At 68.8% G+C, this 40,937-nt stretch carries 42 protein-coding genes (1 of these 42 running past the window's edge); 17 read left to right on the plus strand and 25 right to left on the minus strand.

Annotation, left to right across the window (positions count from 1 at the left end):
• From LWW89_RS12060 to LWW89_RS12070, 3 genes are all read right to left on the minus strand, one after another.
• On the minus strand, positions 1-227 hold the 5' portion of the coding sequence (locus LWW89_RS12060; RefSeq protein ID WP_293264464.1) for a GreA/GreB family elongation factor. The gene continues 193 nt to the left of window position 1, outside the view; the window shows 227 of its 420 coding nt (coding positions 1-227); it begins with the start codon at positions 225-227; its stop codon lies beyond the left edge, outside the window.
• A gap of 193 nt (positions 228-420) precedes the next feature.
• The gene (locus LWW89_RS12065) at positions 421-585 is read right to left on the minus strand and encodes a hypothetical protein (RefSeq protein ID WP_293264466.1); all 165 of its coding nucleotides are present in this window, start codon (positions 583-585) and stop codon (positions 421-423) included.
• 184 nt (positions 586-769) lie between these two features.
• Complete coding sequence (locus LWW89_RS12070) at positions 770-1,948, minus strand: CaiB/BaiF CoA-transferase family protein (RefSeq protein WP_365781654.1); 1,179 nt, start codon at positions 1,946-1,948, stop codon at positions 770-772.
• A gap of 237 nt (positions 1,949-2,185) precedes the next feature.
• On the opposite strand from LWW89_RS12070, the gene LWW89_RS12075 reads away from it, so the two are divergent.
• Entirely contained in the window at positions 2,186-4,375 is a 2,190-nt protein-coding gene (locus LWW89_RS12075) for a sensor histidine kinase (RefSeq protein WP_293264468.1), read from the plus strand.
• Between the two features lie 58 nt (positions 4,376-4,433).
• Here the strand turns inward: LWW89_RS12075 and LWW89_RS12080 are convergent, their stop codons facing one another.
• Positions 4,434-5,873: an aldehyde dehydrogenase family protein gene (locus LWW89_RS12080; protein ID WP_293264470.1), complete on the minus strand. Its 1,440-nt coding sequence runs from the start codon at positions 5,871-5,873 to the stop codon at positions 4,434-4,436.
• Between the two features lie 290 nt (positions 5,874-6,163).
• On the opposite strand from LWW89_RS12080, the gene LWW89_RS12085 reads away from it, so the two are divergent.
• Together LWW89_RS12085 and LWW89_RS12090 are read left to right on the plus strand one after the other, a co-directional pair.
• A complete protein-coding gene (locus LWW89_RS12085) occupies positions 6,164-9,220 on the plus strand; it encodes a diguanylate cyclase (protein WP_293264472.1) in 3,057 nt (1,018 codons plus the stop codon).
• Positions 9,221-9,363: 143 nt separating this feature from the next.
• Entirely contained in the window at positions 9,364-9,807 is a 444-nt protein-coding gene (locus LWW89_RS12090) for a hypothetical protein (RefSeq protein WP_293264474.1), read from the plus strand.
• Between the two features lie 401 nt (positions 9,808-10,208).
• On the opposite strand, the gene LWW89_RS12095 is transcribed toward LWW89_RS12090, so the two are convergent.
• Complete coding sequence (locus LWW89_RS12095) at positions 10,209-11,129, minus strand: LysR family transcriptional regulator (protein ID WP_293264476.1); 921 nt, start codon at positions 11,127-11,129, stop codon at positions 10,209-10,211.
• Positions 11,130-11,254: 125 nt separating this feature from the next.
• Between LWW89_RS12095 and LWW89_RS12100 the strand changes: the two genes are divergently transcribed.
• A complete protein-coding gene (locus LWW89_RS12100; protein WP_293264478.1) occupies positions 11,255-12,436 on the plus strand; it encodes a YeiH family putative sulfate export transporter in 1,182 nt (393 codons plus the stop codon).
• Positions 12,437-12,532: 96 nt separating this feature from the next.
• Here LWW89_RS12100 and uraH read toward each other — a convergent pair whose 3' ends face one another.
• Entirely contained in the window at positions 12,533-12,946 is a 414-nt protein-coding gene (gene uraH, locus LWW89_RS12105; RefSeq protein WP_293264480.1) for a hydroxyisourate hydrolase, read from the minus strand.
• Positions 12,947-12,973: 27 nt separating this feature from the next.
• Positions 12,974-13,459: a heme-binding protein gene (locus LWW89_RS12110; RefSeq protein ID WP_293264482.1), complete on the minus strand. Its 486-nt coding sequence runs from the start codon at positions 13,457-13,459 to the stop codon at positions 12,974-12,976.
• Between the two features lie 138 nt (positions 13,460-13,597).
• Here LWW89_RS12110 and LWW89_RS12115 point away from each other — a divergent pair, with 138 nt between their 5' ends.
• Entirely contained in the window at positions 13,598-14,269 is a 672-nt protein-coding gene (locus LWW89_RS12115) for a heavy metal response regulator transcription factor (RefSeq protein ID WP_293264484.1), read from the plus strand.
• Positions 14,266-15,678: a heavy metal sensor histidine kinase gene (locus tag LWW89_RS12120; RefSeq protein ID WP_293264486.1), complete on the plus strand. Its 1,413-nt coding sequence runs from the start codon at positions 14,266-14,268 to the stop codon at positions 15,676-15,678. Before LWW89_RS12115 ends, LWW89_RS12120 begins: the two co-directional genes overlap by 4 nt.
• 122 nt (positions 15,679-15,800) lie before the next feature.
• Here LWW89_RS12120 and LWW89_RS12125 read toward each other — a convergent pair whose 3' ends face one another.
• Positions 15,801-16,676, minus strand: a complete 876-nt coding sequence (locus tag LWW89_RS12125; RefSeq protein WP_293264488.1) for a LysR family transcriptional regulator — start codon at positions 16,674-16,676, stop codon at positions 15,801-15,803.
• A 244-nt stretch (positions 16,677-16,920) separates the two neighbouring features.
• Here LWW89_RS12125 and LWW89_RS12130 point away from each other — a divergent pair, with 244 nt between their 5' ends.
• Positions 16,921-17,637, plus strand: coding sequence for a DUF554 domain-containing protein (locus LWW89_RS12130; RefSeq protein ID WP_293264490.1), 717 nt, complete (start codon positions 16,921-16,923; stop codon positions 17,635-17,637).
• A gap of 213 nt (positions 17,638-17,850) precedes the next feature.
• On the opposite strand, the gene LWW89_RS12135 is transcribed toward LWW89_RS12130, so the two are convergent.
• From LWW89_RS12135 to LWW89_RS12175, 9 genes are all read right to left on the minus strand, one after another.
• A complete protein-coding gene (locus LWW89_RS12135; RefSeq protein ID WP_293264492.1) occupies positions 17,851-18,237 on the minus strand; it encodes a hypothetical protein in 387 nt (128 codons plus the stop codon).
• A gap of 251 nt (positions 18,238-18,488) precedes the next feature.
• Positions 18,489-20,216, minus strand: a complete 1,728-nt coding sequence (soxB, locus tag LWW89_RS12140) for a thiosulfohydrolase SoxB (RefSeq protein ID WP_293264494.1) — start codon at positions 20,214-20,216, stop codon at positions 18,489-18,491.
• 82 nt (positions 20,217-20,298) lie between these two features.
• Entirely contained in the window at positions 20,299-20,985 is a 687-nt protein-coding gene (gene soxX, locus LWW89_RS12145) for a sulfur oxidation c-type cytochrome SoxX (RefSeq protein ID WP_293264496.1), read from the minus strand.
• A gap of 10 nt (positions 20,986-20,995) precedes the next feature.
• On the minus strand, positions 20,996-21,844 hold the full coding sequence (gene soxA, locus LWW89_RS12150; protein WP_293264498.1) for a sulfur oxidation c-type cytochrome SoxA: 849 nt from the start codon (positions 21,842-21,844) through the stop codon (positions 20,996-20,998).
• A gap of 122 nt (positions 21,845-21,966) precedes the next feature.
• Positions 21,967-22,278, minus strand: coding sequence for a thiosulfate oxidation carrier complex protein SoxZ (gene soxZ, locus LWW89_RS12155; protein ID WP_293264500.1), 312 nt, complete (start codon positions 22,276-22,278; stop codon positions 21,967-21,969).
• A gap of 60 nt (positions 22,279-22,338) precedes the next feature.
• Entirely contained in the window at positions 22,339-22,821 is a 483-nt protein-coding gene (soxY, locus tag LWW89_RS12160) for a thiosulfate oxidation carrier protein SoxY (protein ID WP_365781636.1), read from the minus strand.
• A gap of 57 nt (positions 22,822-22,878) precedes the next feature.
• Positions 22,879-23,961, minus strand: coding sequence for a c-type cytochrome (locus LWW89_RS12165; protein ID WP_293264502.1), 1,083 nt, complete (start codon positions 23,959-23,961; stop codon positions 22,879-22,881).
• On the minus strand, positions 23,945-25,330 hold the full coding sequence (gene soxC, locus LWW89_RS12170; protein WP_293264504.1) for a sulfite dehydrogenase: 1,386 nt from the start codon (positions 25,328-25,330) through the stop codon (positions 23,945-23,947). The genes LWW89_RS12165 and soxC overlap by 17 nt, the downstream gene beginning before the upstream one ends.
• 103 nt (positions 25,331-25,433) lie before the next feature.
• Positions 25,434-25,775 carry a metalloregulator ArsR/SmtB family transcription factor gene (locus LWW89_RS12175; protein ID WP_054621613.1) on the minus strand — a complete coding sequence of 114 codons (342 nt, stop codon included), beginning with the start codon at positions 25,773-25,775 and terminating at the stop codon, positions 25,434-25,436.
• Between the two features lie 270 nt (positions 25,776-26,045).
• Between LWW89_RS12175 and LWW89_RS12180 the strand changes: the two genes are divergently transcribed.
• Both LWW89_RS12180 and LWW89_RS12185 read left to right on the plus strand, forming a co-directional pair.
• Positions 26,046-26,369 carry a c-type cytochrome gene (locus LWW89_RS12180; protein ID WP_293264507.1) on the plus strand — a complete coding sequence of 108 codons (324 nt, stop codon included), beginning with the start codon at positions 26,046-26,048 and terminating at the stop codon, positions 26,367-26,369.
• 12 nt (positions 26,370-26,381) lie between these two features.
• A complete protein-coding gene (locus LWW89_RS12185; RefSeq protein ID WP_293264509.1) occupies positions 26,382-27,680 on the plus strand; it encodes an NAD(P)/FAD-dependent oxidoreductase in 1,299 nt (432 codons plus the stop codon).
• Positions 27,681-27,861: 181 nt separating this feature from the next.
• Here the strand turns inward: LWW89_RS12185 and LWW89_RS12190 are convergent, their stop codons facing one another.
• The 3 genes from LWW89_RS12190 to coaBC form a co-directional block, all read right to left on the minus strand.
• Positions 27,862-28,494, minus strand: coding sequence for a c-type cytochrome (locus LWW89_RS12190; RefSeq protein WP_293264511.1), 633 nt, complete (start codon positions 28,492-28,494; stop codon positions 27,862-27,864).
• A 135-nt stretch (positions 28,495-28,629) separates the two neighbouring features.
• The gene (gene dut, locus LWW89_RS12195) at positions 28,630-29,079 is read right to left on the minus strand and encodes a dUTP diphosphatase (RefSeq protein WP_293264549.1); all 450 of its coding nucleotides are present in this window, start codon (positions 29,077-29,079) and stop codon (positions 28,630-28,632) included.
• A 30-nt stretch (positions 29,080-29,109) separates the two neighbouring features.
• Positions 29,110-30,378 (minus strand): bifunctional phosphopantothenoylcysteine decarboxylase/phosphopantothenate--cysteine ligase CoaBC, encoded by a 1,269-nt coding sequence (gene coaBC, locus LWW89_RS12200; protein WP_293264513.1) that lies wholly within the window; start codon positions 30,376-30,378, stop codon positions 29,110-29,112.
• 158 nt (positions 30,379-30,536) lie between these two features.
• On the opposite strand from coaBC, the gene radC reads away from it, so the two are divergent.
• The 4 genes from radC to rpmG all read left to right on the plus strand — a co-directional run bounded on the left by radC (position 30,537) and on the right by rpmG (position 32,187).
• Positions 30,537-31,214, plus strand: a complete 678-nt coding sequence (gene radC, locus LWW89_RS12205; protein ID WP_293264515.1) for a DNA repair protein RadC — start codon at positions 30,537-30,539, stop codon at positions 31,212-31,214.
• Between the two features lie 113 nt (positions 31,215-31,327).
• Entirely contained in the window at positions 31,328-31,675 is a 348-nt protein-coding gene (locus tag LWW89_RS12210; protein ID WP_293264551.1) for a PilZ domain-containing protein, read from the plus strand.
• Between the two features lie 106 nt (positions 31,676-31,781).
• A complete protein-coding gene (gene rpmB, locus LWW89_RS12215) occupies positions 31,782-32,015 on the plus strand; it encodes a 50S ribosomal protein L28 (RefSeq protein WP_054621621.1) in 234 nt (77 codons plus the stop codon).
• A gap of 16 nt (positions 32,016-32,031) precedes the next feature.
• Complete coding sequence (gene rpmG / locus LWW89_RS12220) at positions 32,032-32,187, plus strand: 50S ribosomal protein L33 (RefSeq protein WP_293264516.1); 156 nt, start codon at positions 32,032-32,034, stop codon at positions 32,185-32,187.
• A gap of 149 nt (positions 32,188-32,336) precedes the next feature.
• Here rpmG and LWW89_RS12225 read toward each other — a convergent pair whose 3' ends face one another.
• Positions 32,337-33,635, minus strand: a complete 1,299-nt coding sequence (locus tag LWW89_RS12225) for a Y-family DNA polymerase (protein WP_293264518.1) — start codon at positions 33,633-33,635, stop codon at positions 32,337-32,339.
• Between the two features lie 9 nt (positions 33,636-33,644).
• Positions 33,645-34,298 carry a translesion error-prone DNA polymerase V autoproteolytic subunit gene (gene umuD, locus LWW89_RS12230; protein ID WP_293264520.1) on the minus strand — a complete coding sequence of 218 codons (654 nt, stop codon included), beginning with the start codon at positions 34,296-34,298 and terminating at the stop codon, positions 33,645-33,647.
• A gap of 193 nt (positions 34,299-34,491) precedes the next feature.
• Here umuD and LWW89_RS12235 point away from each other — a divergent pair, with 193 nt between their 5' ends.
• Positions 34,492-34,872 carry an oxidoreductase gene (locus LWW89_RS12235; RefSeq protein ID WP_293264522.1) on the plus strand — a complete coding sequence of 127 codons (381 nt, stop codon included), beginning with the start codon at positions 34,492-34,494 and terminating at the stop codon, positions 34,870-34,872.
• Positions 34,873-34,948: 76 nt separating this feature from the next.
• The gene (locus LWW89_RS12240; RefSeq protein WP_293264524.1) at positions 34,949-35,530 is read left to right on the plus strand and encodes a DNA-3-methyladenine glycosylase I; all 582 of its coding nucleotides are present in this window, start codon (positions 34,949-34,951) and stop codon (positions 35,528-35,530) included.
• Here the strand turns inward: LWW89_RS12240 and LWW89_RS12245 are convergent.
• A complete protein-coding gene (locus LWW89_RS12245; protein WP_293264527.1) occupies positions 35,527-35,754 on the minus strand; it encodes a hypothetical protein in 228 nt (75 codons plus the stop codon). The genes LWW89_RS12240 and LWW89_RS12245 overlap by 4 nt on opposite strands.
• Before the next feature lie 98 nt (positions 35,755-35,852).
• A complete protein-coding gene (locus LWW89_RS12250; RefSeq protein ID WP_293264529.1) occupies positions 35,853-36,344 on the minus strand; it encodes an META domain-containing protein in 492 nt (163 codons plus the stop codon).
• 91 nt (positions 36,345-36,435) lie between these two features.
• On the opposite strand from LWW89_RS12250, the gene LWW89_RS12255 reads away from it, so the two are divergent.
• Both LWW89_RS12255 and LWW89_RS12260 read left to right on the plus strand, forming a co-directional pair.
• Positions 36,436-37,368 (plus strand): 1,4-dihydroxy-2-naphthoate polyprenyltransferase, encoded by a 933-nt coding sequence (locus LWW89_RS12255; protein ID WP_293264531.1) that lies wholly within the window; start codon positions 36,436-36,438, stop codon positions 37,366-37,368.
• Between the two features lie 234 nt (positions 37,369-37,602).
• Positions 37,603-39,327: a nitrite reductase gene (locus tag LWW89_RS12260; RefSeq protein ID WP_293264533.1), complete on the plus strand. Its 1,725-nt coding sequence runs from the start codon at positions 37,603-37,605 to the stop codon at positions 39,325-39,327.
• 114 nt (positions 39,328-39,441) lie between these two features.
• Here LWW89_RS12260 and LWW89_RS12265 read toward each other — a convergent pair.
• Positions 39,442-40,937 (minus strand): pseudouridine synthase (locus LWW89_RS12265; protein ID WP_293264535.1); only part of this gene is annotated, 1,496 nt, incomplete at its 5' end.

A 40,937-nucleotide genomic window follows, 5' to 3' on the forward strand; every position in this document is an offset into this window, starting at 1 on the left:
AGTTCCCGCTTGGTGCCGTCGGCGGCTTCCAGCACCACGGTGGAGTTCATGGTCACCTGGTCCGGGGGGATGCCGTCCGGCGGCACCACCTTGGCCGAGCGCAGCCGCGCCAGCACCCGGGAAGCGGCGTCGGACACGCCCTGGCCGCGCTGGAAGCGGGTCTCGATCAGCACCACCAGACGGGATTGGTCGACGGCGGAAATACAGGGTTGCGAAGCTTGGGTCATGGCTGGACTCCTGGCCCGCGGGGCCGGACGGCATCTGGCCGGGCGCGGGCGACGAACGAAAAACGGCGAAGGATGAAAGGGCTGGGGCGGTGGCGGATGCCCGGCAGGGGAAGGGCGGCGGCGACGAACCTCGGTCGGGGCCGCGCCGGGACCCGGGGTGGCGCCGGGGAGGCGCCGCAGCGTTGCCGGAAGATCAGGCGGAAACGCTGGCCCGCGGGTCGGGCCGCTGCCGGGCGGGGGAGAGGCAGGCGGCCAGTCGGTGGCGACTCATGCCGGCGCGGCCGCTCCCCCGGGCGACCCGGTCCCCGGTCTGGGGGCGCGGCAGGTCGCAGGCGAAGATGGAGGCGGATACGGGCATGGTTGGCGCGGGAAGGACTCGGAATGCACCACAACGGTGCAGATGGCCCATTCTACCCCGCCCCACCGTTCCCCCCAAGCCCCGGGCGCCGGGGCCGCTTGCCACCACCGCCAGGCGCCGCCCAGTGCCTCCTTGTGGCGAACAGCGACGGAGCCCCCGGCAAGCCCCGCCAAGCCGTTTCCGTTTAAATCGCCCCCGCCGCCCGCAATCGGGCGATGTCGGCCGGAGTGAAGCCGAGGCGGCCGAGCACCGCATCGGTGTGCTCCCCCAGGGTCGGGCCGAGCCAGTCGGTGCGCCCCGGGGTGGCGGTGAGGGTGGGCACCACGCCGGGGATGGTGAACGGCTTGCCGTCCGGCAACGTGGCGGCCTGGAGCATGCCCCGGGCGAGGAACTGGGGGTCGGCGAACATGTCGGCCACCGAATAGACGCGGGAAGCCGGCACCTCCGCCGCCTCCAGGGTGGCCAGCACGGCGTCGTGGTCGTGGGCGGCGGCCCAGGCGTCGATCACCGCGTACAGCTCGTCGCGGCGGGCGTCGCGTCCGGCGTTGTCGGCCAGGGCCGGGTCGTCCGCCAGGTCGGGGCGGCCGATGGCCCGCATCAGGCGGCGGAAGATGGCGTCGCCGTTGGCGCCGATGGCAATGTGCCGCCCGTCCCGGGTGGTGTGGGTGTTGGACGGGGTGATGCCCTTCATGATGTTGCCGCTGCGCTCGCGCACGAAGCCGAACACGTCGAACTCTGGCACCAGGGATTCCATCATGGCGAATACCGCCTCGTAGAGGGCCACGTCCACCACCTGGCCGGTGCCGCCGCCCACCTCCTTGTGGCGCAGGGCCATCAGGGCGCCGATGGCGCCCCATAGCGAGGCCAGGGCGTCGCCGATGGATATGCCGGTGCGCACCGGCGGCCGATCCTCGAAGCCGGTGACGTAGCGCAGCCCGCCCATGCTCTCGCCGATGGCGCCAAAGCCTGGCTGGTCCCGGTAGGGCCCGGTCTGGCCGAAACCGGAGAGGCGCACCATGACCAGCCCCGGGTTTGCGGCGCGCAGGGTCTCCCAGCCCAGGCCGAGCTTTTCCAGCACGCCGGGGCGGAAGTTCTCGATCACGACGTCCGCCTCTTGCGCCAGCCGGCGCACGATGGCGGCCCCTTCCGGGTGCTTGAGATTCACCGTCACCGACTGCTTGTTGCGCGACTGCACGTACCACCACAACGAGGTGCCCTGGTACAGCTGGCGCCAGCGGCGCAGGGGGTCGCCGCCGTCCGGCGACTCGACCTTGACCACCTCGGCGCCGAAGTCGGCCAGGATGCGGGAGCAGAACGGCCCGGCGATCAGGGTGCCCAGTTCGAGCACCTTGACCCCGTCCAGGGGGCGGGGCGCGGCAGCAGCGGCAGTGGGGGTCTGGGAGGAATCGGGGGCAGGGGCCGGAGGAATGGACACGGGGCAGGCTCCAGGTAAGGCGCGGTGGCACGGGTGGCAAGAGCGATTGCCGCCATGCTACCGGCTTTGCTCCGGAGCGACCCGCGGTACCGGCCATCGCTTCGCTGCGACCAGCGCCAACTTTGCCAAGGTCATGGCAACGGCCTTCATGCCACAATCCGGACAATGCCTCCGTCCTCATCCGATGCCCACCCGGCGTCCTGCCCCCCTCCCCCGGCGCCGCCCTGGCACTGGCTACTGCCGCTCCTCCTGGCGGCGCTGGCCGTCCTGGCGTTCTGCGGGCCGCTCCCGGCGCGGGCCGAGGAGGCCCAGGAATGCCCGACAGAGGCCGCCCTCGGACCGGCCCACAACGTCCAGGGCCAAGCTCTGCTGCGAGATCCGTCCCGCCGGCTGACCCTGGGGGACGTGACCTCGGCGGCCCGGGCCGCCGAATTCGAGGCCCTGCCCGGCCAACTGTCCGGCGGCTACACCCGGGACATTCTGTGGCTGCGCTTCTGCCTGCCCCCCGGCAGCGACACACTGCCCCGCTGGCTGCGCATCTCCCCCGCCATGCTCGACGACCTGGCCCTGTACCTGCCCCAGGCCGGCGGCGGCTACGAGCTGCGCCGCGCCGGTGACCGCTACCCCTTCACCGCCCGGGAATGGCAATACCGCCTGTTCGCCATCGCCATCCCGCCGGGCACCGACGTGCGCCGCCCCTTCTACCTGCGCCTCGATACCACCAGCGCCCTCAACATGCGCCTCGACCTGTGGCACGGGGCCGAATTCCAGGACCTGGTGGTACGCGACACCATGTTCTACGGGCTGCTCGGCGGCACTATCCTGCTGCTCATCGTCTTCAGCCTGATTTCCTGGCGCTGGCTGAAGGACCGGCTCTACCTGTTCTACGCCGGCAACGTGCTGGCGGGAGGCGTCTTCCTGCTGATGAACGCCGGCTTCGGCAGCCAGTTCGCCTACCCCGGGCTGGGGGGGGCAAACGATCTGGCCATCGCCTGGCTCACCGGGCCGATCTTGACGATACACGTCCTGTTCTTCACCTACCTGTTCGCGGTGCGCCAGCACCTGCCCCGCCTCTACCCGCTGATGCTGGCCCTGGCCGGCACCTACGCAGTCCTGGCGCCCCTCAGCCTGTTCACCGACTGGCGCACCATCGGCCTGATCCTGCAATTGCTGGCCTTCCCGGTGACCCTGCTGTGGATGGTGCTGATCGTCACCCTGGGCTTCAAGGACCCCAAGCGGCGCATCTACATCGTCGCCTTCCTGCCCTGGCTGATGGGCCTGTTCGGCAACGCCATCTTCCGCATGGGCGGCATTTCCGACAATTTCTGGATCAGCTACAGCGGCGAAATCACCGCTCTGATCCATCTCATCATCCTGCCCATCCTGATCATCCACCGGGCCCGCCAGGCCGAACAGGAAAAGGACCAGGCCCTGGCCCGGGAACTGGCCGAGGCCCACCGGGCGGAGCAAGAACTGGAAGCCCGGGTGCGCGAGCGCACCGGCGAGCTGCGTCAGGAGATCGAGACCCGGAGCCGCATCCAGGCCCGGCTCCAGGACGCCCTGACCACCGAGCAGGCCACTCTGGCCAATCAGCGCGAACTGGTGGCCATGCTCTCCCACGAATTCCGCACGCCCCTGACCCTGATCGACACAGTGGCCCAGCGCCTGGACATGATGCTGGAGCGCATCCATCCGGAACTGGTGCCGCGCATCCTGAAGATTCGCAGCGCCGTCACCCGGCTGCTGGGGCTGCTGGAGAACTGCCTGGCCAACGAACGCCTCAACGGCACCGGCACCGAGCTGCACCTGGAAACGGTGGACGTATGCGCCCACCTGACCCAGGCCTACCGGGGCGGGACGGCTCCCGCCGAGGCCCGGCGCATCCGCCTCGACTTGCCCGAGGCGGCGGTGCGGGTGCGCTGCGACCGGCACCTGTTCGACGTGGCCCTCTCCAACCTGGTCGGCAACGCCCTCAAGTACTCCCCTCCGGACAGCCCGGTGACCCTGCGGGTGCGGCGCGAGCCCGCCGGGCAGGTAGCCATCGCGGTGCAGGACCGGGGCCAGGGGGTGCGCCCAGCAGACCGGGAACGCATCTTCGAACGCTTTTTCCGCAGCGACGGCCTGCGCCCCCAGGGGTCCGGCCTGGGCCTGCACCTGGCCCGCTCCCTGGCCCGCCGCCACGGCGGCGACGTGATCCTGGAAGCGGGGGCGGAAGCGATGGGTGCCGAGGAGGCGGAGGAAACGTCCGCCGGAGCCGGCGCCACCTTCATCCTCACCCTGCCGGAAGACGGCCCGCCGGTCGCAACGGACGTCGCCGTCAACCAGGAGCCGGCTGCCGAGACGACGGCCTCCTAGAGCGGCAGCGGGCACGCCGCATTCGCCTGGAGCAGCCCGATTCAACCCCGTTCAGCGCTCATCCCTTGAGCTGCACCGACTGGGGTTCCAGGAACTCCATCACCCCGTGGCGGCCCAGCTCGCGGCCGTAGCCGGACTGCTTGAACCCGCCGAAGGGCGCCTGGAAGTTGAAGAAGGCGCCGTTGATGTCCACCTGGCCGGTGCGCATCTGCCGGGCGAAGGCCAGGGCCTTGTCCCCGTCCGGGCACCACACCGCGCCGCCCAGGCCGTAGGCGGTATCGTTGGCCAGTTGCAGGGCCTCCGCTTCGTCCCGGTAGGGCATGATGGCCAGCACCGGGCCGAAGATCTCTTCCCGGGCGATGGTCATGGTGGGGCGCACGTCGCCGAACACGGTGGGGCGCACGTACCAGCCGCTTTCCAAGCCTTCCGGCGCCTCGGGGCCGCCGGTGAGCAACGTCGCCCCTTCGGCCACGCCCTGGCGGATGAAGTCCCGCACCCGCTCGCGCTGGGCCCGGGTGACCAGGGGGCCGAGGCGGGTGGCCTCGGCGAAGGGGTCCCCCGGCGCGTAGGCCTGGGCCGCCGCCACCGCCAGTTCGGCCGCCTCGTCATGCCGGGCCGCCGGCACCAGCAATCGGGTCAGGGCCGAGCAGGTCTGGCCAGAATTGAGCAGGCAGGCCCCTACCGAGCCCTTCACCGCCTGGGCGAGCAGGGCTTCGTCGGCGGCTGCCTCGGGCAGGATCACCGAGGCCGACTTGCCCCCGAGCTCCAGGGAGACGCGCTTGACCGTCTCGGCGGCCAGGGCCGCCACCCGCTTGCCGGCCCGGGTCGAGCCGGTGAACGACACCGCGTCCACCGCCGGGTGGGCGGCCAGGGCCTCGCCCACCACCGGTCCCAGGCCGGTGACCAGGTTGAACACGCCCGGAGGCACGCCGGCCTCGTCCATCACCTCGGCCAGGACGAAGGCGTTGAGGGGCGCCACTTCCGAGGGCTTGAGCACCACGGTGCAGCCCGCCGCCAGGGCGGCGGCCACCTTGGCGGCGATCTGGTGCAGGGGGTAGTTCCACGGGGTGATGGCGGCCACCACTCCCACCGGCAGGTAGGCGACCCGGGAATGGCCGATAACCTCGTCGGCGAAGCCCTCGGCGGCGATGGCGGCGCAGGCCTCGAAGGAGGCGATCGGGTTGCCGGCCTGGATGCGCACCGCCAGCTTGAGGGGCATGCCCACTTCCCGGGCGATCAGTTCGCCGATTTCCTGCTGGCGGGCCTTCAGCCCGGCGGCCACCTTGGCCAGCAGGGCGCCCCGCTCGGCCGGGGCGGTGCGGCTCCAGGCCAGGAAGGCGGCCCGGGCGGCGCGCACCGCCGCGTCGGCATCGGCGGCATCGCCCAGGGGCACCCGGCCCAGGGACTGCTCGGTGGCCGGATTGACCACCTCCTGGGTGCCGGTCCCGGACGGGGGCACCCAGCGGCCGTCGATGTAGAAGGCGTCGCGCACGATCATGGCAGGCTCCGGAAAATCGATGAGGGAAACGAAGGAGCATCTTAACCTCGGACACGTCGCCCCACGCATAGCCCCGAGCCGGTCCCACCATGCCATTGCCTTGATTCATGGCAAAATTCGGACTCGCTAATAAAAAACGATAAGTTATTGATAACGCAAATCAATAAGCCACATCAGATGCCGGGACGACCCGCACGATATTTGTGGAATAACGCATACCGCCCCACATATTACAAAAGTAATAATTCATGCACCCGGCCTAGCTTGCCCGGATGCCAAGCTTCTCCTTCATGCCCAACATTGACGCCCCCCAGGCACTCCGCATCGATCCGGAAGAGCGCTCCGACCTCGTCGTAACCGCCATCGCCGTATTGGTCGCCATGCTGGCCTGCGCGGTGTACTGGGCCGTGCTGGTCAGCTCCCATAACGAACAACTGCGCGGCGCCGAGCAGCAGAGCCAATTACGCGCCCAGCAGATTTCCAAGGCGCTGCTGTCCCAGGTGGAAACCCTCGTGGGCGGGCTGGACTTCGCCACGCGCAGCCTGGCCGAGGAGTTGAGCCACAAAAGCCCCGAGGGCTTCAACGCCACGGTGCGGACCGTGGTGCAGTCCTATCCCCAGGGTTCGATCTTGCAGATCGCCATCGCCGACCGGAGCGGCAAGGTCATCTATGCCAATCCGGCCCCCGATCCCTGGTCCCCGCTCCCCGCCAACGTCGGCGACCGGGAGCACTTCCGCGTGCATCAGGACAACAGCCGGACCGGCGCCGCGGACCGCTTGTTCATCAGCGCGCCGGTACTGGGCCGGGTGTCGGGCCAGTGGTCGATCCAACTGTCCCGGGCGCTGCGCCGCAACGGCGAATTCGACGGCATCCTGGTCATTTCCCTGTCGCCTCACTACATCTCGGATTTCTTCCAGAGCATCTTCGACAGCGAGCGGGACGTGGTGATGCTGCTGCGCCAGGACGGCCGCTACCTGGCCCGCTCCCAGGGCGAACAGGCGGTACTCGGCAAGGCGGTGCCCGACAGCCGCGAGTACCTGCGCAACAACCACCTGATGCACGGCACCTACGAGGCCGTGGCCCGAGTGGACGGCATTGCCCGCTATTACGCCTGGAGCCGCGCCCAGGCCTATCCATTGGTGATCAACGTCGGCCTGGACAAGGACGCCGCCCTGGCCGGCGTCCAGCAGGCCATCCAGGCCAGCCGGCAGCGCAACCTGCTGGGCATCGCCATCGTCCTCGGCGGCGTCCTGGTCATCTCCTGGCTGCGCCTGCAACGCAGCCGGGCCAAGGCATTGCTGCGGGCCAAGGACGAGCGCCTGGCCAAGCTGGTGACCCAGGTGCCCGGCGCCATCTACCAATACAAACTGGCCACCGACGGGACGTCCAGCTTCCCTTACGCCAGCCCAGGCATCGCCGACATTTACGGATTCACGCCGGATGAACTGGCCACCAACGCCGCGAAGGTGTTCAACCTCATTCATCCGGACGACCTGGAATCGGTCAAGGCAACCATCATGGCATCGGCCCACGACCTCACGCCCTGGGAATGCAAATACCGGGTGGGGACGAGCACCGGGGGCTGCCGCTGGCTGCACGGCTACGCCCGGCCGGAGCGACTGCCGGACAGCAGCATCCTGTGGCACGGCTACCTGCACGACATCACGACGGAGCAGGCCATCCAGCAGGCCCTGCACGAAAGCGAGGAACGGCTGCGCCTGACCCTGGACGCGGTGCGGGACGGCCTGTGGGAATGGGACACCGAGCGGGGCACCCTGCACTGGGACGCCCGTTGCTACGAATTGCTGGGTTACCCGGACCGGGGCTTCCCCATGGGGCTGGGCGCATTCCTCGACCTCGTGCACCCGCTGGATGTCGACCGCTGCCGCATCGACCAGGCCCAGCACCTGGAATCGAACCGGATCTACCGCACCGAATTTCGCCTGCGCCGCGCCAGCGGCGAATGGCTGTGGGTCGAATCCCGGGGCCAGCTGCTGCCGGCCACCGAGCACCGCCCGGCCCGCATGATGGGCACCCTGTCGGACATCGGCGAGCGGGTCACCCAGGCCCAGGTGCGCCGCGCCCTGCTCGACCAGAGCGCCGCCGCCATCTTCCTGGCCACGCCGGACCGGCGCATCTCCCACGCCAATGCCCGGGCCATCGAACTGTTCGCCCCCAATGGCCATGCCCTGATCGGCAAGGACTTTCGCATCATCCACACCGACGAGGCCTCTTTCGCCGCCTTCGGCGAGCATTACCAAGCCCTGCGCCAGGCCGGATCGGTCCGGCTGGAATGGCGCCTGCGCGACAACCGGGGCCGGGTGCGCTGGTTCAATGCCCACGGTTCCCTGCTGGGCGAGGACGACCCCAACGGCAGCGTCATCTGGACCATGCTCGACACCGACGCCCAGCACCGGGCCATGGACGCCCAGGAACTGGCCCAGCAGCGCCTGACGGCAATCATCGAGCAGTTCCCCGGCGGCGTGCTGGTGGAAGACCAGGCCGAGCAGCGCATCGTCGTCGCCAACCAGGCCCTCTGCCAGCTCGGCGGCACCGGCTGGAGTCCCCGCGACCTGGTCGGACGCACCCATGCCGAACTGGCCGCGCGGCTGCCCGCCGACCTGCTGGTCCCGCCCCCCGGCGAGGACGCCGCCCCCGACGCTTGGGAATGCCACCTCGACGACGGCCGCGACGTGGCCGTCGAACGCATCCCCCTGCACAGTGCCGGCACGCCCGTCGGCCTGTTCTGGTTCATCCGCGACATCACCGAACGCAAGCGGCGCGAAACCGCCCTGGCCGCCCTGGCCGCCACCGACCCCCTCACCGGCCTGGCCAACCGCCGCACCTTCATGGCGCGCATGAACGACGAGCTGCACGAGCAGCGCCGCGGCCGGCACGGCCCCAGCGTGCTGGTGATGCTCGACCTGGACCACTTCAAGCGGGTCAACGACACCTACGGCCATGCCGCCGGCGACCGGGTGCTCCAGCACCTGGCCGGGCTGATGCAGGCCGCCCTGCGCCGCGACGACCTGGCCGGCCGCCTGGGCGGCGAGGAATTCGCCGTGCTGCTGTCCGACACCGACCTGGACGGTGGCGGCGCCATGGCCGAGCGCCTGCGCATCGCCCTGGAAACAACCCCGGCGCGCACCGACACCGGCGAACTGTTCGTCACCGCCAGCCTGGGGGTCACCCTGTTCCGGCCGCCCTTCGACAGTCCGGAAGACTGCCTGGCCCGGGCCGATGCGGCCCTCTACGAAGCCAAGCACCGCGGCCGCAACCGGGTCATGGTCAGGGACGAGGACCGGGGCTTTCCCATCACCCACGCCGCCCCGGTGCGGGACGCCTGATTCCGCAAAGCGGATCGGACCGGGCGCCAGCCCCTGCGCTCCTTTCCCCCTCGCCGCCGCCCGCCCCGATCCCCCTTAATCCGCGACAATGGCGGCCTTGCCAGGCCCGCTTCGGGCCAAGCCTTCCTCCCGGAATCCGCCCGATGACCTCCCGCCCCCTTGCCCTCTCCCTCGCCTTGGCCGCCCTGGCGACCCTCGGCGCCACCGCCCAGGCCGCCCAGCCCCCCTTCTCCGGTCCCGACTACAGCGGCCGCTACGCCTGCACCGGCGACGACGCCAAGGAAGGCGCCTACAGCGCCACGGTGACCCTGGAACTGGTGCCCGAGCACAGCAGCGGCAAGTACGGCGCCTACGCCTTCACCCTGGAGGTGCCGGGCTTCGGCACCTATCCCGGCCACGCCGTGGCCAAGGGGGCGGCCATGGCCATCCACTTCGCCCATACCGACCCAGCCACCCGGGACTTCGGCACCGGCCTTGCCACCTTCGCCCCTGGCCGCAGCGGCCGCTGGACCTTCACCAAGTTCTACTACGAGCCCGAATTCAAGGGTGGCAACCACGGCAGCGAGCGCTGCGAGCAGCAGCCCTAGCCCTGGCACCTAAGGCGGCGCGTCCCGCCGAATCGCCGGCCCAACCGGCTGGCGCAGCGCTTTCGACACCGGGGGCGCTGCGCCAAGGCGGCCGCAGAAGACGGCGAACGCCAGGGCGATACTTGAATTTTTTTCATGTATTTTTGCAGGCACAACGGCAAGGTCGAGAACTGGCGCGGACCTTTGCTTTTCGACCAGATCGAAACATTAATTTTTTTAATGAATTGATCGATTGCAGGCCGCCCGGCGGCCAGGCGAATCCCGGCGCAGGCCAGCTCTTTCGCGCATCCACGCATCCACACAGTCCAGTCCCCGTGCTCCGTGCCAGCGGCATCCAAAGCAGCCCAGGCATTCCCGGGCCGGAGCTGAAACCCGCCCCAGCGGCTGCTCTCCTCTGCCCCCTACCCCGCCAGGGACGCAGCGAGGAAGCGGGCCAGGCCGCCTTGCAGGGGCTTTTGCCGGTGGCGGATGAAGTACAGGGGCCGGGCCAGGTCCGCCAATCCGACCAGATCCGGAGGCAGGCCCGCCGCCCCTTGCCGCGCCCCCAGGTCCACCACGCCGCCCCGCTCCAGCAGGTCCGCCACCACGTGGCGCGACAGGCACGACACCCCCAGGCCAGCGGCCACGGTCCGCTTGACCGCCTCGGAATTGCCCAGGGCCAGGGTCACCTTGAGGTGACCGAGCAGGGGCACCAGCAGTTGCTCCAGCACCTCCCGGGTGCCGGAGCCGGTTTCGCGCAGCACCCAGTCGGCCCCGGCCAGGGCCTCCCGGGTCAGGGCGCCTGCCGCCGCCGCATGGACCAGGGGATGGTCCCGGCCGGCGAAGACCACCAGCTCGTCCCGCTGCCAAGGCGTCACCACCAGGTCCGGGTGGCGACACACCCCTTCGATGAAGCCGCCGTCCACGGTGAATTCGGCCACGGCGGCAACAATATCGGCGGTGTTGGCCACGTCCAGACGCAGCCGGGCCTGGGGGTTGTCGCGGCGGAAGGCGGCGATCAGGGGCGGCAGCAGGTAGTTGCCCACGGTGGTGCTGGCCCCCAGGCGCAGGGAGGCGGCCTCGCCGGCGAACAGCCGGCCGATGTCGGCGGCCTGTTCGAGCAGGGCGGTGGCCCGGGGCAGCAGCAGGCGGCCCGATTCGTTGAGGCGCAGCTGGCGGCCGATGCGGTCGAACAGGGGGGTGCCCAACTGACGCTCCAGCTCGGCCAAGGCGGCGGAGGCGGCGGACTGGGACAGGGCGGTGGCCTCCGCCCCCCGGCCGGTGGTGCCGTGGCGGGCGATGGCGACGAAGACTTCGAGCTGGCGCAGGGTGAGGTGGAGCACGACCTATTACCTTTAAAACCGGTTATTTCAACGTTTTTTATTCGTTTTTCAGGTTGATGGCAAGCCGGTAAGGTGGCGTCCATGGCGGGTCCGTCGATCCGCCCGGACAACCCACGAGGCTCCCCATGTCCTCCCCTGCCAATGCATCCGCGGCCCTGGCCGCCCCGCCCCTGTCGTTCGCGCAACGCATTTTCCAAGGCTTTCGGGCCGCCGCCCCCGGCCTCATCCTCACCCTGGCCCTGGGCCTGGGCGCCCTGCTGCTCGCCCGCCAGCCGGCGGTGCAGGGCTGGGGATTGTCGGCCCTGACCCTGGCCATCGTCGCCGGCATCTTCATCGGCAACACCGTGTTCGCCCCGGTGGAACGGCTCGCCGCCCCCGGCGTAGGGGTGGCCAAGCAGACCCTGCTGCGCGCCGGCATCGTGCTCTACGGTCTGCGCCTGACCTTTCAGGACATCGCCGCGGTGGGCACCGCCGGGCTGGTGGTCGACGCCCTGGTGGTGGCGATCACCTTCGTCCTGGCCCTGCAACTGGGCACCCGCTGGCTCGGCCTGAGCCGCCGCCAGGCGGCCCTGATCGGCGCCGGCAGCGCCATCTGCGGCGCGGCGGCGGTGCTGGCCACGGCGCCGGTGGTGGCGTCCGCCCACGCGGCCCGGGATGAGGGCCACCATGAAAGCCCCCTGGCCGACCAGGTGGCGGTGGCGGTGGCCACGGTGGTGGTGTTCGGCACTCTGGCCATGTTCACCTACCCGGCCCTCTACGCCGCCCTGGCCCACTGGGGCTGGGCCGTCTCGCCGGAAGCCTTCGGCCTGTACACCGGCGCCACGGTGCACGAGGTGGCCCAGGTGGTGGCCGCCGGCCGCGCCATCAGCCCGGACGCGGCAGCCACGGCGGTGATCGCCAAGATGCTGCGGGTGATGATGCTGGCGCCCTTTCTGGTGATTCTGGCCGGGCTGTTTGCCAGCGGCGGCGCCGGCAACGGTGGTAATGGTGCTAATGGCGGCAATGTCGCCGGCCGGGGCGCGGCGGTGCTGCGCGCCTTCCCCTGGTTCGCCCTGGGCTTCGTCGCCCTGGCCGGGTTCAATTCCCTGGACCTGCTGCCCCAGGCAGTGAAGGGCGGCCTGATCGTCGCCGACGACCTGCTGCTGGCCACCGCCATGGGCGCCCTGGGCCTGACCACCCGCTTTTCCGCCATCCGCCGCGCCGGCCCCCGGCCCCTGCTGCTGGCCGGCCTGCTGGCCCTGTGGCTGGTGGCGGGCGGCGGAGCCCTGACCGCCCTGACCGCCCTGGCCCTGCACCTGGCGGGCTGACCGTCCCCCAGCTCCCCGGCCCGGGGCAACGCCCCCTGGCCCAACAAAAAACCTCGCCGGGCATATGCCGGGCGGGGTTTTTTGCCAGTGCGGGGCTTAATTGCCCCGGTAGGTGGAGTAGCCGTAGGGACTGAGCAGCAGGGGGATGTGGTAGTGCTGCGTCGCATCCTCGACGGTGAAGGGCACCGGGATCTCGGGGAAGAAGGTCGGCTGCTTGATCTTGGCGAAGTGCTCGCCGGTATGGAACACCACCCGGTACTCACCGGCGGCGAAACGCTCCTTGGCCGGGAACATCTCACGGATGCGGCCCTGGGCGTCGGTCACGGCCGAGCCGAGGGGGCGCCAGCCGGCGGCGGTCTTTTGCTCGAGATCGACGGTCACGCCCGGGGTCGGCTGGCCGCTTTGCAGGTCCAGGATGTGGACGCTCAACGGGTTGCCGGCGGCGAGGGCGGCGTGGCTGGCGAGGCAAAGCAGGCCGGCCAGGGCCAGGGTGCGGATCGGTTGCAGCATGGAACTATCCTCCTTGAAAAAAGGGATTCAACGGGTTTGCAGGTCGGGGCGACCGGCCAGGGCGGCCCGGGCGCAGGTGTCGTCGCCCTCGGGGCCGCCGCCCCCCGCCACGCCGATGGCCCCCACCAGGGCATCGCCCTGCCACAGCGGCACGCCGCCGCCGAGCAGCAGCAGTTCGGGCAGGTGGGCGAGGTTGGCCGTGTCGGGGTTGGCCCGGGCGGCCCGCCCCAAGTGCAGGGTGGCGGTCTTGGTCGACAGGGCGCTGTAGGCCTTGCGGCGCGCCGCCTCGGTGTTGTGGGGGCCAACGCCGTCGCCCCGGCCCAGCAGCACGGTCTGACCGCCGGCATCGAGCACGGCGATGGTGACCGCCTTGCCCCGGGCCGCGCAGGCCTCCCGGGCCGAGGCCGCCAGCTGTTCCGCAGCCGACAAGGTCAGTTGCGGTGCGACGGGCAGGGGCGCGGCCTGGACAGCGGTGGCGGCGAACACCAGGGGAAAGAGGAATTTACCGGTCATCGGATGGTCTCCGTCACAGTGATGCCGGCCACGATAGCGGGCGGGGGCTGGCGGAACGGTGGCGGCCCGATGACAAAATTGTCATCCACCGCCGCGCCCGCCCTGGCTACCATCCGGGCTCGATGAGGAGGCGCAAGCGTGCGGATACTGGTGGTGGAAGACGAGCCGAAGACCGGCGACTACTTGAAGAAGGGGCTGACCGAATCGGGCTTTGTCGTCGACCTGGCCCGGGACGGCCGGGAGGGGCTGCACCTTGCCGAGGAAGGAGGGCACGACCTGATCGTGCTCGACGTGATGCTGCCCGGGCTGGACGGCTGGCAGGTGCTGCGCCGGCTGCGCGAGGGCCGGGGGACGCCGGTGATCTTCCTGACCGCCCGGGACGGCCTGGACGACCGGATCAAGGGGCTGGAACTGGGGGCCGACGACTACCTGGTCAAGCCCTTCGCCTTCGCCGAACTGGTGGCGCGCATCCGCACCCTGCTGCGGCGCGGCCCCCTGCGCGAGGCGGACCAGCTGGCCATCGACGATCTGTGCATGGACGTGCCGGCGCGCCGCGTCACTCGGGGCGGCGAGCGCATCCACCTGACGCCGCGGGAATTCGCCCTGCTGCACCTGCTGCTGCGCCGCCAGGGCGAGGTGCTCTCCCGCAGCCAGATCGCCTCCCAGGTGTGGGACATGAACTTCGACAGCGACACCAACGTGGTGGACGTGGCGATCCGGCGCCTGCGGCAAAAGATCGGCGACCCGGTGCCGGGGCGGCTGATCCACGCGGTGCGCGGCATGGGCTACGTGTGCGAATGGCGCCCGTGACGCCCCGCCTGTCCCTGGGCGCCCGGCTGGCGGTCTTGTTCGCCGCAGTGGTCGCCGTCGCCAGCAGCGCCTTGGGCTTTTACCTCTACCACTCCTTCGCCGGCCAGCTCGAATGGCGCGACGACGTGCAACTGCTCGGCAAGCTCCGGCAGTTGCGCCAGCAGCTCGCCGACGCGGCCACCCCCGAACTGCTGCTGACGCGCCCCCAGTACCTGCGCGACACGATGAGCGGCGAGAGCAACGCCCTGATCGAGGTGCGCGACACCACCGGCCGCGCCCTGCTGACGATCAACCCGCGCCGCGAGGCCCTGCCCGCCCCCGCCCCCCTGGCCGAAAACGAGGAGCCGACTCCAACGGCGCTGGTGCGCTGGCGCACCCGGGACGGCAGCCCCGCCGCCGCGGTGGCCGGCGTGGCCCGGCTGGGGCAGCCCGACGGGCGCCCCGTCATCATCACCGTCGCCCGCGCCTATCCGGACCGGGAGGCGCTGCTGGCCGCCTATCGCTGGCGCATCGGCCTGGCCGCCACCGCCGCCGCGCTGCTGGCCGCGCTCCTGTCCACCTGGGTGGTGTGGCGCGCCCTGGCACCGCTGCGCCGCTTGAGCCGCGAAGCCGGCGACATCACCGTCAATCGGCTGTCGACCCGGCTCGTGGATCGCGATGCGCCGCCCGAGATCGCGCGCTTGATCGCGGCGCTCAACACCATGCTCGCCCGCCTCGAAGACGGCTTCGCCCGGCTATCCCAGTTCGCCGCCGACCTGGCCCACGAATTCCGCACCCCGGTGGGCAACCTGCTCGGCCAGAGCCAGGTGATGCTCGCGCGCCCGCGCCCGGAGGCCGAATACCAGGCGCTGCTCGAATCGAACATCGAAGAGCTGGAACGGCTGGCGCGCATGATCGACAACATGCTGTTTCTCGCCCGGGCCGATCACGCCGGGCAGGCCCTCGACAGGCAGCCCCTGTCGATCGCCGCCGAGCTGACCCGGCAGGCCGAGTACTTCGAGGGCGTAGCCGAAGAACGGGGACTGACGCTCCTGGCCCAAGGGGACGGCACCCTGTGGGCCGACCCGGCCTTGCTGCGCCGCGCCCTGGGCAACCTGGTGGCCAATGCGGTGCGGCACGCCACACCCGGCAGCACGATCCGGCTGGCGGCGGCCCACGACGGGAACGCCTGGAACCTAATGGTGGAAAACGACGGCGCGCCCCTGCCCGAAGACGTGCTCGCCCGCCTGTTCGACCGCTTTTATCGCGCCGACACGGCCCGCGCCGATTCGGCCCGCTCCAATGGCCTGGGCCTGGCGATCGTGCGCTCGATCATGGCCCTGCACGGCGGGCAGGCCCAGGTGGCGCAAGCCGGGTCGCGGCTGCGCTTCACCCTGACGTTTCCCGACGCCCCGGGCCCGGCAGCGTAAGACGTCGCGGCGTGGCGTGGCGCGGCGGGCGATCCCGGCGCTCCGGGCCGGACACGTCCAGACACGCTCAGGCGCTCTTCGGGCGCCCTCGCCCCTTGCGCTGGCGCTTCGGTCCGGTCGGGTCAATCGGCCCAGAAGGTCAGCAGACGTTCCACCAGGGCCGCATCCTGCTCGCCGCTGCGGCACACCAGGGACAGGTGGTAGCCCGGCAGGTCCGCCTCCAGGGGGCGGATCCAGTAGTCCTCGCCCATGCCCCCCGTCTCGGACTCGGGCACCACGGCGATGCCGGCAAAGCCCCGGCGCATCAGCTCCAGCAGCAGGGACACGTCGGAGCTGTAAAGGGCCACGTTGGGAGTCAGCCCCAGTTCGTGGAAGCTGCGCAGCAGGCGCTCGTAGGTGCTCACGCCGAAGGAGCGGCGCAGCAGCAGCAGGGGATGGGGCGCCAGGTCGGCCAGGGTGAGGCGCTGCGGCACCGTGCCGTGCAGGCGGCGCGGCAACACCGCCACCGGCGGGCTGCTGGCCAGGCGCTGAATGCGGAAGTTTTCCGGGTGCAGGGGCGGCTGCATGAAGGCGGCGTCGATCTGGCCGGTTTCGAGCAGGTGCTCCAGGTAGCTCGAATCCCCCACCACCAGGCCGATCTGCCGGTCCTGAAAGAGCGCCCGCAAGTTCTCGAAGCGAGACAGCCACAGGGCCCGGGAGGTGGGGGTGAGGCCGATGCGCAGGGTCGGCCCGGCCTGGGTGGCGGCACGGATCACCTCTTCCTTGGTGGCATCCACGCTGCGCAGGATGTCCCGGGCACGGCGGTAGAGCAGCCGGCCGGCGTCGGTGAGTTGCAGCTGGCGGCCCTGACGCAGGAAGAGGGGCGTGCCCAGTTCCTCTTCCAGTTCGCGCAGGCGCTGGCTCAGGGGCGGCTGGGCCATGTGCAGCACCCGGGCCGCCCGGCTGATCTGGCCCTGGTCGGCAATGGTGCAGAAGTAGTGCAGGCGCTTCAGGTCCATGGCGTCACCCCGCGGCTTTTCATATCGTTTCGATATTGATGCAAATTCAAACGATATTATCCACGCGGACCTTCGCTCAATACACTTTCGTCTTCATATCGTAAAAGTTGCCTTGCTGGACCACGTTGCCACAGAGCCACGCTACCCGGCCGGCCGCGGACCGGGGGGCCCCGATCCTCCGGCCCCCGCCCCGGCGCTGCCGTGCCGAGGCGGGCAAGGCGACGCGGAAGAAAGCGAGCGTGCAATGCTGGGTCCCCTGGTCAATAGCGCCGTCCTGATCGTGGGCGGCATTTCCGGCGCAATCCTGGGCCGGCGCATCCCGGTGCGGGTCAGCCAGGCCCTGCCGCTGACCTGCGGCATCCTCGCCGCCGGCATCGGCACCACCCTGATGGCCAAGGTCCATGCCATTCCGCCCCTGGCCCTGGCGCTGCTGGGCGGGGCGCTGATCGGCGAGCTGCTGTGCCTCGAACGGGGGTTGGAGCTGGCCATCGGCTGGGCCCAGAAGCAGGCCGAACGGCTGCTGCCTGGGGACAAGGGCAACCCCAAGGTGGAAGGCTTCGTCGCCAAGTACGTGACCATCCTGGTGCTGTTCTGCGCCAGCGGCATGGGCATCTTCGGCGCCACCCACGAAGGCATGACCGGCGAAGCCCAGATCCTCATCGCCAAGTCGGTGCTCGACCTGTTCACCGCCACCATCTTCGCCGCCGAACTGGGGGGGTCCGTGGCCCTCATCGCCGTTCCCCAGATGCTCATCCAGGGGGCCCTCTACGCCAGCGCCACCCTGCTGGTGCCCCTGACCACACCGGCCATGCTGGCCGATTTTTCCGCCTGCGGCGGCCTGGTGATGCTCGCCACCGGCCTACGCATCTGCGGCATCAAGCTGTTCCCGGTGGTGAACATGCTCCCCGCCCTGGTGCTGGCAATGCCGTGTTCGGCGCTGTGGGGGCGGGTGTTTGGGTGAGGGAGCGAACTCGCTACCCGTGTAAGGAAAATTTGGCCGTACCTGGTGCGCTCCGACCACATGTGCACGGCCGGCCTCAACACCAGCAGCGTCAATTACGTGGCTGCGGCCCTGGCAGCGGTACTGCAAGACTAATCGATGCAACGGGATGGGCTACTGGAAGATGCCATGAAATGGCCATCCGGCGTCTGCATCACAGGGTGGGCCGTTTCATTAGCTGTAAACAACCGCCAGTAGTGCAAAAAACACGAGAAGAAAGATACCGGGGAAAAATGCGACAAAGACTTTATTGTGCTTTTCCTTTGGGTAGCGCCCCAAGGTCAACACAAGTAGAAGGACACGACCCAGTGGATACGTAACGAGTGCCCCTGGAGCTAAGGCAACCAACTCCGGCGCTGCAACCCACTTTTCGCTGCTGACACTCTGACGCGCATATTGCATCTCCAATTCCGTACGAACCGCATCAGCCGATATGTAGCCTTTCGTAATACTCACGCCATCCTTCTGCCCAAAAAATCGGCGAGCACCGAAACCCTGATCGGCAATCTCAACGATTTGAAACCCATTAAACTCTGAAACGACAGTCGTCTTATTTTTCATAGCAGGCTACAGGTCATTTAAAAAGTAGGCGATTGAAAATTGAGCCAAGAATTCCCCCACCATTCTTGCCCTATAAGTTTTTATTTTGGTCAGTGCAGGAGCTACGACCGCCAACACTAAAAATTATGCCGCAAGTATAAGCGACGATATTTCATCCTTCACAACCCCAAAAGCACAACGCCCCGCCGCCACCGGAATCGACCGGTAGCGACAGGGCGTTGTGTTATCGGCGACGGGGGGGGGTTAAACCGTCAGCCCACCATCCCCGGGTTGCCGTCCACGCCCTTCAGCTTGGGCAGGTTGAGGGCCACGGGTTTCACGGTCTTGATGCTGCGCAGGTAGCCGGCCACCACGTCCCAGATCGGTTCGCCGCCGGCGGCCTTGGCGTCTTCGGACACCGGGGCCCAGCCGGCGACCTTGTAGGTCTTGGCCGGGTCGATGGGCTTGCCGTTGAGGCGCATGTCCTGGATGCGGCCGCCCATCTTGGCGGTGGGGTCGCAGGTGTATTGCAGGCCGCCCACCCGCACCATGTCGCCGCCCTGCTGGTAGTAGGGGTCCGGGTTGAAGAGGTTGTCGCAGACGTCTTCGAGCACGGTCTTGATCATCTCCCCGGTCATGTTGGTGACGGTGGTGTAGGGGTAGGTGATGGCGGTCTGGTCGAGGACGTGCTCCATGGTGATGGCCTGGCCGGGCAGCAGCGAGGTGCCCCAGCGGAAGCCGGGGGAGAAGGCGATCTCGGCGTCCTTGACCTTCATCAGGGCGTCCAGGATGACCTGGTCGAAGGTGCCGTTGAAGTTGCCGCGGCGGTAGAGCAGGCCCTCGGTGACGGCCAGCTGTTCGCCGAGCTTGCTCTCGTAGGGCGCGCGGATCTTGGCGATCAGCTCGTCCATGGCCTTGTCTGCCGGGATCAGGTTGGCGAACACGGGGAGCAGCTTGTAGCGGAAGTCGGCGACCTTGCCGTTCTTCACGTCGAAGTCGATCACGCCCAGGTACTTGCCGTTGGAGCCGGCGTTGGTGACCAGGGTAACGCCGCCGGCGTTCTTGACCTTGACCGGGGCGGGCACGCCGTCGTGGGTGTGGCCGCCCAGGATGGCGTCGATGCCGCGCACGCGGGAGGCCATCTTGAGGTCCACGTCCATGCCGTTGTGGGAGAGCACCACCACCACCTGGGCGCCCTGGCCGCGGGCCTCGTCCACCACCTTCTGCATGTTGTCGTCCTGGATGCCGAAGGTCCAGTCGGCCACCATGTAGCGTGGGTTGGCGATGGGGGTGTAGGGGAAGGCCTGGCCGATGATGGCCACGGGCACGCCGTTGATCTGCTTGATGACGTAGGGCTTGAACACCGGGTCGCCGAAGTCGTTGGTCTTGACGTTCTGGGCGACGATGTCGATCTTGCCGGCGAAGTCCTTCTCCTCGATCTCCTTGAGGCGCTCCATGCCGTAGGTGCATTCCCAGTGCAGGGTCATGACGTCCACGCCGAGGGCCTTGCAGGCATCGACCATGTCCTGGGCGTTGGTCCACAGGCTGGTGCCGGAACCCTGCCAGGTGTCGCCGCCGTCGAGCAGCAGGGCTCCGGGGCGGGTGGCCTTCATGCGCTTGACCAGGGTGGCCAGGTGGGCGAAGCCGCCGACCTTGCCGTAGGTATGGGCGGCCTTTTCGAAGTCCAGGTAGGTGAAAGCGTGGGCGTCCGGGGTGCCCGGGCGGATGCCGAAGTGCTTGAGCAGGGCCTCACCCACCAGGTGGGGCACCTGGCCGCGCTGGCCGCCCAGGCCCAGGTTGACGTTGGGCTCGCGGAAGTAGATGGGCTTGAGCTGGGCGTGGCAGTCGGTCATGTGCAGCAGCGACACGTTGCCGAAGCGCGGCAGCTCGTACATCTTCGCCGCCGATTTTTCGGCCAGGGCGAAGTCGCTGTGCAGGGCGAAGCCGCCGGCGGCGGCCACCGCCAGCATGTTGAGGAATTCACGGCGGTTCATGCTCATGGAGCTTGTCCCTTCCTTCTCTAAACGGAAAAAAAGCCCGAGCGACGGTGCCGGTCGGGCCAAGGGGGGTAAGTCGGGCGGCTCAGTCCTTGTTGACCGGGGACTCCGGGTCCATCAGGAAGGCGACGATGTCGGCGATCTGCTCCGGCGTCAGCCAGGCGTGGTAACCGAAGCGCGGCATGTTGGTGCAGGCGGAGAAGGCCTGGGCGTTGTACACCTTCATGTAGGCGTAGCGGGCGATGTCCTCGCCGTAGCCGCGCACCTTGCCGAAGTTGTGCAGGGAGGGGCCGATGGTGCCGTAGGCCACTTCCTTGGTCGCCAGCTGGTGGCAGGCGTAGCAGTTGCCGCCCCGGGGTGTGCCCTTGGCGTCAGGCTGGATCTTGCCGATGTGCCCGCCGCGGCCGGAAGAGGCCAGTTCCTCGCCCTTCTTCCAGTCGCCCACCAGGCGGCCTTCCACCGGGAAGCGGATGGTTTCCAGCTGGGCCTTTTCGATCTTGGCGCGCACGGCCGGCGGCGGGTTGTCCTTGTACTGGCTGCACAGGGCCATGGCCTCGTCCTGCTTGAGGCGGTCCAGGTGGGTACGCGGCTGGTCGGGATCGAAGGAATCCAGGTAGAGCTTTTCGGCCTTGGCGGCCAGGACGGCGTCGGCCTTGGCCGGCTTGGCCGAAGTCGCCGGAGCCTTGTCGGCGGCCTGGGCGGCCAGCGGCAGGGCGCTGGAGACGGTCAGGGCCACGGCGGCGGCCAGGAGTCGCAGGGTGTGATGGTGCATGGTCGTCTCCTCAGCGCTTGATGCCCGGGGATTCGAGCACCCCGCCGGCGGCCTTGTTCTGGAGGTACATCTCGAGGGCGATGACCGCGTCCGAGGGGAACTTCTGTTCCGGCCAGCGGGCCTGGCGCATGCAGTCGATCAGGCGGCGCTGCATGGTCCACACGGTGCCTTGGGAAACGCGGTAGGCGGGCCAGGTGCGCATGGCCTTCTGGGCGCCCTTGGACTGGGACAGGTTGTCCAGGTCCTGGAGGCGGATGCGCACGCCGTCCTGGCCGTGGCAGACCGAACAGCCGAAGTCCTGGGGGCCGGAGCGGCGGTGGAAGATGTATTCGCCCATCTTCACCATCTCGGCTTCCTTGGGATGCTTCACCGGCACGTTGATCTTCTGGCCGTTGCTCTGGGCGCCGACCCAGGTGACCAGGGCCACCAGGTCCGATTCCTTGCCCGGCTTGGAGTACCAGTTCTTGGTCGCCTCAGCGAAGGAGAAGCCTTGCTGGGTCTGCATGCAGTAGACCAGGCGGGCTTCCACGTCCATCACCTTGCCGGCGTCGGCGAAGTAGCGCGGCAGCTGGGCGTAGGCGCCTTCGACCTTGCCCGGGCCGAGGCCCAGGTCGCACTGTTCGAGGCTGACGTTCTTGGGGCCGCGGGGGGTCTTCCACAGTTCTTCGCCGCGCATTTCGATCAGCTCGGCGGGGTTGCCGTCGGCGAGCATCTCGCGGTACTTGGCGATCTCGTCCATGGACTTGTCCTGGGCCAGGGCCGGCGTGCCGGTCAACGTGGCCAGGGCAGCCAGGGCTGCAAGGCTGCCGGCCATCCGTTTGGCGGCAGCATGGGGGGTGCCTCGGCGTTGCTTACGCATGTCGCTCCTCCATCAAGGATTGTGCGGATCCCGTGCGCCGCCTGGGCGGGCGCCGGGCGCTTATTGGTATGGGTACTGCACGGGCCGGCACTGCAACCGCCGGCCCGGGAACGGCCGTCGCCTTAGGCGATGGTGCCTTCGTCGGTGCGCTTGTCGCCCTTGTTGTCCACCCAGGACACGGTGACCTTTTCGCCCTTGGCGCCGCCCTTGAACTTGAACGCCAGGTAGGGGTTCTTGGACACGGCGGGGCCGAATTCGCCCTGGAGGACGACCTTGCCGTTCCAGGTGGCGGTGACTTCGGAGATGAAGTGGGCGGGCACGATGGCGCCGGAGGCGTCCTTGCGCTGGCCGGTTTCCATCTCGTGGCTCATGAGGATCTTCACTTCGGTGACGCCGTCCTTGTTGGCGGCGCGGATTTTCATCGGATCAGCCATGGTGTGACTCCTGTCTCGTTTGTTCGGTGGGGCCTGGTGGGGGTGTCGTGTGCCGCCGGCTTAGCCGCCGCAGCCGCCCAGGGTGACCTTGATTTCTTTCTTGGCGATGTAGAACTTGCCGTCGGACTTGACCAAGGCGAAGACGTCGGAGGTCTGGCCCATCTTCACCCGGGTGGTGATGGTGGCTTCGGTGCCTTCGGGGATCATGAACTGGGCGGCCAGGGCGTTCGGGTTCTTTTCCACCAGGATCGCCACCTGCTGGCTATGGGGCAGGTTGCTGGTGACGGTGACCGGGACCACGGCGCCGTTTTCGGCGATGTCCGGAGCGTTCAGCACCACGTCCTTGGATTCCACCGGGGTGCCGGCGGCGCCCAGGGCCTTCAGGGTGTCGGCCAGGGTCTTGGCTTCGAAGGCGCCCTTGTTCCAGGCGGCCAGGGCCATCTGCGGGGTGATCATGCCGGCGGCGGCCAGCAGGCCCAGGAAGCCCATGCCGCCCATCTTCTTCATGGCATCGCGGCGGGCGTTGATCTCGTTCATGCTCATCGGTCGGTCTCCTCTAAATGGCGTCCCACGACGCCGTGTGATCTTCATGCACTGCGGTTACTTTGCCGGGGCGCCCGACAGGATCCACTGGACCAGGCTCTTGATCTCCTCGTCCTTGAGGGATTGCGGCGGCATGGGAATCTGGCCCCACACGCCGGCGCCGCCCTGCTTCACCTTGGCGACCAGTTTACCTTCCGCGTCGCCCTTGCCCTTGTACTTGGCCGCCACCTCGTTGAAGCCCGGGCCGACCACCTTGTTGGTCAGGCCGTGGCAGGCGGTGCAGCCGGAGGCCTGGGCGAGCTGGTGCGCCTGGGCGTTGGCGGAGGGCTTCTCCGCCGCGGCGGCCGGCTGGCCCTTGGCGGCGTTGATGTCCTTGCCGCGGGTGGCGCCGATGGTGCGGTTCTGCTCGGCCAGGTTACCGTGGGCGGTCTCGGCGTAGTCCGGCAGGGTCGAGCCGATCTTCACCTCGGTCTTGCAGTTGCTCATGCAGGCCACCGCCTTCACGTCCGGCTTGCCGGTGCCGATGCCCTTGCCCGGCCACAGGCCGTGGTCGGTGGTCATGCCGTTGCGGTTGGGCATGCGCTTTTGCACTTCGGCGATGTTGGCGTCGGAGAGCACGAAGTCGGCCGGCACGATCTCGCCCAGGTTGAGGATGTAGGCAAGCACCGCGTACACCTCGTCGGTCTTGAGGGACTTGGGCGCGGTCCACGGCATGGCCCGGTTGATGTAGTCCCACAGGGTCGACAGGGTGGCCACCTTCATCAGCGTGGTGCGCTGGGGGAAGCTGGAGCCGGGCTGGAGGTTCTTGACGTGGCCGGTCTTGATGTCGTCGGCGGTGGTGCCACCGACGATGGGGGTGAACACCTCGTTCGATTCGCCGAAGGTGCCGTGGCAGGTGGCGCACTTGGCCTCCCACACGTCCTGGCCCTGCTCCACCGAGCCCTGGCCCTTGGGCAGGCCCTTGAAGTCGGGGCGCACGTCGATGTCCCAGGCGCGGATTTCCGCCGGAGTGGCGGCCCGGCCCAGGCCCTCGAAGGCCGGGTTGGCGGCCGGGGCGGCGCCCTTGCCGGCGGCCAGGGCCGAGGTGGCGCCCAGGGCGCCGATCAGGGCAACACAGGCGAGCTTAGAGAACCTGGACATTGGACACCTCCCCGCTCTCGGCCACTTTCCAGGATTGAATGGCGTTGTTGTGATAGATCGACTTGGTGCCGCGCACGGCGCGCAGCTGGCCGTAGGACGGCTGGACGTAACCGGTTTCGTCGGTGACCCGGGATTGCAGAATGGCCGGCTTGCCGTCCCACACCCAGCCAATGTTGAAGCGGCTCAGGGCCTTGGAATGGACCGGGCCTTCCAGGCGCGCTTCCTTCCAGTTGATGCCGCCGTCGAAGGACACATCCACCTTCTTGACCTTGCCCCGGCCGGACCAGGCCAGGCCGGTGACGTTGTAGAAGCCCTTGTCGAGCAGCATCTGGCCGCCGGAGGGGCTGGTGATGACCGACTTGGCCTCCTGGGTGGAGGTGTACTGGCGGTGCTGGCCGTTGGGCATCAGGTCGATGTAGTGCACCGCCTCGTCCTTGGAGGCGTAGGGCTGGTCGCCCACCTCGATGCGGCGCAGCCACTTGACCCAGGACACGCCCTGGACGCCCGGCACCACCAGGCGCAGCGGGTAGCCGTTCTCGGGGCGCAGCATTTCGCCGTTCTGTCCGTAGGCCACCAGCACCTCGTCGGACAGCACCAGTTCCATGGGGATGGTACGGGTCATGGAGGAGCCGTCGGCGCCCTCGGCCAGGATGTACTTGCCCTTCTTCAGGTCGGCGCCGCAGTCCTCAAGAATCCAGCGCAGGGGTACCCCGGTGAATTCGGAGCAGGACAGCATGCCGTGGGAGTACTGGACGGTGGGCACCGCCACGTTGCCCCACTCCATGCCGGTGTTGGCGCCGCATTCGATGAAGTGGATGCGCGACACCGGCGGCATGCGCAGGATGTCGTCCATGGTGTAGACCTTGGGCCGCTTGACCATGGAGGGATCGGAGCCGTTGATCATCAGGCGGTGGCGCGACGGATCGATGTCCTGCCAGCCCTGGTGGTGGCGCTCGAAGTGCAGGCCCGAGGGGGTGATGATGCCGAACAGGCCCTGCAACGGGGTGAAGGCCACGGACGAGCCGGACACTCGGGTCAGGCCCGGCGATTCGCGGCGGATCAGGCCTTTTTCGTACTGGCTGGGCAAGCCGTAGGGGCGGGCGGCGACGCCTTGGCCCAGGCTGGTGCTCCAGGGCGGCAGGGTGAGGATGGCGGAGTCGCCCTCCTCGGCGGCCCGGGCCAGGCCGGAAAAGCCGGCGGCGCCGGCACCCATGGCGGCCACGGCGGCGGAAAAGCTGCCGCGCAGGAAATCCCGGCGGCCAGCCTTGACCGCGGCGATGTCGTCCTGGCTCAGGAAGCCCTCGGGGGCCGGGCGCACCTTGCCCAGGCGCTGGCCGGCGCCCTCCGGCCGTGTCGGATGCTCACTCATGCAGTCTCCCCTCTCATGGATGGCATGGTTCATTTGAATATTCGAATAAAGCGATTATCCAGACGTCGCTCAGGCATCGCGCCGCGGGCCGGGCTTTCACCCGTTAGGCGTCGCTCGCCGGGAACAGGCCGGCGCCGTCGGCCGGCAGCCGGTCAGCCCGGCTGGCCACCGACACGCACACGGTGCGGCACAGGTCTACGAAATTCTGATCCACCACCCGGTAGAACACCTCGTTGCCGTCCCGGCGGCGGTCCACCACGCCGGCCCGGTAGAGCAGGCTGAGGTGCCGCGAGACGTTGGCCTGGGTCAGGCCGATGGCGTCCACCACTTCGTGCACCGGCTTTTCGCTGTTGCACAGGCAGTGAAGAATCCGCAGACGGGTCGGGTCCGAAAGCAGGCTGAAGTACTCAGCCACCACATCGAACACCTTGTCGACTTCGTCCATGACAGCGTAGAGTCCGAATAACGCGCTTCGTTGATTGGTGCGTTAAATCTATAACTATGTAGTTATATAGTCAATAACGCTGCGTGCTGTAGCGCAGCATAAAACGATGTCCTCGGCATCCCCGTCTTGCCCCGTCCAATCGGGGAAAATTCGCGGGAGCACGAGGAAGAGAACAGGCTGTCGTTACCCGCGCCGGCGCGAGGCGCCCTCCCGGGCCGCCGAATGCGGCGCACCATTCCCTGCGGGAAAACCAGCTTTCAAGGAGGAAACATGATTCGTTCGTCGCACCGACGGGCCCTGGCCCTGATTGCCGCCGCCGCCCTCGCCGGCGCCAGCGGCAGCGCCCTGGCCAAGGACCCGAACCTGGGCCGCAACCTGGCCGCCACTTGCGCCAATTGCCACGGCACCAACGGCCAGGCCGTGCCCGGCTCCGGCCTGGACGCCCTGGCCGGCACGCCCCGGGACAAGCTCTTGCAGAAGCTCAACGACTTCAAGACCGGTGTGAAGCCGGCGACGATCATGCATCAGATCAGCAAGGGCTACACCGACGAGCAACTGGGCCTGATCGCCGACTACTTTGCCGCGCAGAAATAAGGGGGAGCGACCATGCCGAATCTGAATCAATTCAATCGCCGCGACTTCATCAAGGCGGCCGGTGCCGCCTCCGTGGCAGGCTCGACCCTGGGCCTGACGGCCTGCGCCGGCGGCGCCAGCAAGGCCCGCGGCCATGTGGTGGTGGTGGGCGGCGGCTACGGCGGTACCACCGTGGCCAAGTACCTGCGCATGTGGAGCGACCGGGGCATCGACGTGACCCTGGTGGAGCGCAACGCCAACTTCGTCTCGTGCCCCATCTCCAACCTGGTGGTGGCCGGCTACAAGGGCCTGGACGACATCACCGTTTCCTACGAGGGCCTCAAGACCCACTGGGGCGTGCGGGTCATCAAGGACGAAGTGACCGCGGTGGACACCGCCAAGCGCACCGTCACCCTGGCCCAGGGCGGCACCCTGTCCTACGACCGGCTGGTGCTCTCCCCCGGCGTGGACTTCCAGTGGGACCAGGTGCCGGCGCTGAACAACGCCGACGCCCAGGGCAAGATCCTGCACGCCTGGAAAGCCGGCCCCCAGACCGTGGCCCTGCGCAAGCAGCTGGAAGACATGAAGGACGGCGGCGTGTTCGCCATCTCCATCCCCAAGGCGCCCTACCGCTGCCCTCCCGGGCCCTACGAGCGGGCCAGCGTGGTGGCCGCCTACCTGAAGGCGAAGAAGCCCAAATCCAAAGTGCTGATCCTCGACGCCAACGAAGAGGTGATTTCCAAGAAGGCCCTGTTCATGAAGGCCTGGGACGACCTGTACAAAGGCATCGTCGAGTACCGGCCGAACAGCCAGCTCACCGACGTGGACGTGGCCGGCAAGACCGCCCTGCTCGAGTTCGACAAGGTCAAGGCCGACGTGCTCAACGTCATCCCGCCCCAGCGCACCGGCGAGATCGCCGCCAAGGCCGGCCTCAAGCTGATCAACAACCGCTGGGTGGACATCAACTGGCTGACCATGGAATCGACCAACACCCCGGGGGTCCATGTCCTGGGCGACGCCATCTTCCCGGCGCCGACCATGCCCAAGTCCGGGCACATGGCCAACCAGCACGCCAAGGTGGCCGCCGCTGCCATCATCAACCTGCAGTCCGGCCAGGAGCCCAACCCGGAGCCGGTGGTGATGAACACCTGCTACAGCTTCGTCGCCGAAAAGAGCGTCATCCACGTCGCCTCGGTGCACCGCTACGACGCGGAGAAGAAGCAGCCGATGCCGGTGGCCGGCGCCGGCGGCGTCTCGGCGGCGCGCAACGAGCTGGAGGCGAAGATCGCCCTGGGCTGGGCCAAGAACATCTGGGCCGACATGCTGACCTGAGCCGCACCGCAAGCTGGCGCCATTTGAAACCCCGCGCCAGTAGGGCATCTCCAGGCACCCCACCTGGAGATGCCCGAAAACAAAGGCCCGCCGGGAGTGCATCCCGGCGGGCCTTTGTTCATGCGGCGTTTGGCGGAGGGCGGCGGACAAAGTGCCGGACGGGCCGGCATCCGCCATCCACTCAGTCCAGGGCGCCGATGTACTCGGCCACCGCCCTCGCCTCCAGCTCGGTCAGCTTGGAGGCCACCGCGTGCATCACCGCATTGTCGTTGGTGCGCTCGCGCTTGTTGAACTGCTTCAACTGCTCCTCGATGTAGAGCGGATGCTGGCCCGCCAGGCGCGGCAGCTGGGTGGTGCCGTAACCCTTGCTTCCGTGGCAACTGGAACAGGCGGCCACCCCGGAATAGGGGTTGCCCTTGGTGAAGATGTAGCGCCCCACCCCGGCCAGGTCGGCGTCCCGGGGCTTGTGCGGCGCGGGCTTCTTGGCCTCGAAGAAGGCGCCCAGGGCCGCCATCTCGCCCTTGGTCAGTTCCTGGACCTGGGACTGCATGGTGTCGCTCTTGCGCCGGCCGCTCTGGAAGTCGGCCAGCTGCTTGGCCACGTACTCGGCGTTCTGCCCCGCCAGGCGGGGAAAGATCGGGCTGGACGACTCGCCCTCGGCGCCGTGGCAGAGGAAGCAGCGCCCGCCGACGATCTCCTCGGCCCGGGCCAGGTCCGGCTTGGCCGGACCGGCGGCGTGGGCTGCCCCGGCCCCAGCCACGGCCCCGACAATGGCCAGCAGCGCCACGGCGCCGCGCATCTTGGTCTTGTTCATGTCTCGCTCCCTTATTGGTGTTGTTCCGCCGAATTCCGGCACAGCCACGTGCCATGCCGCTGCGGCGCTATTTCAGAATGTCATGAAATAGTAATGGAGCAAGACCGGGCGCCACAAGCCGGGCACCCGGGCGGATCAGTGCTTGCCGGTGCTGCCGAAGCCGTCGCCGCCCCGGTCGGAGGCTTCGAATTCCTCGACCACGTTGAAGCCCACCTGCACCACCGGCACCACCACCAGCTGGGCGATGCGGTCCAGGGGATTGATGGTGAAGGCGTCCTTGCCCCGGTTCCACACCGAGATGAGGATTTCGCCCTGGTAGTCGCTGTCGATCAGCCCCACCAGGTTGCCCAGCACCACGCCGTGCTTGTGTCCCAGGCCGGAGCGGGGAAGGATCATGGCGGCCAGCCCCGGGTCGGACAGGTGGATGGCGATGCCGGAGGGGACCAGGGTGGTGTCCCCCGGACGGACGTGGAGCGGCGCCTCGATGCAGGCGCGCAGGTCCAGCCCCGCCGCCCCCGGGGTGGCGTAGCGGGGCGGCATTTCGCGCAGGCGGTTGTCGAGCAGCTTGATGTCGATGTAGTGCATGGCGTTGTCCATGGGCAGAGGTGCGGTCCGTCAGGAAGCGAGGGCGGCGGCGACCCGGGCGACGATGGCCCGGGCGATGCCGTCCTTGCGGGTGGTGTCGAGGGGATGGGCGCCGGCGGCATCGAACAGGATGACCCGGTTGCTGTCGCCGCCGAAACCGTCGGCGATCAGGTTGCCCACCACCAGGGGAAGATTCTTCTTGATCCGCTTCGACTCGGCGTACTGGGCCAGGTCGTGGCTCTCGGCGGCAAAGCCGACGCAGTAGGGCGGCCGGGGCAGCGCCGCCACGTCGGAGAGGATGTCCGGGTTGCGCACCAGGGCCAGGCTCATGGCCTCGCCGCCGGCGGCGGTCTTCTTGATCTTGCGGGTCTCGGGCGCCGCCGGCCGGTAGTCGGCCACCGCCGCCACGGCGATGAACACGTCGGCGTCCACCGCCTGGGGCAGCACCGCGCCGTGCATCTCCAGGGCGCTGGTGACGTCGATGCGCGCCACCCCCACCGGGCAGGGCAGGCCGGTGGGGCCGCTCACCAGGGTCACCTCGGCGCCGGCCTGGCGCGCCGCCCGGGCCAGGGCATAGCCCATGCGCCCCGACGACAGGTTGGTGATGCCGCGCACCGGGTCGATGGCTTCGAAAGTGGGGCCGGCGGTGAGCAGCACCTTCTTGCCGGCCAGTACCTTGGGGGTGAAGAAGGCGATCACCTCTTCCACCAGCACCTCGGGCTCCAACATGCGGCCAAAGCCGGTCTCGCCGCAGGCCTGGACGCCTTCGTCCGGGCCGAGCACGGCGATGCCGTCGGCGGCCAGTTGGGCGACGTTGCGTTGGGTGGCCGGGTTGTCCCACATCTGCCGGTTCATGGCCGGCGCCACCAGCAACGGGCAATCCCGGGCCAGCACCAGGGTGGAGAGCAGGTCGTCGGCCCGGCCCTGCACCACCTTGGCCAGGAAGTCGGCGGTAGCCGGGGCCACCAGCATCGCGTCCGCTTCCCGGGACAGCTCGATGTGGGGCATCAGGTTGGGCACCCGCTCGTCCCAGGCATCGACGAACACCGCCTGGCCCGACAGGGCCTGGAAGGTGGCGGGGGCGACGAAGCGGGTCGCCGCCTCGGTCATGGCCACCCGCACCGTGGCGCCGGCCTTGATCAATTGGCGGGTCAGCTCGGCCGCCTTGTAGGCGGCCACCCCGCCGGTCACCCCGAGCAGGATGTGCCGGCCGGCCAGTTCGAGCCCGTCGACCGAAGAGGAAGATGGGCTCGCTTGCGCGGCTTGCAGGGAACGCGCGGACTGCCCAGGCAAAGCCATTGTCATATCGGTAGTATGCTGCGAAGTGAAATGAGGAATGTGGAAGGGACCCAAAGCGGCACCGGGACGTTCCACGGCGCCGCCATTCTAGCCCGAGGGCCGGGCCTCGCGTCCCTTCCCCCACCCGGCGCCATCGGCGCCCTTGCCGGAGACCCGCCATGGCCATCACCGACTGGCCCGCCGCCGACCGCCCCCGCGAAAAGCTGCTCGCCCAGGGCGCCGGCACCCTCACCGACGCCGAGCTGCTGGCCATTTTCCTGCGCGTCGGCGTCCGTGGCAAAAGCGCCGTGGACCTAGCCCGGGACCTGCTCGCCCGCTTCGGCTCCCTGACCCGGCTGTTCGCCGCCGAGGCGCCCCAGTTCGCCGCGGTGCCGGGCATGGGCGAGGCCAAGTACGCCCAGCTCCAGGCGGTCCTGGAACTGGCCCGCCGCGCCCTGGGCGAGGAAGTGGCGGAACGCCCCCTGTTCACCTCGCCCCGGGCGGTGGCCGACTACCTGCGCCTGACCCTGGCCCGGGAGCCCCGGGAAGTCTTTCTCGCCCTGTGGCTGGACGCCCGCCACCGGCTGATCGCCAGCGAGCCCCTCTTCCACGGCACCCTGACCCAGACGGCGGTCTACCCGCGGGAGGTGGTCAAGCGGGCCCTGGCCCACAACGCGGCGGCGGTGATCGTCGCTCACAACCACCCGTCCGGCGCCGCCGAGCCCTCGGCCGCCGACGAGAGCCTGACCCGGGCCCTGCGCGACGCCCTGGCCCTGGTGGACGTGCGCCTGCTCGACCACTTCATCGTGCCTTCCGTCGGCGCCCCCCGGTCCCTCGCCGAGCGTGGTCTAATCTGAACGCGGCAAAACTACTTTCTCACCCATTCCTGGCGAAACATTGCATGACATTTATTTCTCCAGAACCGCTCCGGCAAGCCGGTATAATCGCGCCAACCATGATCGAACACCGCATGCACAGGCGCTTTCCGGTGCGTTGGCCCGTCGCCATCGTCTTCGACCACGCCGCCGAACGCGCCACCTACCGGGGCCTGACCTGGGATCTTTCCTTGGGGGGCGCGGCCATTCTTTCCGAGCACAACCTGTTCGTTCCCGGCGCCGTCACCCTGCTGATCTCGGTGCCGCCCCTCTACCCGGGGCAGCGGCAACCTCTTATCGAAGTGCGGGCCAACATGGCCTACACGGTGCTCTCCAACACCCACGACTGCTTCCGCCTGGGCATCCGCTTCGACCAGTTCAAGGATAACGGCGAGCAGCGCCTGCTCGACAACCTGCAGGCCCGCTACGAGATCATCGTCTGAGCCCCTTCCCGGGGCCGTTCGCGGGAAGTTGCGGAAGTGCTTGATATTTCTCGCGCAGTTACGTTAAAATCGCCGGCTTTCTCTTCTGTGATTTTGGAGCACTGACATGGCGCGTGTCTGCCAAGTGACGGGGAAAGCCCCGATGGTGGGGAACAACGTTTCCCACGCCAACAACAAAACCAAGCGCCGCTTCCTGCCGAACTTGCACTACCGCCGTTTCTGGGTGGAGAGCGAGAACCGCTTCGTGCGCCTGCGTGTTTCCAACGCCGGCCTGCGAGTCATCGACAAGAAGGGCATCGATGTCGTTCTCGGCGAGCTGCGCGCTCGTGGCGAGATCTAAGCAGGAGCATTAAGCAATGCGCGAAAAGATCAAGCTCGAATCCACCGCGGGCACCGGCCACTTCTACACCACCACCAAGAACAAGCGCACCACGCCCGAAAAGCTGGAGATCAAGAAGTTCGATCCCAAGGCTCGCAAGCACGTGATGTACAAGGAAACCAAGCTGAAGTGATGATGGCGCCCTCGCCACACGGCCTCAGCCGTTTCCCCTGAAAACCCGCCCAGCGCAAGCTCGGCGGGTTTTTTCTTACCCGGCTTTCACCCCCTCCTTCACGCTCACACCGCATCGGCATTTCCCGCAGCCCCCTCCGCCCCGCGTCCTCACGCCTTGGCCACGGCCAGATCCCTCCAGGCCGTGGTGTAGGCCGGCGAGATCAAGTCCTGGCGCATCGCCCAGGCCATGCCCTTCCTCAGCCCCGCCCCGCCGGGCCCCAGGGTGCCGCCGCCCCAGCGCCGGTTGGCCGCGTCGAGCACCGTCATCAGCCGCTCCTGGCGCGCCTGCTGCACCAGCACTCCGGGAGGCGTAAACAGGCTGCCCTGGCGCCCGGAGCGGGGCACCAGGCCAATCAGCAGCACCCCGGCCTTGGCGTAGGACAAGTCGGGCCGGTAGATGCGAGCCAGGGCTTCCCGGGCGCGGCGGATCAGGGTCAGGGTATCGTCGCTGGCCTCGGCCAGGGGCAGGATCAACTGGCCGTGGAACGGACGTTCGGACCATTCACCGCCCCGGTGCCGGTGGCCGCGGATATAGACCCCCACCGCCTCGGCCAGGGATTCCTGGCGGCGCAGCTTGTGGGCCGCCCGGGCCATGTAGGTGGCCACGGCGGCGGCCAGGTCCACCTCGGCATGGACCGGCCGGCCGAAGGAGCGGGACGACAGAATCTGGCGCCGGTCCGCCACCGCCAGCTCCACCCCCAGGCAGGGCGTGCCGCGCAGTTCGCGCACGGTGCGCTCCAGGATCACCGAAAAGCGCTGGCGCAGGGTTTCCGCATCGGCCTGGCGCAGGTCCCAGGCGGTACGGATGCCACGCCCCTCCAGGGCTTCGCGCAGGCGCCAGCCGACGCCCCACACCTCGCCCACGGCGATGCCACGCAGCAGCGCCTCCTGGCGCACCGGCGGCAGAGCGCCCAAGTCGCACACCCCACCCCACTCGGCCTGTTTCTTGGCCAGGTGGTTGGCCAGCTTGGCCAGGGTCTTGGTCGGCGCGATGCCGACGCACACCGGCAGGCCGATCTCGCGGCGCACGGCTCGGCGGATTTCCCGCCCCCGCTCCGCCGCATCGGGCTGGCCGGAGAGGTCGAGGAAGCACTCGTCGATGGAATAGGCTTCCCGGTCCGGGGCAAAGCGTCCCAGGATGGCCATGAAGCGACTGCTCATGTCGCCGTAGAGGGCGTAATTGGAAGAAAAGGCCGTCACCCCCTGGCGCGTCGCCTGGGCGCGGATCTTGAACCAGGGCGCCCCCATGGGAATGCCCAGGGCCTTGGCCTCGGCGCTGCGCGAAACGACGCAGCCGTCGTTGTTCGACAACACCACCACCGGGCGCTTTTCCAGGTCGGGGCGAAACAGGCGCTCGCAGGAGACGTAGCAGTTGTTCACATCCACCAGGGCGATGGCGCGGGCCATTTGCGCCTCCTACAGCCGGTGCAGGGCGCGGGTGACCACGCCCCAGACGGTCACTTCCTGACCCTCGCGGAAGACCAGGTCCGGGTAGTCCGGATTCTCGGCGCACAGGCGCACCCCGCCGGGGCCGCGGCGCAGGCGCTTGACGGTCAGCTCGCCATCCACCACCGCCACCACCACCGCGCCGTCCCGGGGCGGCAGAGAGCGGTCCACGATGATCTCGTCGCCGTCGAAGATGCCGGCGTCGCGCATCGACCACCCCGACACGCGCAGGATGAAGGTGCTCTCCCGGTTGAGGATGAGGTGCTCGTTGAGGTCGATGCCCCGGTCCAGGTAATCATCCGCCGGGGAAGGAAAGCCCGCCGGCACCCGGGAAGCGAACAGGGGAAAGGTCCGGGCCGGGCCGCCCTGGAGCGGCCGCGCCTCGCCGGCCCGGTCGCCTGCCGCCAGCCGGGGCCCGGCCTGGCGCCGGAACTGCTCCAGCCAATCGATCACCGCCGCCGCCTGGCTCTGCGGCACCCGCACCGGCACGGTGGGTTCGCCGAAGGCCCCGCCCCCCGGCTTGCGCCCGGCCCCGGCCCGGGAACCGCCGCGACGCCCCGGGCCCGCCCCGCCGGCCTCCCGGCCACTGCCGACGCCAGGATTGCTGCTGTCATCATCACCCACGCTATTCACGTCGCCACCTTGAAATTGAAATCCGAACAAAATTCAAACCAATGGTAGCAGCCCCGCCCTTTCCGTTCCAACTCCGCACCGGCGCGCCATGACACCGGCACCGGGGAAAGCGCATTGACCCAGGTCAAGCGGTAAAAATCCGGGGCGCCGTAGAGTGCTGCTTTTCCGCTCGGAGACCATAACAATGACGACCTCCTTCCGTATCGCCGTGATCGGCGCCGGCGAAACCGGCACCCCGCTGCTCAAGCAACTGCTCGCCGCCCCCTTCGTCCAGGTGCTGGGCGTGGCCGACCTGGACCTCAGCCTGCCGGGCATCGCCCTGGCCCGGGAACACGGCGTGACCGTAACCAACAATTTCATGGACCTGGCCGGCAAAGGCGAGGAAGTGGACATCATCATCGACGTCACCGGCGCCCCCAAGGTGCGCGAGACCCTGCGCCAGCACATGATCGACTCCGGCAACAGCCACACCCTGATCCTGCACGAGCGCATCGCCCTCCTGATGATGTCGCTGTCCGCCGGCCAGGCCGTGAGCGGCAAGCACACCGAACTGGAATACCACTGAGCGCCCGGCGCGGGGCGGTGACCCGAGGGCTGCGGCACGCTACAGTCGCGGCGTTGCCGCCCGACGGATTCCGCCCATGACCGACGCCTCCCGCCCCGCCCCCACCCGCTGCGCCTGGGTCAGCGACGACCCGCTGTACCAGGACTACCACGACCGGGAGTGGGGCGTGCCGGTGCACGACGAGCACCGGCTGTTCGAATTCCTCATTCTCGAAGGCGCCCAGGCCGGGCTGTCGTGGATCACCGTGCTGCGCAAGCGGGAACGCTACCGGCAGGTCTTCGCCGGCTTCGACCCGGCCCAAGTGGCGCGCTTTACCTCCGCCGACCAGGAACGGCTGCTGGCCGATCCGGGCATCATCCGCCACCGGGGCAAGGTTGCCGCGGCGGTGGGCAACGCCCAGGCCTTCCTGCGCGTCCAGGACGAGTTCGGCAGCTTCGACGCCTACCTGTGGAACCGGGTGGATGGCGTGCCGGTGCGCAACGCCTGGACCTCGATCCGCGACGTGCCGGCCCGCACCCCGCTGTCCGACGCCCTGGCCAAGGATTTGCAGAAGCGCGGCTTCAAGTTCGTCGGCTCCACCATCTGCTACGCCTACCTGCAAGCCGTCGGCGTGGTGAACGACCACACCACCGACTGCTTCTGCTACCGGACGGCCTAGCGCCCGACCTCGGCACCGGCGGGGGATTGCCCGCCATCGCCCGCACCGCCGGTGCCGCTGCCGGTGTCATTGGCAGCCGCCTCGGCACTGTCCAGGCGCTCCTTGGCCTGGCGCTCGGCGTCGGCCAGGGATTGGCGCACCCGTTCCTGGGCATCGGCGGCCTGCTGCACCTCCCGGGCCTTGAGTGCCGCCGCCGTGGCGGCGCTGCCCGCGGTTTCCGACACGCCGCAGCCGGCCAGGCCCGCAGCCAGCGCCAGCAGGCCGAAGACGGCCGCCCCGTGCCTCCTATCACCGCGCCAAAGACGCCGCATCGCAGCGCGCCTCACCGCTGAGGCGTGGCGCGGAAGCGCCCCACCACCCGGCCGGTGCCGTCGAGCAGCTCCAATTCGTCGTTGTGCCGGGCACCGATGCGGTAGGCCCGGGTATCGGCCAGGGCCTTGAGAAAGGCCGGCTCCGGGTTGGGCTCCGGGCAGGCCATGCGGGTGGTGGCGCCCGGGGCGAAGCGCAGCTGGCGCTCGGTGGCGCTGTAGGTGCCCACCAGCCGGTTGCAGCCGGTACCGCCCTGGACCGGCAGGAGGCCCTCGGCCATGCCCGGGGCGGGCTCGGCGCGCAGCACCAGGTGGGGCTCCCGGTCACCCTCGGCGGGGGCTACCGGCACGCCGCCCAGCTCCACCGCCTTCCAGTAAGTTTCGGCCAGGCCCGCCGGCGGGGGCAGGACGTCGCTCCCGGGGGCGCCCGGTACGGCGGGGGCGGCACAGCCTGCCAGTGCCAGGGCGGCAACGGCAATGACGTTGCGTTTCATGGCGTGTTTCATGGCACAGTCCTCAGGTGGTCGTCGAAGCCGGCATCCTGCCAGATCGACCCCTTTTTTTGCTACCTGCCCCCTCCTCCGTTCCGCTCCCTTCATGTCCACTCCCGCCGTTCCGATCCGCCCCCTCTCCCACGCCGCCGTCTGGTGGCAGACCCTGCGTCCGCGCACCCTCACCGTCTCCGTGGCGCCGGTGCTGCTGGGGCTGGCCCTGGCCTGGTCCCTGGCCGGAGTGTTCCGCCCCCTGCCGGCCCTGGCCTGCCTGCTGGGGGCCCTGCTGATCCAGATCGGCACCAACCTGCACAACGATGCCGGCGATTTCCTGCGCGGCGCCGACACCAGCGAGCGCCTCGGCCCGCCCCGGGCCTGCGCCCAGGGCTGGCTCACTGCCCGCCAGGTGCGCAATGCCGCCTGGGGCGCCTTCGCCCTGGCCTTTCTCGTCGGCATCTATCTGGTAGCCGTGGGCGGCTGGCCCATCGTCGCCCTCGGCCTGGCGTCCCTGGCCGCCGGCTGGGCCTACACCGACGGCCCTCGGCCGATCGCCTATTCCGCTACCGGCGAGCTGTTCGTCTGGCTGTTCTTCGGCCTGGCTGCGGTGGGCGGCACGGTCTACCTGCAACTCGGGCAGGTGCCGGCCGCCGCCTGGCTGGGCGCCCATCTGCTCGGCACCCTGGCGGCGGCGGTGATCACGGTGAACAACCTGCGCGACGAGGACGAGGACCGCCGTTCCGGCAAGCGCACCCTGGTGGTGGCCGGCGGCCGCCGCCTCGCCCTGGCGGTGCTGGGGCTGCTGCTGCTCACGCCCTTTCCCCTGTTGCTACTGTTCCTGCTGGCGCCCATGGGCGGCCATACCAGCCCGTGGCTGCTGCTGCCCTGGCTGCTGTTCCCCCAGGCCCTGCGCCTTTACGGCGAGGTGCGCCGCACCGCGCCCGGTCCCCGCTACAACGCCCTGCTCGGCGCCACGGCGCGGCTCCAGCTCGGCTTCGCCGCCGCCCTCGCCCTGGGGCTGATATTGGCCCGGTGGCTTTGACGCCCGCTGGTTTTGACATTTGTCAGCCCGCCTTGGCATAGCGCTTGGCAGTGCCAAGGATGGGGCGCTATAACGGTCCTGCATAGCGCTGCACCGCCCCGGCATCGGGCGCCATGTCTCCAACATGACGCCCGCCGGACAAAAAAATCTGCCATGCTGCCGTTGCTGTCATACAACCGGATCATCCTTGCCGATGCCGGACAACTACTCCAAAACTCTCCAGAGGAGTTCTCCATGACGCATTTCCGTGTCCCCTCGCTGGCCATCGCCCTGGCCGTCTCCGCCGCGTTCGCCGGCACCGCCCACGCCGCCGACCCCAATCCCAAGATGGACCCGGCCGACGTCCGCTACCACGCCGGCAGTTCGCCGCTGGCCAATGTGGAGATGTACCAGGACATCAACCCCAAAGCGCCGCCGATGACCAAGGCCGAGTTCGACAAGGCCCGCAAGATCTACTTCGAGCGCTGTGCCGGCTGCCACGGTGTGCTGCGCAAGGGCGCCACCGGCAAGCCCCTGACCCCGGACATCACCCTGGAAAAGGGCTCGGACTACCTGAAGGTGTTCATCAAGTACGGTTCCCCCGCCGGCATGCCCAACTGGGGCACCTCGGGCGAACTGACCGACGACGAAGTGGACCTGATGGCCCGCTACGTGCAGCAGACCCCGCCGCAGCCGCCCGAATTCGGCATGGCCGAAATGAAGGGCACCTGGAAGGTGCTGGTGCCGCCGGAAAAACGGCCCACCAAGAAGATGAACAGCTACAACATCAACAACATCTTCTCCACCACCCTGCGCGACACCGGCGAAGTGGCCCTGATCGACGGCGACACCAAGAAGATCATCAACATCGTCAAGACCGGCTACGCGGTGCACATCTCGCGCATGTCGTCCTCGGGCCGCTACCTGTTCGTGATCGGCCGCGACGCCAAGATCAACCTGATCGACCTGTGGATGGAAAAGCCCGACAACGTGGCCGAAATCCGCGTCGGCCTGGAGGCCCGCTCGGTGGAAACCTCCAAGTACAAGGGCTATGAGGACAAGTACGCCATCGCCGGCTCCTACTGGCCGCCCCAGTACGTGATCATGAAGGGCGACACCCTGGAGCCGCTGAAGATCGTGGCCACCCGGGGCATGACCGTGGACACCCAGGAATACCACCCGGAACCCCGCGTCGCCGCCATCGTAGCCTCCCACTTCAACCCCGAGTTCGTGGTCAACGTGAAGGAGACCGGCAAGATTCTGGTGGTGAACTACAAGGACATCGAGAACCTGACCACCACCGAGATTCCGGCGGCCCGTTTCCTCCACGACGGCGGCATGGACTCGACCCACCGCTATTTCCTCACCGCCGCCAACCAGTCGAACAAGGTGGTGGTGGTGGACACCAAGACCGACAAGCGGGTGGCCATCGTCGATGTGGGCAAGATTCCCCACCCGGGCCGCGGCGCCAACTTCGTCCATCCCAAGTACGGTCCCGTCTGGGCCACCGGCCACCTGGGCGACGAATCCATCGCCCTGATCGGCACCGACCCGGTCAAGCACAAGCAGTACGCCTGGAAGGTGGTGGACACTCTCAAGGGCCAGGGTGGCGGCTCCCTGTTCGTGAAAACCCATCCCAAGTCCAAGAACCTGTGGGTGGACACCGCCCTCAACCCGGACGTGGCCAACAGCCAGTCCATCGCCGTGTTCGACACCGCCAATCCGGACAAGGGCTTCCAGACCCTGCCCATCGCCGAATGGGCAGGCCTGGGCGAAGGCGCCAAGCGCGTCGTCCAGCCGGAGTACAACCAGGCCGGCGACGAAGTGTGGTTCTCGGTGTGGTCGGCCAAGAACCAGCAGTCGGCGATCGTGGTGGTGGACGACAAGACGCGCAAGCTGAAGGCCGTGATCAAGGATCCCAAGCTGATCACCCCCACCGGCAAGTTCAACGTCTTCAACACCCAGCACGACGTGTATTAAGCCTGCATGCAGTACGCCCCGCACCGGCTTCCGGCGCGGGGAAAACAGAACGGGGAGCCCATGGGCTCCCCGTTCTGCTTTGCGGCTTGTGCTGCACGCCGGTGAAGACTGGGCTTAGAACGCCTCGCCTTCCTCCAGGTAGCGCCACTGCCCCGGCGGCAGGTTGCCGAGCTTGACCCCGCCGATGCGCACCCGCTTCAGGCCCACCACCTTCAGGCCCACCAGTTCGCACATGCGGCGGATCTGGCGCTTCTTGCCTTCGCGCAGGACGAAGCGCAGCTGGTCGTCGTTGATCCACTCCACCTGGGCCGGTTCCAGCGGGTCGCCGTCCAGTTCCAGGCCATGGTTGAGCAGGGCCAGGCCGTTGTCGATGAGCTGCCCCTCGACCCGCACCAGGTATTCCTTGTCCACCTCGGAATCGGCACCGATGATGCGCCGGGCGACGCGGCCATCCTGGGTCAGCACCAGCAGGCCCACCGAGTCGATGTCCAGCCGCCCCGCCGGCGCCATGCCGCGCAGGTGGGCCGGCGAATAGGCGGGACCGCCGGATTCGGACCAGCGGTTTTCCGGGCGGATCAGCACGATGGCCGGCTCGTAGCCGTCCTCGGCCTGGCCGGAGACGTAGCCCACCGGCTTGTTGAGCAGCACGGTGACCTGCTGGTCCTGGTTGCGCTGGGCCTCCTTGGACAAGGTGATCTCGGCGTCCGGCGCCGCCCGGGTGCCCAGCTCGGCCACCCGTTCGCCGTTGACGAACACCCAGCCGCGCTCGATGTAGCCGTCGGCCTCCCGGCGGGAACAGATGCCCCGCTCGGCCATCAGCTTGGAAACCCGCACCAGCCCTTCGTCGTCGAAGACCCGCTCGGGAGATTCAAGCGGGGCGCGGGCCTCGGCATGGTCGTCACGGAAGTCCTGGCGGGGCGCCCGTTCCGGCGCATCGCGGAATTCGTGGCGCGGCCCGCGCTCGAAGCGCTCGCCCTGGCCCCGCTCGCCGCGCCCATCCTGGCTATCCCGGCCCCCCCGGTTATCTCGATTATCCCAGCGGGGACGCTCGGCAAAGTCGCGCTGGGGACGGTCGCCCCGGCTGGCGAAATCGCGCTGGGGGCGGTCAGCGAAATCACCCCGCGGCGGCCGGTCGCCGAAGCTGCGCAGGCGGTCGCCTTCCGGACGCGGAGGACGGTCGCCATAGGGACGGTTCGGCCGGTCCCCCCGGTCGGAAAATTCCCGGCGCGGACGGTCCACGTACTCGCCCCGGGCGGGACGGTCGCCAAAGCCACGAGGCCGATCCTCGCCCTGGCGCGACGGACGGTCGCCACCGCGCTCGGCGAAATCGCGGCGCGGGCGGTCGTCGTAGGGACGTTGGGGACGGTCGCTCCGCTCGCCGTAAGGGCGGTTCGGGCGCTCGCCACGGTCGGCAAAATCCCGGCGCGGACGGTCACCGAAGTCGCCGCGCGGCGGACGGTCGCCAAAACTGCGCGGACGATCCCCTTCCGGGCGCGGAGGACGGTCACCGCGGTCACCACGATCGCCCCGCTCACCGTAAGGACGGTTCGGACGGTCGCCACGGTCGGCAAAATCCCGGCGCGGACGGTCACCGAAGTCGCCGCGCGGCG

The sequence above is a fragment of the Oryzomicrobium sp. genome (genome assembly GCF_021287045.1).
Taxonomy (GTDB): domain Bacteria; phylum Pseudomonadota; class Gammaproteobacteria; order Burkholderiales; family Rhodocyclaceae; genus Oryzomicrobium.

Bases quoted from the DNA above. Each gene is read 5' to 3' on its own strand.
- LWW89_RS12065 (WP_293264466.1), bottom strand. From the start codon at position 585: ATGCCCGTATCCGCCTCCATCTTCGCCTGCGACCTGCCGCGCCCCCAG.
- LWW89_RS12075 (WP_293264468.1), top strand. From the start codon at position 2,186: ATGCCTCCGTCCTCATCCGATGCCCACCCGGCGTCCTGCCCCCCTCCC.
- LWW89_RS12080 (WP_293264470.1), bottom strand. From the start codon at position 5,873: ATGATCGTGCGCGACGCCTTCTACATCGACGGCCGCTGGGTGCCCCCG.
- LWW89_RS12085 (WP_293264472.1), top strand. From the start codon at position 6,164: ATGCCCAACATTGACGCCCCCCAGGCACTCCGCATCGATCCGGAAGAG.
- LWW89_RS12090 (WP_293264474.1), top strand. From the start codon at position 9,364: ATGACCTCCCGCCCCCTTGCCCTCTCCCTCGCCTTGGCCGCCCTGGCG.
- LWW89_RS12100 (WP_293264478.1), top strand. From the start codon at position 11,255: ATGTCCTCCCCTGCCAATGCATCCGCGGCCCTGGCCGCCCCGCCCCTG.
- uraH (WP_293264480.1), bottom strand. From the start codon at position 12,946: ATGCTGCAACCGATCCGCACCCTGGCCCTGGCCGGCCTGCTTTGCCTC.
- LWW89_RS12110 (WP_293264482.1), bottom strand. From the start codon at position 13,459: ATGACCGGTAAATTCCTCTTTCCCCTGGTGTTCGCCGCCACCGCTGTC.
- LWW89_RS12125 (WP_293264488.1), bottom strand. From the start codon at position 16,676: ATGGACCTGAAGCGCCTGCACTACTTCTGCACCATTGCCGACCAGGGC.
- LWW89_RS12130 (WP_293264490.1), top strand. From the start codon at position 16,921: ATGCTGGGTCCCCTGGTCAATAGCGCCGTCCTGATCGTGGGCGGCATT.
- LWW89_RS12135 (WP_293264492.1), bottom strand. From the start codon at position 18,237: ATGAAAAATAAGACGACTGTCGTTTCAGAGTTTAATGGGTTTCAAATC.
- soxB (WP_293264494.1), bottom strand. From the start codon at position 20,216: ATGAGCATGAACCGCCGTGAATTCCTCAACATGCTGGCGGTGGCCGCC.
- soxX (WP_293264496.1), bottom strand. From the start codon at position 20,985: ATGCACCATCACACCCTGCGACTCCTGGCCGCCGCCGTGGCCCTGACC.
- soxA (WP_293264498.1), bottom strand. From the start codon at position 21,844: ATGCGTAAGCAACGCCGAGGCACCCCCCATGCTGCCGCCAAACGGATG.
- soxZ (WP_293264500.1), bottom strand. From the start codon at position 22,278: ATGGCTGATCCGATGAAAATCCGCGCCGCCAACAAGGACGGCGTCACC.
- soxY (WP_365781636.1), bottom strand. From the start codon at position 22,821: ATGAGCATGAACGAGATCAACGCCCGCCGCGATGCCATGAAGAAGATG.
- LWW89_RS12165 (WP_293264502.1), bottom strand. From the start codon at position 23,961: ATGTCCAGGTTCTCTAAGCTCGCCTGTGTTGCCCTGATCGGCGCCCTG.
- soxC (WP_293264504.1), bottom strand. From the start codon at position 25,330: ATGAGTGAGCATCCGACACGGCCGGAGGGCGCCGGCCAGCGCCTGGGC.
- LWW89_RS12175 (WP_054621613.1), bottom strand. From the start codon at position 25,775: ATGGACGAAGTCGACAAGGTGTTCGATGTGGTGGCTGAGTACTTCAGC.
- LWW89_RS12180 (WP_293264507.1), top strand. From the start codon at position 26,046: ATGATTCGTTCGTCGCACCGACGGGCCCTGGCCCTGATTGCCGCCGCC.
- LWW89_RS12185 (WP_293264509.1), top strand. From the start codon at position 26,382: ATGCCGAATCTGAATCAATTCAATCGCCGCGACTTCATCAAGGCGGCC.
- LWW89_RS12190 (WP_293264511.1), bottom strand. From the start codon at position 28,494: ATGAACAAGACCAAGATGCGCGGCGCCGTGGCGCTGCTGGCCATTGTC.
- dut (WP_293264549.1), bottom strand. From the start codon at position 29,079: ATGCACTACATCGACATCAAGCTGCTCGACAACCGCCTGCGCGAAATG.
- coaBC (WP_293264513.1), bottom strand. From the start codon at position 30,378: ATGGCTTTGCCTGGGCAGTCCGCGCGTTCCCTGCAAGCCGCGCAAGCG.
- radC (WP_293264515.1), top strand. From the start codon at position 30,537: ATGGCCATCACCGACTGGCCCGCCGCCGACCGCCCCCGCGAAAAGCTG.
- LWW89_RS12210 (WP_293264551.1), top strand. From the start codon at position 31,328: ATGCACAGGCGCTTTCCGGTGCGTTGGCCCGTCGCCATCGTCTTCGAC.
- rpmB (WP_054621621.1), top strand. From the start codon at position 31,782: ATGGCGCGTGTCTGCCAAGTGACGGGGAAAGCCCCGATGGTGGGGAAC.
- rpmG (WP_293264516.1), top strand. From the start codon at position 32,032: ATGCGCGAAAAGATCAAGCTCGAATCCACCGCGGGCACCGGCCACTTC.
- LWW89_RS12225 (WP_293264518.1), bottom strand. From the start codon at position 33,635: ATGGCCCGCGCCATCGCCCTGGTGGATGTGAACAACTGCTACGTCTCC.
- LWW89_RS12235 (WP_293264522.1), top strand. From the start codon at position 34,492: ATGACGACCTCCTTCCGTATCGCCGTGATCGGCGCCGGCGAAACCGGC.
- LWW89_RS12240 (WP_293264524.1), top strand. From the start codon at position 34,949: ATGACCGACGCCTCCCGCCCCGCCCCCACCCGCTGCGCCTGGGTCAGC.
- LWW89_RS12250 (WP_293264529.1), bottom strand. From the start codon at position 36,344: ATGAAACACGCCATGAAACGCAACGTCATTGCCGTTGCCGCCCTGGCA.
- LWW89_RS12255 (WP_293264531.1), top strand. From the start codon at position 36,436: ATGTCCACTCCCGCCGTTCCGATCCGCCCCCTCTCCCACGCCGCCGTC.
- LWW89_RS12260 (WP_293264533.1), top strand. From the start codon at position 37,603: ATGACGCATTTCCGTGTCCCCTCGCTGGCCATCGCCCTGGCCGTCTCC.